This is a genomic window from Cysteiniphilum sp. (genome assembly GCF_057495195.1).
In genome coordinates, this window is record NZ_JBXTEF010000128.1 from 1 (window position 1) to 49,875 (window position 49,875).

Annotated in this window: 43 protein-coding genes and 1 tRNA gene; 26 read left to right on the forward strand and 18 right to left on the reverse strand. The window is 39.4% G+C overall.

The genetic code is table 11. The features are described 5' to 3' along the window. Nucleotides 1-249 precede the first annotated feature (249 nt). Nucleotides 250-1,656, forward strand: a complete 1,407-nt coding sequence (locus ACY10D_RS10750; protein ID WP_487000732.1) for an APC family permease — start codon at nt 250-252, stop codon at nt 1,654-1,656. 108 nt (nt 1,657-1,764) lie between these two features. Here the strand turns inward: ACY10D_RS10750 and ACY10D_RS10755 are convergent, their stop codons facing one another. The 7 genes from ACY10D_RS10755 to ACY10D_RS10785 all read right to left on the reverse strand — a co-directional run bounded on the left by ACY10D_RS10755 (nt 1,765) and on the right by ACY10D_RS10785 (nt 9,770). Then, nucleotides 1,765-5,121: a UvrD-helicase domain-containing protein gene (locus ACY10D_RS10755; RefSeq protein WP_487000733.1), complete on the reverse strand. Its 3,357-nt coding sequence runs from the start codon at nt 5,119-5,121 to the stop codon at nt 1,765-1,767. A gap of 52 nt (nt 5,122-5,173) precedes the next feature. Further along, nucleotides 5,174-5,344, reverse strand: a complete 171-nt coding sequence (locus ACY10D_RS10760) for a hypothetical protein (protein ID WP_487000734.1) — start codon at nt 5,342-5,344, stop codon at nt 5,174-5,176. A gap of 183 nt (nt 5,345-5,527) precedes the next feature. Next, complete coding sequence (locus ACY10D_RS10765) at nt 5,528-5,878, reverse strand: (2Fe-2S) ferredoxin domain-containing protein (protein WP_487000735.1); 351 nt, start codon at nt 5,876-5,878, stop codon at nt 5,528-5,530. Between the two features lie 15 nt (nt 5,879-5,893). Beyond that, a complete protein-coding gene (locus ACY10D_RS10770) occupies nt 5,894-6,808 on the reverse strand; it encodes a LysO family transporter (RefSeq protein WP_487000736.1) in 915 nt (304 codons plus the stop codon). Next, on the reverse strand, nt 6,809-8,143 hold the full coding sequence (locus ACY10D_RS10775; RefSeq protein WP_487000737.1) for a TldD/PmbA family protein: 1,335 nt from the start codon (nt 8,141-8,143) through the stop codon (nt 6,809-6,811). A gap of 113 nt (nt 8,144-8,256) precedes the next feature. Next, on the reverse strand, nt 8,257-9,378 hold the full coding sequence (gene mltA / locus ACY10D_RS10780) for a murein transglycosylase A (protein ID WP_487000738.1): 1,122 nt from the start codon (nt 9,376-9,378) through the stop codon (nt 8,257-8,259). Nucleotides 9,379-9,680: 302 nt separating this feature from the next. Beyond that, nucleotides 9,681-9,770: transfer RNA gene (locus ACY10D_RS10785), tRNA-Ser, on the reverse strand. A gap of 389 nt (nt 9,771-10,159) precedes the next feature. On the opposite strand from ACY10D_RS10785, the gene ACY10D_RS10790 reads away from it, so the two are divergent. The 6 genes from ACY10D_RS10790 to ACY10D_RS10815 all read left to right on the forward strand — a co-directional run bounded on the left by ACY10D_RS10790 (nt 10,160) and on the right by ACY10D_RS10815 (nt 16,133). Beyond that, a complete protein-coding gene (locus ACY10D_RS10790; protein ID WP_487000739.1) occupies nt 10,160-11,038 on the forward strand; it encodes a glucosaminidase domain-containing protein in 879 nt (292 codons plus the stop codon). 198 nt (nt 11,039-11,236) lie between these two features. Next, nucleotides 11,237-12,256 carry a succinylglutamate desuccinylase/aspartoacylase family protein gene (locus ACY10D_RS10795; RefSeq protein ID WP_487000740.1) on the forward strand — a complete coding sequence of 340 codons (1,020 nt, stop codon included), beginning with the start codon at nt 11,237-11,239 and terminating at the stop codon, nt 12,254-12,256. A 1-nt stretch (nt 12,257) separates the two neighbouring features. Beyond that, nucleotides 12,258-13,550 (forward strand): MFS transporter, encoded by a 1,293-nt coding sequence (locus ACY10D_RS10800; protein WP_487000741.1) that lies wholly within the window; start codon nt 12,258-12,260, stop codon nt 13,548-13,550. 4 nt (nt 13,551-13,554) lie between these two features. Next, on the forward strand, nt 13,555-13,977 hold the full coding sequence (locus tag ACY10D_RS10805; protein ID WP_487000742.1) for a hypothetical protein: 423 nt from the start codon (nt 13,555-13,557) through the stop codon (nt 13,975-13,977). Nucleotides 13,978-14,089: 112 nt separating this feature from the next. Next, nucleotides 14,090-15,526: a catalase gene (locus ACY10D_RS10810; protein ID WP_487000743.1), complete on the forward strand. Its 1,437-nt coding sequence runs from the start codon at nt 14,090-14,092 to the stop codon at nt 15,524-15,526. A 49-nt stretch (nt 15,527-15,575) separates the two neighbouring features. After that, entirely contained in the window at nt 15,576-16,133 is a 558-nt protein-coding gene (locus ACY10D_RS10815) for a superoxide dismutase family protein (RefSeq protein WP_487000744.1), read from the forward strand. Between the two features lie 74 nt (nt 16,134-16,207). On the opposite strand, the gene mnmE is transcribed toward ACY10D_RS10815, so the two are convergent. The 10 genes from mnmE to ACY10D_RS10865 form a co-directional block, all read right to left on the reverse strand. Next, entirely contained in the window at nt 16,208-17,557 is a 1,350-nt protein-coding gene (mnmE, locus tag ACY10D_RS10820) for a tRNA uridine-5-carboxymethylaminomethyl(34) synthesis GTPase MnmE (protein ID WP_487000745.1), read from the reverse strand. 316 nt (nt 17,558-17,873) lie between these two features. Beyond that, entirely contained in the window at nt 17,874-18,860 is a 987-nt protein-coding gene (gene dusB, locus ACY10D_RS10825; protein ID WP_487000746.1) for a tRNA dihydrouridine synthase DusB, read from the reverse strand. Between the two features lie 6 nt (nt 18,861-18,866). Further along, nucleotides 18,867-19,760, reverse strand: coding sequence for a 50S ribosomal protein L11 methyltransferase (prmA, locus tag ACY10D_RS10830; protein ID WP_487000747.1), 894 nt, complete (start codon nt 19,758-19,760; stop codon nt 18,867-18,869). A 4-nt stretch (nt 19,761-19,764) separates the two neighbouring features. Next, nucleotides 19,765-21,114, reverse strand: a complete 1,350-nt coding sequence (gene accC / locus ACY10D_RS10835; RefSeq protein WP_487000748.1) for an acetyl-CoA carboxylase biotin carboxylase subunit — start codon at nt 21,112-21,114, stop codon at nt 19,765-19,767. Nucleotides 21,115-21,162: 48 nt separating this feature from the next. Continuing rightward, entirely contained in the window at nt 21,163-21,642 is a 480-nt protein-coding gene (gene accB, locus ACY10D_RS10840; protein WP_487000749.1) for an acetyl-CoA carboxylase biotin carboxyl carrier protein, read from the reverse strand. A gap of 142 nt (nt 21,643-21,784) precedes the next feature. Then, a complete protein-coding gene (gene aroQ / locus ACY10D_RS10845) occupies nt 21,785-22,231 on the reverse strand; it encodes a type II 3-dehydroquinate dehydratase (RefSeq protein ID WP_487000750.1) in 447 nt (148 codons plus the stop codon). Beyond that, nucleotides 22,232-23,062 (reverse strand): symmetrical bis(5'-nucleosyl)-tetraphosphatase, encoded by an 831-nt coding sequence (locus ACY10D_RS10850; protein ID WP_487000751.1) that lies wholly within the window; start codon nt 23,060-23,062, stop codon nt 22,232-22,234. Next, nucleotides 23,063-23,839 carry a 16S rRNA (adenine(1518)-N(6)/adenine(1519)-N(6))-dimethyltransferase RsmA gene (gene rsmA, locus ACY10D_RS10855; protein ID WP_487000752.1) on the reverse strand — a complete coding sequence of 259 codons (777 nt, stop codon included), beginning with the start codon at nt 23,837-23,839 and terminating at the stop codon, nt 23,063-23,065. Nucleotides 23,840-23,857: 18 nt separating this feature from the next. Then, on the reverse strand, nt 23,858-25,234 hold the full coding sequence (locus ACY10D_RS10860) for a peptidylprolyl isomerase (protein WP_487000753.1): 1,377 nt from the start codon (nt 25,232-25,234) through the stop codon (nt 23,858-23,860). A 76-nt stretch (nt 25,235-25,310) separates the two neighbouring features. Then, the gene (locus ACY10D_RS10865) at nt 25,311-27,926 is read right to left on the reverse strand and encodes an LPS-assembly protein LptD (protein WP_487000754.1); all 2,616 of its coding nucleotides are present in this window, start codon (nt 27,924-27,926) and stop codon (nt 25,311-25,313) included. A gap of 105 nt (nt 27,927-28,031) precedes the next feature. Between ACY10D_RS10865 and ACY10D_RS10870 the strand changes: the two genes are divergently transcribed. From ACY10D_RS10870 to ACY10D_RS10960, 19 genes are all read left to right on the forward strand, one after another. Further along, nucleotides 28,032-29,093, forward strand: a complete 1,062-nt coding sequence (locus tag ACY10D_RS10870; RefSeq protein WP_487000755.1) for an aminoglycoside phosphotransferase family protein — start codon at nt 28,032-28,034, stop codon at nt 29,091-29,093. Between the two features lie 11 nt (nt 29,094-29,104). Continuing rightward, the gene (dnaE, locus tag ACY10D_RS10875; RefSeq protein ID WP_487000756.1) at nt 29,105-32,572 is read left to right on the forward strand and encodes a DNA polymerase III subunit alpha; all 3,468 of its coding nucleotides are present in this window, start codon (nt 29,105-29,107) and stop codon (nt 32,570-32,572) included. 164 nt (nt 32,573-32,736) lie between these two features. Then, nucleotides 32,737-33,069 carry a TrbC/VirB2 family type IV secretion system protein gene (locus tag ACY10D_RS10880; RefSeq protein WP_117002875.1) on the forward strand — a complete coding sequence of 111 codons (333 nt, stop codon included), beginning with the start codon at nt 32,737-32,739 and terminating at the stop codon, nt 33,067-33,069. 56 nt (nt 33,070-33,125) lie between these two features. Further along, the gene (locus ACY10D_RS10885) at nt 33,126-33,380 is read left to right on the forward strand and encodes a VirB3 family type IV secretion system protein (protein WP_117002874.1); all 255 of its coding nucleotides are present in this window, start codon (nt 33,126-33,128) and stop codon (nt 33,378-33,380) included. Between the two features lie 5 nt (nt 33,381-33,385). Beyond that, nucleotides 33,386-35,833: a conjugal transfer protein TrbE gene (gene trbE / locus ACY10D_RS10890; RefSeq protein ID WP_487000757.1), complete on the forward strand. Its 2,448-nt coding sequence runs from the start codon at nt 33,386-33,388 to the stop codon at nt 35,831-35,833. Further along, nucleotides 35,823-36,446, forward strand: coding sequence for a hypothetical protein (locus ACY10D_RS10895; protein ID WP_487000758.1), 624 nt, complete (start codon nt 35,823-35,825; stop codon nt 36,444-36,446). The genes trbE and ACY10D_RS10895 overlap by 11 nt, the downstream gene beginning before the upstream one ends. After that, nucleotides 36,447-37,130, forward strand: coding sequence for a VirB8/TrbF family protein (locus tag ACY10D_RS10900; RefSeq protein ID WP_487000759.1), 684 nt, complete (start codon nt 36,447-36,449; stop codon nt 37,128-37,130). Then, complete coding sequence (locus ACY10D_RS10905) at nt 37,127-38,158, forward strand: TrbG/VirB9 family P-type conjugative transfer protein (RefSeq protein ID WP_487000760.1); 1,032 nt, start codon at nt 37,127-37,129, stop codon at nt 38,156-38,158. The genes ACY10D_RS10900 and ACY10D_RS10905 overlap by 4 nt, the downstream gene beginning before the upstream one ends. Nucleotides 38,159-38,176: 18 nt before the next feature. Continuing rightward, entirely contained in the window at nt 38,177-39,427 is a 1,251-nt protein-coding gene (locus ACY10D_RS10910; protein WP_487000761.1) for a TrbI/VirB10 family protein, read from the forward strand. Further along, nucleotides 39,427-39,807, forward strand: coding sequence for a hypothetical protein (locus ACY10D_RS10915; RefSeq protein ID WP_487000762.1), 381 nt, complete (start codon nt 39,427-39,429; stop codon nt 39,805-39,807). The genes ACY10D_RS10910 and ACY10D_RS10915 overlap by 1 nt, the downstream gene beginning before the upstream one ends. Nucleotides 39,808-39,814: 7 nt before the next feature. After that, on the forward strand, nt 39,815-40,948 hold the full coding sequence (locus ACY10D_RS10920; protein ID WP_487000763.1) for a type IV secretion system protein: 1,134 nt from the start codon (nt 39,815-39,817) through the stop codon (nt 40,946-40,948). Nucleotides 40,949-40,955: 7 nt separating this feature from the next. Further along, entirely contained in the window at nt 40,956-41,456 is a 501-nt protein-coding gene (gene lepB / locus ACY10D_RS10925; protein ID WP_487000764.1) for a signal peptidase I, read from the forward strand. Then, nucleotides 41,453-42,403 carry a P-type conjugative transfer ATPase TrbB gene (gene trbB / locus ACY10D_RS10930; RefSeq protein ID WP_487000765.1) on the forward strand — a complete coding sequence of 317 codons (951 nt, stop codon included), beginning with the start codon at nt 41,453-41,455 and terminating at the stop codon, nt 42,401-42,403. The genes lepB and trbB overlap by 4 nt, the downstream gene beginning before the upstream one ends. Nucleotides 42,404-42,472: 69 nt before the next feature. Continuing rightward, complete coding sequence (pilM, locus tag ACY10D_RS10935) at nt 42,473-43,432, forward strand: type IV pilus biogenesis protein PilM (protein ID WP_487000766.1); 960 nt, start codon at nt 42,473-42,475, stop codon at nt 43,430-43,432. Further along, nucleotides 43,432-43,980 carry a PilN domain-containing protein gene (locus tag ACY10D_RS10940; RefSeq protein ID WP_487000767.1) on the forward strand — a complete coding sequence of 183 codons (549 nt, stop codon included), beginning with the start codon at nt 43,432-43,434 and terminating at the stop codon, nt 43,978-43,980. Before pilM ends, ACY10D_RS10940 begins: the two co-directional genes overlap by 1 nt. Further along, the gene (locus tag ACY10D_RS10945; RefSeq protein WP_487000768.1) at nt 43,977-44,576 is read left to right on the forward strand and encodes a type IV pilus inner membrane component PilO; all 600 of its coding nucleotides are present in this window, start codon (nt 43,977-43,979) and stop codon (nt 44,574-44,576) included. The genes ACY10D_RS10940 and ACY10D_RS10945 overlap by 4 nt, the downstream gene beginning before the upstream one ends. Continuing rightward, nucleotides 44,577-45,113, forward strand: a complete 537-nt coding sequence (locus ACY10D_RS10950) for a pilus assembly protein PilP (RefSeq protein WP_487000769.1) — start codon at nt 44,577-44,579, stop codon at nt 45,111-45,113. Nucleotide 45,114: 1 nt separating this feature from the next. Next, nucleotides 45,115-46,920 (forward strand): type IV pilus secretin PilQ, encoded by a 1,806-nt coding sequence (locus ACY10D_RS10955; protein WP_487000770.1) that lies wholly within the window; start codon nt 45,115-45,117, stop codon nt 46,918-46,920. A 72-nt stretch (nt 46,921-46,992) separates the two neighbouring features. Continuing rightward, nucleotides 46,993-48,321: a trans-sulfuration enzyme family protein gene (locus tag ACY10D_RS10960; RefSeq protein ID WP_487000771.1), complete on the forward strand. Its 1,329-nt coding sequence runs from the start codon at nt 46,993-46,995 to the stop codon at nt 48,319-48,321. Here ACY10D_RS10960 and ACY10D_RS10965 read toward each other — a convergent pair. Further along, complete coding sequence (locus ACY10D_RS10965) at nt 48,318-49,577, reverse strand: MFS transporter (RefSeq protein ID WP_487000772.1); 1,260 nt, start codon at nt 49,575-49,577, stop codon at nt 48,318-48,320. The genes ACY10D_RS10960 and ACY10D_RS10965 overlap by 4 nt on opposite strands. Nucleotides 49,578-49,875: the final 298 nt, after the last annotated feature.

A 49,875-nucleotide genomic window follows, 5' to 3' on the forward strand; every position in this document is an offset into this window, starting at 1 on the left:
GCTTGGTCGAGCTTTCAGACTTTACAAGGAGAAGAATTAAATGAATAGAAAAGATCCCTATAAACCTATGTTTGCAAGAGGGGTGGCAGCCGTAGGCTGACGGGGTGTTTTAAAATCATAGTTTTTCTAAAACATGTAACTTCAATTATTAATTCACACATTTGCGTAATGCCAGTAAAATAAAGCGCTATTCAATTGCGTTTGTTGTCGTTATAATTTTGGCGTTTTAGATAAAATTATAGTGAAAATATGCAGATTTCATCCTCAAAATCACTGACGCTATTGCGTTTGGTGATGATTAATATTATTGCCGTTGATAGTTTACGTAATATATCCATTACTGCGCAAGCCGGCTGGGTTGTGGTTAGTTTCTATATTTTAGCTGCGATTGTGTTTTTAATCCCCTGCGCGTTATTAACAGCAGAGATGGCAACAGGCTACGCCAAAAACGGTGGCATCTATCTGTGGACGAAAGAAGCCTTTGGTGCCAAGACAGGCTTTGTGATCTTATGGCTGCAATGGGTCTATAACCTTGTATGGTTTCCGTCAATATGTGGCTTTTTTGCAGGGATTATTGCTTATATTATCGCACCATGGTTTGGTCTAAATCCTAATACGCTTGTCATGAGCCCGTGGTATATGATCAGTATGAGCTTATGCATGTTCTGGCTGGCAACGATTATTAATTTATTTGGGATCAAAACCTCAAGTACCCTAAGTGTCATTGGTGCGATCGTTGGTACCTTAATGCCGATGTTGTTGATTATAGGTTTGGCATTATTTTGGGTCATGGCAGGGCAACCTATCTTAAAGCCGCAAACCGTTTCAGATGTATTGCCAAGTTTTGCCAATATCAGCAGCTGGGGATTATTCTTGACGGTGATGTTTAGCTTATTTGGCCTAGAGATGAGCTCTATTCATGCCGGAAATGTAAAAAATCCCAAGAAGAATTTCCCTAAAGCACTATTGATTTCCAGTGTTGTTATTTTACTGTCACTGATATTATCCAATATCGCGATCTTTACAGTGAATAGTAGTACGGGTGGGCAGGTTGATATTGTCACTGGGCTTATGGCATCATTTAATTATTTCTTTACACAATTTAATATGCCGTGGATGTCAGATGTTATTGCATTAACCTTAGTGCTTGGCGCGTTTACTACAGTAGCTGCTTGGATTATGGGCTTATCGCGCGCGTTTACGGTAGCTGCTGAAGATGGTCTTATTAGTAAAAGATTGGCGCAAACCAATAAATATGAAGCACCAAGTAAAGTGCTTATTCTGCAAGGGATTATCTTTTCACTGTTTTGTTTAAGCTATGTGTTGATGCCAAGTGTTAATTCAGCGTATTGGTTTTTAAGTGCATTAACCGCACAACTTGCTGTTTTAGCTTATATTGGTATGTTTGCTGCAGCGATTAAATTGCGCCGCCAAAATCAACCAAAACCTGGACAATATGTTATTTTCGGGGGTGTCAAGGGCACCATCTCAATGGCTGTTTTGGGCTTTATTGGCTGTGTTATTGCGATTAGTGTTGGCTTTATTCCAACCTCAGATGTGACGATGTCAGCAGTGAACTTTGACTTGCTATTACTTACTGGGATTATCATAGCGCTAGTAATTCCTTATGTTATTACACGAAATTATCAAGCTTAGGCAATAAGCTCAATTATGTTGGTGCCGTTATTAGCAAAACGAGGGCTTCGACTGATGCTCAGCCCACGGCGTTAATCGTTCCCTGAGCGAAGTCGAAGGGGGTATTATTTACAACGCTTGAAGATGTGGAATCAACGGAAAATAAAGTGAAAGCTTAATGTCGCTTGGATTTATCCTAAAATAGCGGGCAATTAGCTTTTGATAATTGGTAAGTTGCGCACGATAGGTTGCTGCCTGAGTGCTTACAAAGTCCTCCAAAGATTCATTGCTCACTGGTGTCGCAAATTTATAATCAATAATATGATATTGACCATTCTCGATAATAATCCGATCAGCAATGTACTTTTGTGTTTTACCAAAGTTCAAATGAAGCATTACTTGTTCATGCATACCATGAGCATTGATAATCCAAGGAAACTGTTGGGTGGTATTGGTGATTGCCTCTTTGGCTAAAGCATATGATTGAGCATGATGGGTTTTAGCAATAGCATGTTGATGCAAGCAAAGTGCAAAATAACTTTGCCAATGGTTGATGTTATCTTTGGCGCTACTTAAGTAATTAAACAGCTGATGTAATGCGGAGCCGATTTGACGATCACTAGTTAATACGAGTTCACTAAGATCAGGATGATTTAAATCATTTTCTTTATCTGTTTTATCTGCATTATCAGCGCTATCTACTTCAACTGCTGTTTGGTCATGTTCAAAGTTGGGTACGGCAGTCGTTGAGTAGTTCTGTATCTGCTTAATGACTTTATAGTATGGTATTGGTTTTTTTGGCTCTTGGTCAGCCGAAATAGCTGATATATCATTGTTTACGTTATCACAAATAACCCAAGGCAAGTTTAATGGTGCTAGAAGCGCTAAAAAGCTATTATTGGCAGCTTTGATATCATTGCTATTTTCATTAATCGCAGTAAATAAAAGTACTGATTTGGCGCGAGTGACAGCAACATATAAGAGTCGTTGAAGCTCATATTCAGCACGCTTTTTCTGCATGCTTTGGATGACTTTGAAAAGTGGCGGTACTTCCTTGTCCCAGCTATGTTTAATAGGGCTTAAAAGCAAATGATCTTTGCCATCGCTTAGGCGTACCGTATCATGCAAGAAAAGAGGTGTGTCATCGGCTTTGCCGCGTTTATCAAGTTGCGGTAAGATTACAAAATCAAATTCTAAACCCTTGGATTTATGGATCGTCATAATCAGTACATTGCTTTGTGATGGACTACTAACAAACTTGCGTTTTAATCGCGCGATAAAGCGATCAAACTGTTCAATGGCGGTTTTGTCATCGGTTAAATGACTTTGCAAAAGGTTAATAAAGCTTGCAAACAACGCATGATCATTATGAATACTAAAGCCATCAAGTGCTTGCCAGATAATCTTTAAACGCGTAGCCAATGGACTGCGAACACCATTAAAAAAAGCATCATTAATCCAGCTTAGCAAATAAAATGCTTTTTGTTGGTGGGGCTGGCTTTGTTGCATCTTAAGATAAAGTGCTAACTTGGTATGAAATGAATAAGGCTTCTCACCTTGTTGCTCATTTAATTTTATTTGCTCAATCGTTTGCAGTTCATTTAAGGAAAAACCAAACAAAGGTGATTGCAGTAAACTCACCCAGTAAATAGGCTGCTCAGGATTGTTTAAAAGCGCACAAAGGCACAATAGATCCATCACCATTGGTTGGTGGTAGAATGTTTCTATTTCATTTTCAACAACAGCAACTCCTTGAGCCTTTAATACGGGAACAAGATGCTTTAGGTGGCTACGTGCACGCACTAAAATGGCAACTTGATGATCTGGATGTTTATTAAGATGTGCTTTAATACTATCGGCAATAAACAGTGCTTCTTGTGTCAGATCGGCAAATAATCGATAGTCAATAGCCTTTTGATTAATCTCTTGTGATAGCGTTGTTGCCGGCGCATAACTAATACCGCCATAGTTTCTATCATCTTCGTTAGGAAAAATGCTGCAGAAATGATGATTCACCCAATCAACAATTGATTTGTGTGAACGGAAATTGCAATCAAGCTGTAAAAACTCCAATGCCACTTGATTGATGCCATGCATTTTAACATCTAGAAATTGATTGACCTCAGCCTGGCGAAAACGATAGATAGATTGCATTGGATCGCCAACAATAAACAGTGTTTTGCCATCATTGGTTTGCCATTCAAGAGTGAGCATTTGCAGTAACTTAAATTGTAAAATTGAGGTGTCTTGAAACTCATCAATCAAAAGGTGCTTGATCTGATGATCAAGGTAAAGCATCAAATCAGTCGGTGCTTCACTATTACCAAGGGCAGATAACGCTTGTAACGACACTTCATTGAAGTCAAGCAAAGCGCGTGCTTTAAATACAAGCTTTAGATAGGATACCAAGCGCAATTCAATACGCGCGATTGCACTTAATATTTGCCATTCTTGATCGTTCAATAATAAGCGCTCATATAGACGTAGCTTAGCAACTAATGAGGTGATATCTAATAAACTGTTATCGCTAAAGGATTGCGTATAGCCAATAAGCCATTGGGCATAACCCTTGGCTTTGGCATCTTTGGCAGGGAGACCTTGTCTTGCATTAAATGTTTTGCGAAAAGTATTGTCATTGGTAAAAAGCAGTTTAATGAGTCGTTGCCAAAAAATGGGACTGTCTTCATCTATCACGGTTTCGTTATATTCATTATCACAAAATGTCAGTATTTCATGTAATGTGAGTTGATTTTGATCAATGTTTAACAGTCTACTTAAACGCTGTTGAAGCTCAGCAAAAAGTGCCTGAAAGCCAGATTCGATAATTGTTTTACTTTTTTTACTGTGAGTTGTATCCGTATTTATTAACTCGGATGATAACAAGATGCCAAGCCACTGTTCACGTCTAGCGAGCATACTGCTAAGCAGGTTTTTTACACGAGTAATATCATTATCAAGATGGGCTAACAGATCATGTAAATCCTGATAAAAAGGACTTTGTTGATGGGTGTCATTGATAAAGTCATCAATAGCTTGTTCGTATAATAGCTCTGGCGCGTCACTGATCTCGGCATTAAATGCTTCATCTGTTTCAAACATGAGTTGTTTGGATAGGCTCTGACAAAAGGCATCAATGGTCATAATCCGCAAGCGCTTAGGACTCATTAAGAGCTGCCACTCTTTGCGCTTATCTTGTAATAAGGCTTGTTGGGCAAGTTTGAATGTGAGCTTCTTATGTGGCTCATCTGGTTCAGGGTTGTTTTGTGCAGCTAACAGGGATTGATAAATCCGCTGCTGCATTTCATTAGCCGCTTTATTGGTAAAGGTAAGTGCGATAATTTCCTCAGGTGCCTCAACATGAGCCAGTAGATTCAAATAACGCTGCGTTAAGGTTTCGGTTTTACCAGAGCCTGCAGGCGCTTGTACGATAAAGGATTTTTTAGGGTTAAGTGCTTCATTGCGTGCCGCAGCATCATTAGGAATCATAATGTAAAGAGGATTGATTATGTTGAATGATATCCTAATCGATTCTTATTCTTTATTCATTATTATTACTGCGTTCATTTTTTAAATGGCGAATCTGCTCACTCGGAATCTGTAAGGTTTTAGCGACAACAGAAATTGGCACGCCCATTTTAAGCATCGCCATGGCGTCATGATAGACGTGTGCCTGTAATGTGGGTGTCTGTGTATTGTATCTATTTTGCATATCCATAATACGATCTCCTTTTTAATTGTTTAAAACATGGTAGCGTAAAATTTGGTAGTATGCGAATAATTTTAATGCAACTAAGAGATGATTTTTGTCTTCAAGAATTTCACTGTAATGAACTAAGTATCAGTTGTGTTTTGGTTAAGTAACCAGAGGCAGTTGGTTTTATGACGTTTAAGTCTAATTTTTAATTTGATACTTTGTCACGACCTTGCCATTAATTAAATGTGACTGAATAATCTCCTCAAGAACTTCGGGGGTGCATGAGTGATACCATACTCCTTCAGGATAGACAACGGCAATCGGTCCTTGTATACATATGCGTAGACAATTGGCTTTGGTGCGGTAGATCTCGCCAGATTGTGAAAGTTTAAGCTCAGATAGTCGTTTTTTCAGATAGTCCCATGCAACGAGAGAGTCATCTTTGTTGCAGCATTTATCAATGTTTTGATCGCAACATAAAAAAATATGGCGTTTAATGTTATTCAAACCTAACATTTGCGCTTTTTGGGTTAATAATTCATCTTGCATAACAATCCTTAAAATTTAAAAGGGAATAAGGTTAAATAGTGGAATAAGAATTGGCGTCGCCAAAGTTAATACAAATCCACTACTAATAGCAACAGGCACTGCCTGAATACCAATGTGATCTTTAATGACAGGTAAGCTAAAATCCATTGCTGTGGCGCCACTATAACTCACCAGTTCAGTAGGAATACGTTTAGCCAACATCGGAATCACAATAATCGCGATAATTTCGCGTGAGAAATCGATAAAAAATGTCATTGTACCGAAGTGGGCGTCAATCAGCTGAGCATTTAAAATACTGGCTAAACTATACCAGCCAAAGCCGCTTGTAAGCATTAATGCGTGCGCAAGTGGGATGTTAAAGAAAAGCCCCAAGATGGCACCAACAGCAAGGGAGCTAATCATTAAGATAATCGCAATCATAATGCCGGTCTTATTCTTGAGAATCTGAGTTAGTGAGTGACCCTCACGTCGCATTTGGATCCCAATAATAAATAAAATCATGATTAAAATACCGTCAATAATTAGTCCGATATGAATAAGTGGTTTATTGATAAATAGTCCAACTAAAGTACCAATGATAAGATACAATAGATATTTACAACTGGTCAGGATAGGCTTCAGTGGGCTTTGTGCTTTGACCATGTCGTGGTGTGCTTTAATTGCGCGTTTTGGCTTTAAACACAAATAACCATAGACTGCTAACACATTGATAGCAAACAAGGCGGCAATAAAGCTTAAGGTAATGCCAAGCATTGAAACAAGCTCACCTTGCAGTTTATAGATAAGCTCACCAAAGTTGTAACCCATGACCGCAATAATCAGACTAATCATCGCTGAGAGTAGTTTATTCATCAGCTTGTTAGATAAGAATTTAAGATCAATAAAATAACCGAGAATTAATGCCGATAGAATGATAAGCGCTTGGGTCATTTACTCACCACTAATGCTACATTGTTTTATGAGCAGTGAACCACTTTGGATCCGTGAAAAAGGTTCAATATCATCACCCATCGCAATAATATTTTGTAGCATATCGCTTAGATTGCCGGCAATGGTAAAGTTATCAATCGGATAGCAAATTTCGCCTTTCTCAACATAATAGCCCATCGCACCTTGTGAGTAATCACCTGTGGTAATATGAAAGCCTTGCCCCATGGTTTCATGGATAATCACTCCCTTATCGATCGATTTAATAAGGGCATCATACGCTTGAATATTGCTGCTATGAACTGTTAAGTTACTAATGCCTCCGGCGTTGCCTGTTGTTTCACGCTTTAGCTGACGTGCGCTATAACTACTTAATAAATAGCGATTTAGAACGCCATGGGTAATAATTGGATTTTCACCCAAGTTAACGCCTTCATTATCGTAGGGTTGATTACCAAGCGCATGTGGAATGTTAGGATTCTCGACAAGGCTAATATCATGAGCAACAATTGATTGATCAATTTTATCCAAAAGGAAAGTATCTTTGTGATATTGGCGTTGTCCTTTAATGGCGGATAATAATGCACCCCAAAATGAGCGAGCAATAGATGGCGATAGTAGAATGGGCAATTGTTGACTTTGGATGCGTCGCGGGTTTCTGCGATCTAGCGTACGTTTAAGCGCAAGTTTGGCAATATGCTTAATACCTGGCAACATGGTGAAATCATGTGCACTATAGTAAGCGTTATCGCGTTGCATGCCATGGTTGTCTTTGGCAATCAGCCCCATGCCGATGCTGTGACGTGTTTCAGGATACACATGTAAAAAACCGTGATTATTGGCAAAACCATGCAAAATCTCAAAACTATCAATATCAACACCTTCAGAGTGATCAATGTTACTACTCTCAAGTGCTATTGCCTCGCAATGCTGGGCATGTTCAATGAGTTTATCAATACTAAAGTTTGCAATTGGTTGATAAAGCTCAGGCATTGCAGATGGTGTGCATAGAAAGCGCTTATCAATAACTCCGGCAAAAGGGTCCTTCTCAGTAAAGTTAGCGATGGTTTTGGCATTATCAATAATCGATAGAATACTTTTTTCACTAAGATCAGAGGTTTCAGCGTAACCTGTTTTTCCTTGATGATAAATAGTTACACTCAATTGCTGAGTAACATTATATTCTAAGGTTTCAGCTTGCTGATCGCGAACGGCAATAACATGTCCTTGGTCATAGCTACAATTGATTTCAAAAGCATCGATATTTTTCTTATGCAGCACGTCACTTGCAAATTGAAGAATATCTTGTAAATAACGCTTTTTATCGAGAATAGACATGTGTAGTAATATTAAAAGATTTAAAGTTTAATGTGCTATATTATCGGCAATTGCTTAGGATAAGGCAAATCTTGATTGGCGTTTTTTGGTGTTTTTAACGCTTTAATAGGGAATTACTTTTTGCTCAAGTGAAACGCATCGGCCTTTGGCAATAGCACAAACATTTTACCTAGATTCTTCATGTGTCCGGCGTAATACTCAGCATCGCTACCACTACCCCAAAATACATCACCACGAATAGCACCACGAATGGCTCCTCCTGTATCTTGAGCAATCATTAAACGATCAAGTTTATGCGTTTTATTATGATTGCCTTGATAGGTTGTGCTTAACCAAACAGGTGTACCATATTGGTAGAACTTATTATCAATGGCAATGGAATATCCTGGCGTTAATGGTACACCTTGGGCACCAATGGGATTACCATGACTAAGCACACGGAAGAAGACAAAAGAAGGATCATAGTTTAATACTTTATCAGCGTCTTTGGGGTGATGGTATAACCATTTTTTGATCGATTGCATCGTGATGTCTTCGCGAGGCATTAGTTTGTTTTCAAGTAAATAGCGACCAATTGGACGATAAGGGTGGCCATTTTGACTGTCATACCCAACAAGAATGCTATCGCCATTGGTTAGTTCAATTCGACCAGATCCTTGAATCTGTAGAAAGGTGCGCTCAACACGTGAACTTACCCAAGCAATGATGTCTTTGCGCGTGAAAAAATTATTTTTGGCAATTTCTTCACGTGTGTAATAGGGCGTGAACTTGCCTTTAACCATACGTCCGTATTGCGTGCCTGAGGATGTTTTTTTCTGGATTAAATCAGCAGGTGTTTTATAAATAGGGACTTGGAATTCTGCTGTTGGGTATAAGCTGCCTGATATCGCTGGCGCGTAGTAACCAGTAAACAAACCTTGTGATTCATCATTGTAACGCACCATAAATGGTGAGAAGTTTTGCTCAATCATCTCACGTGCACGTCGGTCGGTATGTGCTGATACGGCTAATATATTCTGGCAACTGCCTTGCCAGTCTTTATTATAGTTTTTATTTTTGACAATGGCTTTGCACGAAATCTGTAATGCTTGATAGGCTTGCATTTGATCGCCACAATCCCAGTCGGGTAATGCTTGATAGGCAACTGGTTCAAAGCTAATACTTGTGTTTGCCAATAAACACAAAGGCAAAAATGAGGTCAATGTGCTTAAGCAAAGCAAGTATTTTATTCGCATAGACGTATCTACAACAGATGTTTATATTTTAAGATGTTGCCATTGTCGCGATCTATCGCCAGATGTCAAGTGTGTTTTTTATGATCATGTTTGTAAAGAGTGTAAATACTTGCTCAAAGACATGCATCACTCCCTGAGCGAAGTCATAGGGGAACGTTAACTATCGAAGTCAACTGATCATTGTGAGCATCATCGTAGCATCGACACTATTGTTTATTGGAGGAGTTATTTTAAAGTTTTATTTATTTTAAATCTTATCCATTGATTTATAAAGGATTGAAGTGTGTCGAAAAGATAAATTCTGGCGGAGGGGAAGAGATTCGAACTCTCGATACGCGTTAACGTATACACGCTTTCCAGGCGTGCTCCTTCAACCACTCGGACACCCCTCCAGAAAATTAATTTGTTCAACCCGTGGTTGATTTGTTACTAAGCTTAATCAAAGCATGTGCATCCTAGCAAAGTAGATCCTAGAAAGCAAGGTGCTTGATATCTTAAAATATCAGGGTAAAGTCGGCGCAAATTAAGTTTTTTTGGTGCTTATATTGTTATTCCAATATGTATTAGCATTTCATTGCTATTAGCTTTCCTGATAAAAGAACCAAAATGCACAGAAATAAAAGCGGAATAATGCTAAGACGACTATACTCTAAGCGGTAAAATGTCTGTATAGCATGTAAAGAGAAAAGAAATGGCAAGGATAAATAGCATTAGAAGTATTAAAAGTAAAAGCATTATATTCATGATAGTGCTTTTGAACGCGTGTACAACAGCAAATAACATGCCAGATTCATCAAATTATTCAGGGGCGCAAAAACAGCAAACATACGCACAAAGAAATACAGATACTAACAAAGATGACGTTTTAACAAAACTGAATTTGCCACCAAGTTGTAGTTATGATAGAGCTTATAAATACTTAGTATTAAAGGGTGATGCGATTGATAGGATTGCTCATCGTATTGGTGTGTCATCTGGGTGCATTGTGCAGATGAATAATCTTGAAGATAATGACTTATCTATTTCACAAGCGCTGCGACTGCCGAAGCAAGCGTTTATTAATACGATGCTTACTAAGATGTGTCCGATCAATCGACAGATTCTTAAAGATCGTGACTTTTTATTAGCACTAGAATCAAAGCCTGCGATTACATCTCAAGATAAAGTCCGTTTACGCAAGTTGGCAGATGTTTATGCGCTACAAGCTTATGAAAAGGATGATAGCAGTTTGATTAACCATCTTTTGTTAAGAGTGAATATTATTCCTGAAAGCTTGACTTTGGCGCAGGCAATTGTTGAGAGTAATTGGGGTGGTTCGCGTTTTGCAGTGCATGGCAAAAATTATTTCGGCTTGCATTGTTTTTCACAAGGTTGTGGTATTGCACCTAAATACCCAACACCAGGAGTGATTGATGAAGTCAGTGAGTTTACTGATGTGAGTGCAGGTATTACCGATTACTATCGAGTGCTTAATACTCTGGCGCCTTATGCTGAGTTTAGAGAGCAAAGAGCACAGTTAATTATGTTGAACGGCTATGATTTAGCAGATTATTTGCAGTCTTATTCAGGTTTGAAAGGTGACGAATATGCGACGATTCTAAAGACTGTGATGCGTCACAATCATCTTGGGCAATATGATGGTTTATGTGAAAAAATCTAGGTGCTTTTAGGTGTTTTGATGATCTCTTTGTATTAAAAAGTAAAAATTTATGTTTTTTATTGTTTAGCTTGTGCTAATAATAGCTATACTCTTTCTACGTAACTTTTAATGATTTCAATTATTCGAGATTTGAGATCTTTTATAGCGTCTTAAATGCTGTTGAAATTACAATAAAACAAACAAGGTCAGTAATAAAAAATGAAAAATAGTAGTTTCAAAATTTGTGATGCTAGTGTTCACCCAGGAGAGAAAGCAACATTAGCATTGCCTTTGCCTGAGCAATATTCATGCTCACCAATGTATATGCCAATTAAAGTCATTAATGGCAGGCAAAGTGGACGCAAACTTTTGGTGTTTGCGATGATTGATGGTAATGAGTTTAATGGATTAGAAATCGCTAATCAGTTATATGATGATATCTCTGCTGATGAGTTGCATGGAACATTGGTTGCTATTCCGGTTTTGAATGTTTATGGTTTGTCGCATTTCCCCAAGCCAACACCAAGTGGTGTGAGACTAAGCGCGTGCTTTCCAGGCGATGAGCATGGCAGTTTTGGAGAGCGTATTGCACATATCTTTACTCAAGAAATATTGACACAGATTGATTGCTGTATTGAGTTAAACACAGGCTCGTTGAATCATGAAATTTTGCCACAAGTGTATTGCAACTTTGACAATGTTGAGGCGAAGAAATTAGCCAGAGCCTTCCAAGCACCGGTTATCACTGAGGTTGAGACTAATCAAAGCGGTATTCGCATCACAGCAGAGAGTTTGAATATTCCTTTATTGGTATATGAAGCAGGTGAGGCACAACGTTTTGATCAAGCTGCGATTCAAGTTGGTTTAGATGGTATTAAAAATGTGATGTGCAAACTTAGAATGCTCAGTGGTGAGGTCGATGATAATGTAACACCTGTATTTTCAAAAGATGATGATTGGCTTATTTCATCATCATCAGGTGTTTTGCACAGTGAAGTAGCACTGGGTGAATCGATCAAAAAAGGTGATAAAATTGGGCGTCTGACAGATTCATTTAGCAATGAAAATGCAACAGTAATTAAATCAGATCTTGATGGGGTGATTGTTGGAATTAACCGCTCACCACTAATTCAAGAGGGAGTTTCTATCTTTAAGGTGGCGTCATTTATTGATAATCAAAGAGCGGAGGAGATTCTAGAAGAATGGGAGGAAGAGCACAAACCTGAGGTTGACGAATAAAATGAGTCAAAATCAAAAAATGAGTTTTATCGGCACGATCATTTGGTTGGTCTGTGCATTATTTTTCATGTATGAGTTTTTACTTAGAACGATTCTAGGTACATTTGAACACCCCATTATTCAGGATCTGAATTTAAACCTTGTGACATTTGCCATCCTAAGCTCAACAGCCTATCAGTTAGTTTATGGCATTATGCAAATTCCAGTAGGTATTATTACTGATCGTTTAGGTTTAAAAAAGACCTTATTCGTTGCCGTATTTTTCTGTGCATTGGCAGTTACTGGCTTTGGCATGAGCTTTGGCTTTGATAGTGCTTTTGTTTTTAGGGTATTAATGGGACTTGGCTCATCTTTCGGCTTTATCTGTTTGTTAGTGGCTGTTTATGACTGGATGCCACGCAAACATATTGCATTGTTTATTGGCTTATCTCAATTCATAGGTACAATGGGACCAATGTTGGCAGCAGGTCCTCTAAATAGCTTATCATCACATGCTGAGTTGCCATGGCGTTATATTTTTTATGCGTTAGGTGCGATTGGTGTTGTGATTGCGGTTATTGTTCTTCTTGTTGTTCGCAATAATACGGATTACACGGGAAGTTTTCGTATTTTAAAGCGCCAAGAGCGCTTGCAAGTTAATCTTTGGCAGCTAGTACGTCAACGTCAGGTTTGGTATATTGCCTGTTATTCAGCTTGCGTTTATTTTGCCATAGAATATTTCTCTGAAAATAGTGGTAAAGCGTTTTTAATGTTGCATGGTTTTAGCTCCGATGTATCATCTTATATGTTAACGCTGTCATGGTTAGGTTATGCCATTGGCTGCCCACTTTTAGGCTTTATCTCAGATCGCACCAGTAAGCGCAAGCGTATGATGATGTTTGCCGCGATTATTTGTATTTTGTCGGTGCTATGCATTACCTATTTTCCGGTCAATATTATCGTTATTAGTATTGCCTTTTTTGGTCTTGGTATTGGTGTTAGTGGTCAGAGTATTGGCTTTGCAATTATGGCGGAGCAATGCAATAACAATTATCTGGCAGCAGGCTTGGGTCTTAATAATGCCATGATTATGCTTTTAACCTCTTTGATGGCGCCTTTGATTGGTGGTGTACTTGCCTATTTATCAAAAGGACAAGCTTTAAGTATTACTAATTATCAGCATGGCTTTTTATTAATTCTTGCTGTGATAGCTATTGGCGTCTTAATTAGTATTTTCTTGATTAAAGAGACATTTTGTAAGTCAACCAAAGAGACGACCAAGTTGACTGTAACCACATTGAAAACAGTAGAGTAAATCAATGACGACGGTGAAAGTGGCATTAAAACGATCTTTCATTCAGCTTGTCGTCATCATTTTATTGTTTAGCTTTTGTTTTTTTATTATTTTTGAGCTCTTACATGCAGCACTTTTTTATAGCGCGCTTATGCTATGGATTATTGCCCTTGTTGGCATGTTATTAAATTATTTATCGGCTAGACAATTAAACGCAATTGTTTTAACTGAAACTGCGCATACGCGTAAGATTAACTTACATTATGGTAATGATTGGTATAATGATGTGACGATTCGCCGTAGCATTATGATTGCAGGCACGTTATATTTAGAATGCCAATGTGCACAGAAGAAGCGTTTAAAGCTGTGGCTATTTAGGGATCGGTTTAAAAGTAGCAAGGAGCGTTATCAATTGATCAGGTTTTTAGTATTGCATGGTGATAAATAAAATATATTAAAAATAAAAATATAATATATTTCTCATGAGGAAGAGGTGAAGATAAGATTGAAAGTATAAACATTTTCAACAAGTTGCATAACCACGATAAGGAGAGTTCAAAATGGACAAAAAATATTTAACAACCAATAATGGCGCACCGGTGCCCAATGATAATACCAGTATCAGTGCTGGTGAGCGTGGCTCGTTAACCTTTGATAATTTCAGGTTATTTGAGAAGCTTGCGCATTTTAATCGTGAGCGTATTCCTGAGCGTGTTGTGCATGCGCGTGGCTCTGGCGCCTATGGTGTATTTACTTTGAAAGAAGATTTATCACATTTAAGCATTGCTGATTTCTTGCAAGGCGAAGGGAAACAAACAGATGTATTTATCCGCTTCTCCACGGTAGGAGGCGGTCAGGATTCAAGTGATTATGCGCGTGATCCAAGAGGTACTGCAATTAAGTTTTATACTAAGCAAGGCAATTATGATATTGTCGGCAATAATACACCGATATTCTTCCTAAGAGACCCGAGTAAATTTCCAGATTTTATCCATTCACAAAAGAAAAACCCGCAAACCAACTTGCCAGACCCTGCAGCGATGTATGAATTCTGGGCCAAGAATCCTCAGTCATTGCATCAAATGACCATTTTAATGTCTGATCGCGGTATTCCTAAGAGCTATCGCCATATGCATATGTTTGGTTCACATACCTTAAGTTTGTATAATGCTAAAGGTCAACGTTTTTGGGTCAAATGGCATTTTAAAACTCAGCAAGGTATAGAGAATCTAACGGATGAAGAAGCCGCTAAAATGTCTGGTTTTGGTGCGCAGAAAGATCTTTTTGATGCTATTTCCAGGGGAGATTTTCCAAAGTGGGATGTCAAGATTCAGGTAATGACAGAACAAGAGGCACAACATTATCATATTAATCCATTTGATTTAACCAAAGTCTGGCCACATGCTGATTTCCCATTGCAGCAGATCGGTGTGCTTGAGTTAAATCGCAATGTTGACAATTACTTTGCTGAAGTTGAGCAATCAACTTTTGCGCCAAGCAACCTCATACCTGGCACAGGTGCCTCTCCTGATAAAATGCTGCAAGCAAGGCTGCTTGCCTATCAAGATGCGCACCGTTATCGAGTTGGTGTTAACGCGCATCACCTACCAGTTAACGCGCCAAAATGCCCAATGCATAATTATCAACGTGATGGTGCGATGGCAGGCACTGGTTTAGATATCTCGCAAAGTAGTGATGTGAACTTTTATCCAAACCAGCAAAGTAGCGCACCAACTGAAGCACTTCAATATCAAGAACCACCATTAAGAGCATCTGGTGATATTGATTATTATGATGCACAAGCTGAGGATAACTACTCACAAGCAGGGGATTTGTTTCAGTTAATGAATGAATCACAAAAGCAGCAGTTAGCAAATAATATTGCCGGCGGGTTAGTGCATGCGACAAAGGAAGTGCAAGCCATCATGCTTGAGCAATTTAATCAAGCACATCCTGAATATAAGAAGTATGTAGAGGAGGCACTCATGCAGCAATGAAGTTTTAAATATAAAATTAATCTTAATCGTAATCATGGAGGACTTTAGCATGAAAATATTAAATACATTAGGTATGGTGTTAGCACTATTAGGCGTAATTATTTCTTCAGGTATGGCACAATCAGATGCAATGAATACTACAAGTCAAGCAGCGGCAATTAATGGACAACAAAAAATCACTATTAAGATGTATAGTACTACAGCTAAGCATACTTATGTGGGGACGGTAACGGTTAGTGCATATGACAATGGTTTGTTGTTTACTCCTAAGCTTCATGGCTTGGTCGCATCGACAGCGCATGGCTTTCATATCCATCAAAACCCTAGCTGTGATAATGGTGGTATGGCAGCCGGTGGGCATTGGGATCCTAGTAAAACAGGGAGTCACCAAGGCCCTTATGGTGATGGGCATCTGGGTGATCTGCCAATATTATATGTTGATAAAGAAGGTGATGCCAACTCCCCTGTGTTTGCACCTAGGATACATAACTTAAATGAAATTAAAGGGCATAGCTTAATGATTCACGCAGGAGGAGATAATTATTCAGATCATCCAGAGGCACTTGGCGGTGGAGGAGCAAGAATGTGGTGTGGTGTTATTCAATAAAACTCAAGCATTTTAGTCGCTAGTCGTTCAATTGGTATTCATCCGTTATCAATCGTATGCTTTAGCGTTTGAACCTACTTCCCAATACAAAAACTACTAAATATCTCACCTAATAGATCATCGGTGCTAAACTCACCTGTAATCGATGAAAGTTGTTTCTGGGCAAGATTTAATTCTTCAGCTAATAGCTCACCATCTTTATGCATCAGGTGACTAAATGCCATCTCTAGGTGATCCTGTGCTTTAGTTAAGGCATTAATATGACGTTCTCTTGCAGTAAATACGCCTTCAGTGGTTTGCTCATAGCCAATGGCTTTAAGCAGATAATCGCGTAATTTATTGATGCCAATATCATGCTTGGCAGAGATATATAGGTGATTGTCATGATTATCGCTGTTGTGATCAGTTAGATCGACTTTATTGTAGATATAAGTAATCGGGATGTGTGATGGAATATGGGTGAAAAACTCAGGGGCAAGCTCGGTGATTTTTTTATCTTTGGTGTCGTTAATATCAGCGACTAATAGAATATGATCTGCTTTTTTAATTGCCTCTAGCGCGCGTCTTACACCTTCGGTTTCAATCACATCATTGCTGACTCTGAGTCCTGCAGTATCGATAATATGCACAGGAATGCCATTGATTTGGATATATTCGCGTAAGGTATCACGCGTTGTACCCTCGATGTCAGTAACGATTGCACTTTCTTTTCCTGCTAAAGCATTTAATAAACTTGATTTACCCGCATTGGGCTTGCCAGCGATAACGATCTCAACACCTTCGCGTAATAGTGCACCTTGTTTGGAGTTGTATAGTACTGAGTCAACATTATGCTGTACTTGTAGTAATTGCGTTTTGATATGTTCATCAGCCAAAAAGTCGATTTCTTCTTCGGGAAAGTCAATTGCCGCTTCAACATGAATGCGTAGCTGAATTAAGGACTCAACTAAAGTATCAATATGCTGAGAGAACCCCCCTTGCAATGAACGCATGGCTGATTTAGCAGCTTGTTCAGATGACGCATCAATCATATCGGCAATGGCTTCAGCTTGGGCTAAATCAATTTTGTCATTAAGGTAAGCACGTTCGGTAAACTCGCCAGGTTTGGCAAGGCGAGCACCGTGTTCAATAGTGGTTTGTAAAATAAGGTTTAATACCACTGGACCGCCATGAGCTTGTAGTTCAACAACGTCCTCGCCAGTATAGGAATGAGGCGCTTTGAAATACAATGCAATGCCTTGATCTAATGTTTCATTATTTGCATCTTTAAATGGCAGAAAATGGGCATGTCTCGCCTTAAGAGGTGTTTGCGTAATCTTGTGCGCAATGGCATAGGCGTCTTTGCCGGAAATGCGAATAATGCCCACGCCACCCTTTCCGGGGGCTGTGGCAATTGCGGAAATTGTGTCAGAATTGATAAGCATTTTAACGTTAAGTACATAATATAAAATATGCAGGTTAGAATAGCGGATTTTATACCGCTCGTGAATCATTTTTGATATCGACTAAGTTTTTACCGTACTTTGAGCGAAGCCAAAGGTTGAAATAATGGCTTCGACTGGCGCTCAGTCAACGTCTAGGCTGTGGAGGTGAGTAAAAAACGGTTGTCATCATATTGTTTGGCGTAAAAGAGCATTAAACATTTCCCGTACCCTAAGCGCAGTCGAAGGGTGTGTAGAGGCAATCAATGGCTTCGACTAACGCTCAGCAAACATATGTATTGTTATGGCACCTTTATGACTACCCTTCGACTGTGCTCAGGGTGCGATTAACAGTATTGGCTAAAAAATCAAGCTGCGCTTCAGGTGTTGTTAGTTTATTAAAGAGTTGACGGGCTTTAGTCAGGTCAAGCTCCATGACTTGCTCAAAATACCAAGTAATGTGTTTGCGCGCAAAACGCACACCCATATAATCACCATAAAAGTTATGCATGGCTTTAACATGATCAATAATGGTATTTAACCTTTGTGTGAAGCTAGGTGATGGCTGGTAATGACCAGTTTGCAAAAAATCATTGATTTGCTGAAATAGCCAAGGATTGCCATGCGCACCCCTGCCAATCATTAGAGCATCAGCTTGGGTATAATCAAACACTTCTTTGGCTTTTTCAGGTGTGGTGATATCACCATTAGCAATGACGGGTATATTAATGCGCTGTTTAATTTCAGCAATAAGGTCATATTCGGCGTCGCCAGTATATTTCTGATCGCGCGTGCGCCCATGAATAGTAAGCGCTTGAATGCCTGCATCCTCTGCAATTTGTGCAATTTTTAAGGCGTTTTTATTATCCTTACTCCAGCCTGTACGGATCTTTAGGGTCACAGGTACATGAACAGCATTCACAACTGCACAAAGAATCTCATTGACTAATTGTTCATTTTGCATTAGTGCAGAACCTGCTAATTTATTGCAGACTTTTTTAGCCGGGCAGCCCATATTGATATCGATAATATCAGCACCTTTATCAACGTTTAAACTCGCAGATTCGGCAAGCATGATAGGATCCCCACCTGCGATTTGAATAATCTTGGGGGCAACTTCATCACTATGATCAATACGGCGCTGTGTTTTGGGTGTTTCATATAGATGCTTGTGTGACCAAACCATTTCTGAGACGACCCAGCCTGCGCCATGTGTTTTGCATAGCTTGCGAAATGGCAAGTCGGTTACGCCTGCCATTGGGGCTAAGAATAAAATATTATCTGAATGAAATTGACCTATTTTCATGCTTTTTTATGGCTTGCGAATGCCTGAAATTAGTGTCCACTCATCCTTGAAGGTCGGTTCATTTAATATGAAATAGGGTGAGAAAGTCTTGATAATATCATCCACTTGCTCTTGCAAAATACCGGATAAAGCAAGCTTGCCATGTGGTTTAATGAAGTTAGCAATAACCTCTTTAAGATCGATTAAGATGCCAGCAAGAATATTGGCAATTAAAATATCGGCTTTGATTGATTTAGGTGCTTCATCGGGTAAGTGGGCAGTAAAATTGTTATTAATACCATTTTTCTCAGCATTAGCGTGAGTGGCTAAAATTGCTTGTGGATCATTGTCAATGGCAATGACGTCATGCGCGCCTAGCTTTTTGGCAGCAACCGCCAAAATGCCGGAACCACAGCCTAGATCAATCACATGATCTTTGGTAGTGACATGCTGCTCAAGCCATTCAAGGCACAAAGCAGTTGTTTGATGTGTGCCTGTACCAAAAGCAAGCCCTGGATCAAGGAGGATGTTGACTTGATCGTCACTGTGGATCTCTGGTGTGCACCAACTTGGATAAATCCATAAACGACGTCCAAACTGCATTGGTTTGAAATCATCCATCCATGTGCGAGTCCAATCTTGATCAGCAAACTCACGTGTATGAATGTCGCCAATAATATTTGGCTTTAATGCACTCTCCTCAAGTGATGTGGCAATGTCAGATAGCTGATATTCTTCAGTAAAAAGGGCGACCAAAACCACTTCATCCCATAGCGGGTTTTCGCCTGCTTTAGGTTCAAGGATAGGTTGATCTTTAGCATCTTGATAAGTAACAGAACAAGCACCTTGCATTAAAAGATAGTCTTCTAATATTTCAAGGCTAGCTTTAAGACAAGTAACGGATAACTCTTTCCACAACATGGGGTTACGCTTTATCACGCTCGAGCATCTTCTCAAGATAGTGGATATTGGTGCCACCATTTTGGAAATCACGCTCAGCAAGAATCTTATGATGCAATGGAATATTGGTTTTAATGCCGCTGATAATCATCTCTTCAAGCGCGCTTTGCATACGTTGAATAGCAATATCACGTGTGCGCGCATGAACGATTACTTTAGCAATCATTGAGTCATAATTAGGTGGCACGAAGTATTGAGAATAAATGTGTGAATCAACACGCACACCAGGGCCACCTGGTGCGTGATAGATATCAATCTTGCCGGGGCAAGGCATCATTTTTTCGGGATCTTCCGCATTAATACGGCATTCAATCGCATGCCCTATGATTTTGATATCTTCTTGTTTAAATGTCAGTGAACCACCTGAAGCAACGCGGATTTGCTCTTTGATTAAGTCGATATTCGTGATTGATTCAGTCACTGGATGTTCAACCTGAATACGTGTGTTCATCTCAATAAAGTAGAACTCACCATTTTCGTATAAGAATTCAAAAGTTCCAGCACCACGGTATTTAAGCATCTTACAAGCATCAACACAGCGTTTGCCAATTTCAGCACGTTGCTCATCAGTAAGGCCGACAGCCGGTGCTTCTTCAATGACTTTTTGATGACGACGTTGTGTTGAACAATCGCGTTCAAATAAATGAATGGCATTGCCTTCACCATCACCAAAAACTTGAATTTCAATATGACGTGGATTCTCAAGGAATTTCTCCATATAAACCATATCATTATTAAACGCCATCTTTGCTTCAGCTTGTGTCATTTCGATAAACTTTAGCAAGTCTTCTTTTTTACGCACAACACGCATGCCACGACCGCCACCGCCACCGGCAGCTTTGATCATGATCGGATAGCCAATGCTATCGGCCATCGCTAGATTTTTTTGTGGGTCTTTGCTAATGGGGCCGTTAGAACCAGGTACGCATGGCACGCCTGCCTCTTTCATCGCTTTAATTGCAGCAACCTTATCTCCCATTACACGAATGCTTTCTGCTCGTGGACCAACAAAGATGAAACCACTAGATTCAACCGCATCGGCAAAGTCAGCATTCTCTGATAAAAAGCCATAACCTGGGTGAATCGCATCAGCGCCAGAGACTTCAGCGGCAGCGATAATTGCAGGAATGTGCAAATAGCTTTGTGTTGGGCTTGCAGGGCCAATACAAATGGTTTCATCCGCGAGTTTTACGTGCATCAAATCGCGATCAACTGTCGAGTGAACAGCGACGGTTTTAATGCCTAATTCGCGGCATGCACGAAGGATTCTAAGCGCAATTTCACCGCGATTTGCAATTAAGAGTTTTTTAATCATATCAAACCTGTTAAAAACTATTTTTGTATTTATCAATAAGTGATTGGTTTAGCCAATGATGAAAAGTGGTTGATCGTATTCAACGGGTGAACCATCTTCAACAAGAATTTTAATCACAGTGCCAGAATGTTCTGCTTCGATTTGGTTCATGATCTTCATTGCTTCAATAATACATAAGGTATCACCTGCTTTTACAGCTTGACCTTCAGTAACGAAAGAGGCAGCACCTGGTGAAGGCGATTGATAGAAAGTACCAACCATTGGTGACTTAAGATGCTTGCCTTGTGGTAAACTTTCAGCGGGTTTCTCTATAGGTGTTGCTTGTTGAGCTTGTGGCTCAGCAGCGACAGACTGCTGTGGCATAGCAGCAGGGGTATGATGAATGAACTGCTGTGGTGCCAACGCTTGGACTGGCTGTGGATGACTGCCGGTAATGCGAATGGAAGTTTCGCCTTCTTTGATTTCAATTTCATTAACATTTGACTTTTCAATCAATGCGATCAGTTGTTCAATCTTTTGAATATCCATCTGTTTTAATTAACCTTTGTTTAGATTTAACTTTATGTTTAACTCATTCCAACCAGACATTGTTGCGGCAAATAATCAAAATGTCACGCGTTGTTTTTGCTTTTTAGGCGTAGGCGTTGTTCAAAAAATATCTTGTAAACTCCTATATGCAATTGTGTTGACAGTAATCAATCGCTGCGTGCATGGCCAGTTCATAGCTTTTAGCACCCATACCGGAAACGATGCCGTAAGCAATGTCAGAAAGGTATGAATGGTGGCGGAAAAGCTCGCGTTTATCAGGGTTTGATAAGTGTGTTTCAATAAAAGGGATGTTAATGGCAAGGAGTGCATCACGGATGGCAACACTGGTATGCGTATAAGCAGCAGGGTTAATAATAATAAAATCATAATTACCTTGCGCTTGTTGCAATTGATCAACAATTGCGCCTTCATGGTTTGACTGAAAACAGCTGCAATGCATTTTTTTTGACTCAGCAAACTCGATAAGCTTGTTATTTACATTGTCTAATGTTGCAGTGCCGTAAATATCCGTCTCACGTTGGCCTAGTAAGTTTAAATTAGGTCCATGAATAACCAGTATTTTTGCCATTTATTCGATCTCCTTAATTAAATTAATTGCATCAACCTGATGAATCTCTTGTGTATCAATACAGTAAGCGCTTAACTTGCCACCCCATACACAGCCTGTATCAATTGCAATACAGCGTGGGTTGTTACTAACACCATTTAGTGCTGCCCAATGTCCAAAAATAAGTGTGTATTTGGCATCAATTTTGGCATTAGGAATGTTAAACCATGCATCAAGATGGTTAGGCTTTTTCTTAAGTTCTCCTTTGAAAGAAAAATCCAAGCGACCATTTTGATCACATAAGCGCATGCGTGTGAAATAATTAGCAATGCAGCGCCAACGGTTAACTGCTTCTAAATTATCTTGCCAAAGATCAGGCTCATTACCAAAGAGGTTGCTCATAAAAAGTTGAAAGCACATATCGGTTTGCAGCACAAACTCAAGCTCTAACCCCAAGCGTGTGGCTTTTTTAAGGGACCAAATTGGTGGGATGCCCGCATGAGTGATAATATGTTTTTTATGGCTGTAAAGAAAATGCTGTTGTCGCAACCATTGGATTAATTCATTTTTATCTTCAGCATCTAGAATAGGACTAAGTGTGTCTTTTTTAGCAGTGGGCAAATAACCATAGGCAATGGCAAGAAGATATAAATCATGATTGCCTAAGACCACTTTGGCAGACTTGCCTAAAGATTTAACAAAACGCAATACTTCAAGGGACTGCGGTCCGCGGTTAACAAGATCACCGGTAAAGATCAATTTATCATCGTTAGGGTTAAACTGAATTTTATCAATTAACTGCATCAATTCAGCATAGCAACCTTGAACATCACCAATCACATAACTTGCCATTTATAATGCGCCTATGTGATTGCTTAATTTAACAAAATCAGCGACGCTTAGATTCTCTGGGCGAAGTGTCAAATCAACGGGTAAGTTATCTAGTTCACTCGCAGGCACAAGTGCTTTGAGATTGTTGCGCAAAGTCTTACGACGCATCTGAAAAGCTTGTTTAACGACCTTAGCAAAAAGTGTATAGTCGTTAGCAACAAATGGTAGCTCACTATAAGGCGTTAAGCGTAAAATGCGTGACTCTACTTTTGGCGCGGGCTTAAATGCGGTGGCCGGCACAGTGAATAACGCTTCACATTGGAAGTGGTATTGCAGCATGACACTTAAGCGACCATAGTTTTTTTCAGAAGGCGCGGCAGCAACACGATCAACCACTTCTTTTTGTAGCATAAAATGCATATCTTTGAAAAGCTCGGCATATTCAATTAAATGAAAAAGAATAGGTGAGGAGATGTTATAGGGTAAGTTACCAATGAGCTTTATTTTTGTGCCATGATAAAAGTCACTAAAGTTAACGGTTAATACATCTTGTTGACAAATGTTAAGTTTGCCATACATCGCGCAAGCTGCTTTCAACGGCAGGATAACATCTTCATCAAATTCGATAACTTGGATAGCTTTGGTGGTTTTAAGAATATGGCGTGTTAATGCGCCAAGACCAGGGCCAATCTCAATAACATCATCATCTGCCTTTATCCCAGACTGACGAACGATATTGGCAACAATGTTTTCATCTTGTAAAAAGTTTTGCCCTAAAGACTTTTTGGCTTTATGCATTTAATGTCTCTTGTGTTTTTATGCTTCAGGCAAATTTAAGTTTTTATCAACAATCTCAACATACGCGCTATCACGCAATGATAACATCCACGTTTTTAAGGCTTGCTGCGCATTTTCATTAAATAAAGCCATCATCGCTTGCTCTTTTTGATAATTAGCCGTGTCATCTTGTTTGCGTTTGGCAAGCACCTCGATGATTTGCCAACCATTATTTACTTTAAAAGGTGCGCTTACTTTCTTTAGTTTAGCGGCCTTAATTGCTTGTGCTAATGCTGGCGGTTGAGCATTTAAGCTAATCCAGCCCATGTCGCCACCGCTATCAGCATTATCAAGTGCATCAGAGTTTGCTTTGGCAAGATCACTAAATGACTGGTGGTTATCAAGTGCGGTTAAAATGCGCATTAATTTGGCTTTTGCATCATTGTCAGTAACAACTGGAGAAGTGTTAATGACGATTTGTTGAACGTGATATTGTTCAACAAAGTGCTTAGCGCTATCTGGTGTTTTACTGTCGGCGAGTTCAATAATTTGGACACTACCATTAGCAATAAATGGGGCACTAATTTGTCCATTTTGCAGCGCTTGAACTTCGTTTTGATAGATGCTAGGTAGTTTATTAATTGTTTTCCAATCAAGCGAGCCACCACTACTTGCATTGCCTGCTTGTGAGTATTTTTTGGCAGCATCGGCAAAGGTGGTTTTTTTATCTTTAATCGATTGAATAATCTCTTTCGCTTCTGCAATGACTTTCTGTTGATCTTCAGTTGTTGGGTTGTCAGGTAGAGATAAAACGATATTGTTAACTAAATATTCAGTTTGATTATCACTAAAGTGCTTTTTGATATACTTATCAACTTCTGTTGGTGAGATATAAACCTTACCTGCAACGGCACGCTGTTGTAGTTTGTTAATAATAAGCTGATCTTTGACCGTTTGATAATAGGTGCTGTAGTCAAGGTTTGACGCTTTAAGCTTTTGCTTGAGCTGTGCCAATGTGATGCCATTTTGTGTTGTTACTTCGGCAATTGAGTTATTAACTTCATTGTCAGTCACACTTATGCCTTGACGTTTAGCCATTTGTAGCGCAATGGTCTGATTAATCAGCTGTTGCAAGACTTGGCGCTGTAGCGTGAGATTATCCGGTATTTGTGCATTAGGATTGCTATCAAGTTGTGCTTTGGTTTTAGCAACTTCAATATTTAACTGATCTAAGGTAATCGCTTGATCATTGACAATGGCAACAATCTCATTGATTAAATGTTTGCCTTTGATGGTGGTGTTTTGCGCATGTGTGGCGCCCGGTTTTTGTAATAGGGCGGGAGGGGTGTTGGCAAATGCCAATGTGCCAAGAGCAAGTGTGCTGGCAAAAACCATAAATTTAGTGCGTAAGTGCATGAAAAAAATCAACTAAAGCTTCGTAATGCCATGCATTATATACCCATAGCGAAGTATTGAATAGTCTTTCTCAGCGTTAGTTAAACCCACTATTTGGTGTATAGCCTGGAATCATGCTCAGACGCTCATCAAGTGAGCTTTCACTGCTGCCACCCAAGCCTTTTAATTCAAACTGAACAATAAAGGCATTGGTCAATGGTCCTGTTATATTGGTTGGGTTATTAGGGTCACTTGATGAGTTGACATAGCGTTGCGCTAAGAAACGAACCGCCCAGCTGCAAGCATCATATTGAATGCCTGCAAACATATTTGTTGTATGTCTTGAATTAAAGGCATAGCTCCAAAGACCGGTGACTGACCAATGTGGTGTTAAGCGCCAGATGCTTGAAATCGTTACTTGTGACAATGGGTCGGGTAAGGTGCCTGCTTGAATTTGAGCAGGTGTTAAAGCTGCGTAGTTATTTTTGATATTTTGGTATGCCACATTAAAGATGTGGTTGTTATCCGGCATATATTGCACTTGGTAAGTTTGCGAGTCGACATTATTGTTGATCGGATTGTAAGTGCCTGAGGTCATTAATTGCCAGTGTGGCAAAAAGCGATAGTTAAAAAATGCCGCAATATCAGAAGTAGAACTGTCGTGAAAAGGTACGTACGAGTTAGCGCAATTAGCATTTGTGCCAGAGCATAATGACACTTTGCGATCAGCAAAATAAAGGATCTGCCCAATGCCGGCACTTAATACGCTCGTGCCTGTATCTTGATCATTAACCGAAGTCTCAAGTGCATAAGAGATTTGATTGGCGTTATTAATGCGATCAATCCCAGTGAAAATATTGCTCTGGAATAAAGATGCGTAGCTAAAATTACTCAATGATGTATCAAATAACGGAATATTGCTTTGGTTTTGATACGGGATATACGTATAGAATAGTCGTGGTTCTAGCGTTTGCGTGTAATTATGATTGTTGAAGCTAAACTTGCGATCAAAGTATAAACCGGTGTCAATATTGATAATGGGCAAACTTCTAATGATGTTTTGTTCAGGGTATTGGTTTTGACTGAAACCGGTTGTGCTTGCTGCACTCCTATTTTGCAAGGTATATGCTGTTTCAGACAGTGTCAGTGATGGTGTGAAAAAGCCCCAACTTTTCTGGAAAGGAAAGCTTACTTTCGGCGCGCTATAATAACGTTGCCCGCCAACTTGTGATACGCCATTTAAGCTAGGTTTAGTAAAGTAGGTAAACTGATTATCCCAGTTGAAATCCATGTGTGGTAGGAGTCCCGGGTAAGTTGCGTTGGCATTGATTTGTGGCAAGGTTGAATAAGGCCGGTTTGCCAGATACATTGTATCATCAATAACATCATAGGATTGTACTGTGGTATTAAAATTCCAGTGTGGATCGCTGTAACTGACCGATGCTTCGCGATCAAGTAAAGTTTGTGTCGAAAGGCCGATATTGTCACTATCAAAATCGTTGTAGAAATCTTTGTCACCAATATATTGGTAGTTGATATAGCTTGACCAATTCCTACCATATTGACCATTGTCAGTAAAAGAAAGTGCTTTTCGGTCAGTGTTGTTGCGTCTGTCATGTGGCATGTACTGTACATCAAGATTGCCGCTTTGCGTTTCCGTTAGATAGCGGAAGTTACCATCTAGTAAGATTCCGCGATGATTATAAATGGTTGGTGTTAATAGCAAATCATAGTTGGGTGCTATATTCCAATAAAAAGGTGTCGATAAATAGTAGCCAGAGTTGCTATTGTAGCCTGCTGTTGGATATAAGAAGCCAGTGCGTCGACGGTTATCAATTGGGAAGGTCATGTATGGCCAATATAAAATAGGCACATCTTTCACATAGAATAATGTGTTATAAGCGGTGCCAAGCCCTGATTCTCGATCAAGATCAATGGTTGTGGCGCTTAACTTCCAATCGTTGCCGTAGGGGTTATCTGTGGCATAGGTTGCTTTTTTTAGCGTGTAATCCGTTTTACTGTTTTGAATAATTTTATTGGCATGTCCATGGGCGTAACCTGTGAAATTGTTTGCTTTGTTATCGATTTCATCAGAGGTTAAGTTTGCCATTGAACCACCTGGTTTCTCACGTACACGGATTAAGTAGTAGGTATCATCAAGTGTTGCAGTATTAGTGCTGATGTTAGCTTGTCCTTGTGAGCCAATTGCCAGCTGACCAGGTTGACTCAAGTTAACATTACCGGTTAAGTCAATCTGATCGATTTTTTTGTCTTTGTTTTGTTTTAAAATAGCCTTGTCAGCAGCAAGGTATTGATTGCCTTTGTTTACCTCAACTGCCCCTTCCGCAGTAATCGTGCCACTACGTGCGTATTGATACTGTTGGGCGTTGATTTTGGCTTCATTAGAGGGGTTTTTATTAATAGGGGGTTGGTAATAGTAACCGCCACAAATATTGTTGGGATTGTTTGTGGGCACCCAGCCTAATGCATCAGCAATGATTTGTTTCTTTTCTTTAGGTAATACACCTTTTTTAAATAAATCTGCATTATTGTTGTTAACTTCAACACATTTCCACGTATCACCGTCAGCGCTACATTGCCAAGATTTATGCAAAGGATTCTCAATGGTGATTTTGCTAAGCCCAATACCGGGGATGGCGCAAAGCATTGCCAAAGGCAAAATTTTTCGGTGTAAATTTGTAAACTTGTTCATTGAGTAAATATTATCCTTTTGCCTATTTGCTAGGAATTCTAGGTTTCATCAAACCAAAACTACTGCTATTCTATCGCGTTGTTGTTAGATTTCTAGGAAAAAGTCGTGCAATCTAGATTTTTACAGATTATTGAGTGGCTAAAAGGGCTATTTCCGAATGTGGAACCAACTTTGGTGCCAATTGTTGGTGATGCCAGTTTTCGCCAGTACTATCGCGTTAGTCTTGAAAACAAAAGCTATGTCGTGATGGATGCGCCATTGGATCGAGAGAAACCGGATGTGTTTTTTAGGGTTACGCGCCTTTTGCGTCACTTTAATTTGCAAACGCCAGAGTGTTATGCCTATGACCAAGAAAGTGGTTTTTTATTATTAGATGATTTTGGTGATACTCAACTTTATCACGCAGTGCATGCTGAAAAAAATATTAAACAATATGATCAGATTCTGGCACTGATTCCAAAGTTTTGGCAGATTGATAAGACGCTTTTCCCTAATTATGAAAAAACAAAATTTGCTTCTGAGCTTGATGTGATGAAGTTATGGTTTTGGCAATGGTTGGGACTTGATGCGCAAACCTTGCATCTATTAGAGGCACCTTATCATCAATTACAGTTGCTTCTTGTAGCTAATGCACTTGAGCAACCCAATGTGTTTGTGTTTAGAGATTTTCACAGTAAAAACATGATGTGTTTGCCGGATCAAACATTAGGGCTTATTGACTTTCAAGACGCAGTGAATGGTCCGATTACCTATGATTTGGTATCTGTCTTACGAGACTGTTATTTAACCTTGCCAAAGCAACTTATTGATCAAAGTGTGGATATATATTATTGTATGGCGAAAGAGCAAGGCTTATTAAGTCAAGAAATCACATTGAGTAAGTTTAGATATTGGTTTGATTTGATGGGCTTACAACGCCACTTGAAATGTTTGGGCATTTTCACACGACAAGATATTCAGAACAAACGTAAAAATTACCTGTGTTATTTACCACGTGTGATGCGGTATATTGATGAAGTATTATCTAAGCACAAAGAACTAATATTTTTTAATGATGTTTGGCAACGACTCGTCGTACCTGTCTATGAATCAAAAATTAAAGCACTTAAAAATAAACCCGTTTCCGTTAAATTTGATACCATTGGTAGTGTATTTGGAAATCAGTAGAGAGTAATATTATGTCGGCACGTTATGTTCATTTAAAACTGCACAGTGAATACTCGTTGATGGATAGCATTATCCGCATTAAGCCATTGCTTGAGGAATGCGTTAAGCGCGAATTAGCAGCGGTTGCATTAACCGATATGTGCAATATGTTTGCCGCAGTGAAATTTTATAAGGCGGCACTTGCCAGTGGCGTTAAGCCGATATTTGGCAGTGAAATATGGATTGAGGTTGATGGTGCGCATTATCCGTTAACGTTAATTGCTAAGGATAATCAAGGTTATCAGGTGATCGTTGATTTGATTTCACACGCCTATCTTTATGCCAATAGAGTCAATGGCATTCCTGTGCTGCCAAAAAGCACGTTAGCAAGCTTTGATTTTACACATGTTTTTGTGTTAAGCGGTGGGGTTAAAGGTGAAATTGCGCAGAGCTATTTAGCGCAAAAAGATATTGAGGCAAAAAGTGTTTTAGAGGCATATCTTAAAATTATTCCAAAAGAAAACTTCTTTATCGAGCTTCAACGCATTGGTCATGATGGTGAGGAAGATTATATCCAAAAAGCAGTTACCTTAGCACAAGATTATCAAGTTGCTGTGGTGGCAACCAATGATGTGTGTTTCTTAAATGAAGAGGAGTACTCAGATCACGAGGTACGTGTGGGTATCTATCAAGGCTATACCTTGTTAGATCAAACACGTAAAAGTCAATACACGCCTAAACAATACTTGCGCTCAGCAGATGAGATGTGTGAGCTATTTTCGGATATCCCGCAAAGTTTAAGTAATAGTGTATACATTGCACAAAATGCTAATGTCACGTTTAATTTAGGTGATGCGGTGTTACCGTGTTTTGACATCCCAGAGGGGATGACTGAAGCTGAGTATTTTGCGGAAGTGTCTTTTAAGGGGTTGGATGAGCGTTTTGATTTTATTCTGATGGGCAGAAAAGATGAAGATAGATCCGCCATTATCGAAAGTTATAAAGCGCGCTTGCAAGTTGAGATTGATGTGATTTGTCAGATGGGATTTCCTGGATATTTCCTGATCGTTGCAGACTTCATTCAATGGTCAAAAGACCATGATATTCCTGTGGGTCCAGGGCGAGGCTCCGGTGCTGGATCATTAGTTGCTTACGCGCTTAAAATTACCGATATTGACCCGATTCCTTATGGTTTGCTATTCGAGCGCTTTTTAAATCCAGAACGGGTATCGATGCCAGATTTTGATATTGACTTTTGTATGGATGGTCGTGATCGTGTGATTGAATATGTTGCGCAAAAATATGGTAGCGAGAGTGTCTCGCAAATCATCACCTATGGATCGATGGCGGCCAAAGCCGTAGTGCGTGATGTTGGACGTGTGCTTGGACAGCCTTATGGTTTTGTCGATAGAATTGCCAAGTTAATTCCCAATGATCTTGGGATTAAACTTAAAGATGCTTGTGCACCTGAAACACCATTGCATGATTTATGCCAACAAGATGAAACGGCAGATGAGATTGTTAAGATTGCACTAAAGCTTGAGGGTTTGACGCGCAGTGTCGGTAAGCATGCAGCAGGGGTTGTGATTTCACCTTCTAAGGTGACTGACTTCTCGCCGGTGTATTGTGAAGAAGGTACCAAACAATTAGTAACACAGTTTGATAAAAAAGATGTTGAAGAAGTTGGCTTGGTTAAGTTTGACTTTTTGGGTTTAAGAAACTTAACCATCATTGATAATGCTTTAAAAATTGTTAATAAACAAAGACGCTTACAGAATGAGTTTGAGCTTGACATTGCTCTGATTCCGATGACCGATAAAAAAACCTTTCAGCTTTTGCAAAATGGCGAAACCACGGGTGTTTTCCAATTGGAGTCGCGCGGCATGAAGGAGTTGATCAAACGTTTAAGACCGGATTGTTTTGAAGATATTATCGCTTTGGTGGCGCTGTATCGTCCAGGACCTTTAGGTTCGGGCATGGTAGATGACTTTGTCAATCGTAAGCATGGCAGACAAGAGGTAAGCTATCCGCATCCTGATTTGAAAGATGTATTAGAGGAAACTTATGGGACGATTTTATACCAAGAGCAAGTGATGCAGATCGCGCAAATTCTAGCAAATTATTCGCTAGGTGGTGCAGATTTGTTGCGTCGCGCGATGGGTAAAAAGATCCCTGAAGAGATGGCAAAGCAGCGTGAGACTTTTGAAAAAGGGGCATCTGAAAATGGCATTGACGCCAAGCTTGCAAGCTCAATTTTTGACTTGATGGAAGAGTTTGCAAAGTACGGCTTTAATAAATCACATTCTGCAGCATATGCTTTGGTGTCTTATCAAACCGCCTTTTTAAAGGCGCATTATCCAGAAGCCTTTATGGCAGCGGTATTGTCGTCGGATATGGATAACACGGATAAGGTGGTCAACTTTATTTCAGAATGCCAAAAAATGCAATTAAAGCTTATTTTGCCACATATCAATGTCAGTGATTATTATTTTACCGTAAATCAACAGACAGAGCTTGTCTATGGTCTTGGTGCGATCAAAGGCGTTGGTCTGGCGGCAATTGAAGGTATTTTGGCAGAGCGTCAACAAAATGGAACGTTTAAAGATTTATATGATTTTTGTGCGCGTGTCGATACGCGAAAAGCCAACAAACGTGTCTGTGAGGCGCTTATTTACGCAGGTGCAATGGATGGTTTTGCTGAAAATAGGCAAACACTTGTTGCAACAATTGAAGGTGCAATGAAGGCAGCTGAGCAAAAAAGCCAGATGCAAAATAGCGGTCAGCTTGATTTGTTCGGCTTTAGCGAACCTGAGTCGTCAAATGACATAGCACGCGATATATCACATATCAATGTACCGAGTTGGAGTACTAAAGATAAGTTGATTTTTGAAAAATCAGTGTTAGGAATGTTTTTATCAGGGCATATTATTGATGAAGATAGAATGTGGCTTAAGCACTTCAATGTTCAGCCTTTAAATCGCATTGCGGCAACAACACGCAAAGAGTCTATTTTGCTTGCAGGTGTTGTCGTAGCGATGGCGCAACGAAAAAAAAAGACAGGAAAGTTGATGGGCGTTTTGCAGCTTGATGATGGTTGTGAGCGTTTGGAGTTGGTGATTTTTAGTGAATTATATGACGCGGTCAAGCATTTGATTTCTGTTGATGAAACCGTCATTGTTGAAGGTGAGGCAAGTATCGATGCTTATAATGATCAGCTACGAATTAATGCATTATCAATTGAGCCGATTGCTAAGTATGTTGATAAAAATATTAAATCATTTAAGCTATCACTTCCTCAGCAGCAAGTGGCAAAAATGCACGATTTGCTTAAAGCGCTTGTTGAAACATCAAATGAGGCTGAGCTTAAAAATATTGAGCTATATATACAGTCTAATGATTATGATGTTACATTGTCTGCTCAGGAGGTGTCACTTGATGCTTATCTTTTAGGTGTTGAGATAAAATCCTTAAGAGAAAATAACATACATTTAACGTTGTAAAATATCTGTAGTCGTCATTTATGTGTATCAGCAAGATATTACTTAATCGCATATTTATCCTATTTTGTAGCTTTTGCAGCATCCAATTCTTGATTTGCCGATATATTTGACTAATATAACCTTAAACATTTAGTCAGGAACCCTTTTGAAAGGAGAAATAAAGAATGAAGCATTATCTTGAGTTTTTAAAGCGTGCGCTATTTGCATTATCAATGTTACCGTTAACCGTGGCAGTGAGTTTTGCAACGGATACGCAGAATAATGCATTTTCAGCGATGACAGGCCCATTACAACAGATTATGGATGTGATTTCAGGACCGATTGCGCAAATGGCCGGTGTGATCTGTATTGTAATTGCAGGTTTAGGTATCGCTTTTGGTGAAGGTGGTAGTGGTGTTAGACGTCTATTTCAAGTGGTGATGGGACTCGCAATTGCCTTTACTGCAGCTAGCTTGATTTCTGGATTATTTAACCGTGGATCAGGGTTGATTTTCTAATATTTTTTAATAACTAAAAAATACAAAGCTCAACAACTAAAAAAGGATGCGTAGCAATGGCAGTGCCTGGATTTGTGATCAAGATACACAACTCATTAACAACACCGCTTTTAACAGCAGGTGTGCCCAGACAGTTTTTTATCTTAAATGGTACTTTAGGGGCAGCTATTGTGCTTGGTATGCAATCTTGGTATGGCATTCCTATTTTTATTATCATGCATACTGTTGCCGTTTTAATGACCAAGAAAGACCCGCAGTTTTTCCAAGTCATGGTACGTCATGTTAAACAACGAAATTATTATGGTGTATAGCTAATATGTTCAATATCGCAGAGTATAGAAAAAAGCCTGACAGAATAAGTGACTTGCTGCCTTGGGCTGTGCTTGTTGATAAAGGCGTGATATTGAATAAAGATGGTTCGTTTCAAAAAACATTTGCATTTAGAGGGCCAGATTTGGAGTCTTCAACGCAGTCGCAATTGGTATCAATTACCGCGCGACTGAATAATACTTTAAAACGTCTAGGTTCTGGTTGGGCGCTGTATGTTGAGGCACGACGCAAAGCTGCAATGAGTTATCCTTCAGAGAACTATTTCCCTGATGCAGTAAGTTGGTTAATTGATGTTGAACGTAAAGATCTCTTTGAGCGAAAAGGTGAGAATTATGAAAGTGAATATTTTTTAACCTTCCAATATTTGCCACAAAAAGAATCGGTTTCTAAGCTTTCAGGACTTTTCGTTAAAGAGAAAAAAAGTGATGATGAGCATGATGCCGGTTATAAGAAGCTCATGAATTATTTCTCAGCAACGGTTAATCAGTTGTACGATATCATGCAGGATTACATGTATGAAATTGCTGAGCTAAGCGATGAAGAAACATTAAGTTATTTACATAATTGCGTTTCAGAGCGCGCACATAAAGTCAATGTGCCTGATAATCCAAGCTACTTAGATGGCGTGTTGGCCGATACACCACTACTTGGCGGGCTTGAGCCAAAGCTGGGTAAGTATTATTTAAAAACGATTTCTATTTTAGGGTTTCCAACAACATCAGTGCCTGCGATTTTAGATGGATTAAATCATTTGCCATTGCAATACCGTTGGGTGACACGTTTTTTACCATTGGACAAAACAGATGCCGAAAAAGTACTCAAAAGTTATAAACGTCAGTGGTTTGCAAAACGCAAGGGCGGGTTGACGATCTTAAAAGAAGTGATGTCAAAAAGCGAAAGTGCTATGGTTGATAGTGCTGCTGTACAAAAATCTAATGATGCCGATGAGGCGTTATCGGAGCTTTCTGATGATTTAGTATCATTTGGTTACTATACGGCAACAGTGACCGTATGGGATACAGATAAAGATAAAGTCTATGAGAAACAGCGTGAAGTAGAGCGTGTTGTCAACGGACTTGGTTTTGTCACTGTCTCAGAGACGATTAATTCAGTTGAAGCATGGTTGTCATCGATTCCAGGGCAGGCAAATGCCAATGTACGCACGCCGTTGATGCATAGTTTAAACTTGGCGCATTTGTTGCCATTTTCAGCAGTTTGGGCAGGACCTGAGATTAATGCGCATTTAAAAGCGCCACCATTATTGTATGCGCGTACAGCAGGTAATACACCATTTAGATTATCTAATCACATTGGTGATGTTGGACATCAAATGATTCTAGGACCAACTGGCGCGGGTAAATCGGTGCTATTAAATGTAATGGCAGCGCAATTTTTGCGTTATGACAACGCGCAAGTATTTATATTTGATAAAGGTGGCAGTTTCTTTGCTTTAACGCAAGGTGTCAGGGGGCACTTCTATGAAGTAGGCGATGTTGGTAAAGGCGGCTTAGTATTTCAACCATTAGCTGAAATAGATCAAACGACTGAACGTGTTTGGGCGCATGATTGGGTGCTTGGGCTTTTAGAAAATGAGAAAGTAGAGATCACGCCTGAGGTTAAAGAAACCGTCTGGCTTGCTCTAATGAACCTATCTGAGGTGCCAAAAGAGCAGCGGACATTAACAGGTCTTCGTTCCTTTGTGCAGGATAGAGCATTAAGAATGGCACTTGATTCTTATGTGTTAGGTGGTCCATATGGCGAGATACTCGATTGTGATGAAGAGCACTTTAGTGATGCTAATTGGCAATGCTTTGAGATGGAGCGATTGATGGCAATGCCGAATATTATTGCGCCCGTGCTAGCTTATATTTTCCATATTCTTGAGAAGCGTTTTGATGGTCGACCTAGTTTAATGATTCTTGATGAAGCATGGTTGTTTTTAGATCATCCGATTTTTGCCTCAAAAATTAAAGAATGGTTAAAAACATTAAGAAAGCTTAATGTGTCAGTGATTTTTGCAACACAATCAGTCGATGATGCGGTGAAATCACCCTTGGTATCAGCGTTGAATGAATCTTGCCCATCACGCATTTTCTTACCAAATGATCGCGCGATGGAGCCTGCGGTTTCGCAAGGCTATGAGTCACTTGGGCTTAATTTAAGACAAGTGCAAATTTTGGCGCACGCGATGCCAAAGCGACAATATTATTTCCAATCACATAAAGGCAATTGCTTATTTGATCTAGGTTTAGGACCCATAGCTCTGGCTTTTTGTGCAGTAAGTCGACCTGAAGATCGTAAGCATATTAGGGAAATATTGGCGCAACATAAGGGCTATGATTATTTCTTAAAAAGCTATTTGCATGGCAGAGGCCTTGACTGGGCATATGATATTGTCAAAAAGCACTACAAGGGGGATATAGATGCAACCTAGCGGATTTCCCTTTGGTAAAGAGGTTCAGTCTTATCGACAAACTGAAGTGATTACACCATTTCAAAAGCAAAATCAGTTGTTTGATAAACCCATTGGGCAGCTGATTCATAAGGCATATATTTGGCGTGTTGTTTTTTTTAGTGGTGTGGGGGTAAGTTTTTTACTATCACTGATTTTAGTGGGTTACTTAAACTCAATTCCCTATAAAATATTGGTTGAACAGGTCACGAGTAAAGGGTTTTTAAAACCCCCACCTGAGCTGTTGAGCCCTAATTATACCGTGAGCCAAACAGTGTTAGAGGGGTTTGTTAAGTCACTCTTAATAAGTGATCAATCAGGTGGTATTTATAACAACTTCCTAGATGAAGCCTCACAACTTGCATTAAAGAAAGGTGTTACTGGGATTGCGCAGAATGAGCTTAAAGCAGCAACATTTGATAAATTTACGATGAATGATCTAAATTTCAGTGGTGAGTTAGTTGATAAAGAAGGTACGGCAATATTGGTTGTTTCTGGACAGTTTGGACATCAACCGCTGACAACCAAAGAGCAAGTAAAAATTAATCCTTTAGGAATCTATATTCAAAATCTAGCAATTGAAAGGTTATTGTAGATGGAAAACGAAATGCAAAAAGCGCAGAAAGTGCAGAAAACAGACTATCAAAAGGCCTATGAAGAATGGGAATTACGTATTGGTAGTGCTAAAAAGCAAGCACGCAACTGGATGATGGCAGCAATTACTATTTTAGTCGTTTGTATCTTATTATTGCTTGCGATTATTATTGAGGCGAATCGCCAACAAATGTATGTATATGTTGCTGAGGTCAAACCGCAGGAGAGTGTGGTCAATGTGCAAACTGCGTCACAAAGTTACACACCAACAGTTGCGCAGAAAATTGCATTTGTCAGTGACTTTATTAAAAATATTACCGAGATTCCTTTGGATCCAGTTGTTCTTAATCGTCAATGGCAATCGGCATTATTGTCAGTTTCAGGTCGTGCTGAAGATCAATTAAAACAAGTCTATCAGGCAGTTAATCCGTTGAAACTTGTCGGTGATAAAACCATTACGACCGTGGTTACAAATGCCAATGAAGCCAGTAATAACAGTTTTGAAGTGACTTTTCAGTCAACGACATACAATAAAGATGGTGGTATTGAAAGTGTTAAAACATACAGTGGAATATTTACTTTCTCACCGAGTACTCCACCTAAGACATTAAATCAAATGGTGATTAACCCACTGGGTTTAAAAATAGGTTTCTTCTCATTTAGCGAAAAAGGATCAAGTCAATGAAATTAAATAAAATTAGCCGTTTATTACCACTTACTGCAATTGCAATGGCAGGCTGTGCGACAAATAGTTATCAAGGTGACATTGACTCAGGTAAATTTGTGCAAGCAAAATCTGCAGATGCCGCAGGCACTAAAGTTGTGCGTGAGTATATTCCAGTACCAATGCCAGGACAACTTCGCCCTGTGCCAAATAGTAAAGCTGAGAAAGCTGCCAAAAAGCCAGTTTTAACCAAAGAAGCGGCCGTTGCCGAAGCGAATAAAGATGCCCAGCAATTTCCAGATCAAAATGATTTCTTTAATGCGATGATGACTTATAGCTATATGCCAGGGGCAATGTATACCATCTATACGGCACCTCTGAATATTACTGATGTAGTATTTGAACCAGGCGAGAAAATTATCTCACAAGCTGCTGGTGATACGCTTCGTTGGCAGATTGCTTCAACCTATAGTGGTGAGGGTAAAGATCTACGTTGGCATATCTTGGTCAAGCCGCAAAAGTCAGATCTAACCAACTCAATGATTATCACAACGAATAAACGAACGTATCATTTGATTTTAAAATCAGTGGATCAAGACCAAGCAATGGTGTCGGTTAAATGGCAATACCCAAGTGCGATGGTGCAGGGTTTTAATGGTGGTAATCTAGGTGATATGAATGCCTCTAATGGTGACAGCAAATTGTTGCCGCCACCTCAGCAAAATGCAGGACTTGATTTAAGTCTATCTAATATGAGCTTCAACTATAATTGGAGCATGTTAAAGGGTGATACACCAAAATGGTATCCAGAGCAAATATTTAGCTCAGGACATCAGACCTTTATCAAGTTCCCACATGAGGTAGTAGTTAGCAATGCGACGATGCCAGTACCATTTGTCCAGTCAAATGATGGTGAATATGGTACGGCAAACTTTAACTGGCGCATGAAGGGTGATTATATGGTAATTGATACAGTTATTAAGAATGCCTACTTGAAAGCGGGCACTAAGCAGTCAGGTGAAACAGTTGTTGAGATTTCACAGAAGTAAGCATAATCAAGGGTTATTATGGCTAAGAAAGAACAAGATAAACTGGGATTAAGGGCGTCACCGCCAAAATCATCAGAGCTAAACAAAAAGTTAATCACTATTGTTGGTGGCGGTTTGCTTTTAATTATTATTGTGGCGTTTATTTTTTCGATTAATGCACCAAAGAAAAGCTCGACTGGCATGAATAGTTCTGATCTTAGCGCGAACGCTTCAGGAAAAAGTCTCAAAGTTTCTGATGAATTATCCAGTTATAAAGATGCACAAGCGATTCGTAAGCGTTTGGGTATGGATCAACCTGTTAAAGTGGTGCAACAAGAAAACCCAGAGCTTCAGCGTATGATTAATCAGCAGCGCTCACAACTTCAAGAACTACAAACACAGATTAATGGCCTGAAAAATCAACCAAGAAGCCCCGAAAAACCTGCTCAACCAAGTTATTCGCCAATGGATCGCGAAGCAATGAATGCGCCCATTTTCTTTGGTGGTGGTGCGCCACGGCCAATCCCTCAAGATAATCAAGATAAAGATAAATTAAAGCAAAATGGTCAGCAAGCAGCTCAAACACCAGAAGAGCAACGTGAGAACTTTATGAAAGGTGGTTTAACCGCAAAAGACATTACCAATGAAAACACCATTCAAAAGCCAATTTCAGATAATGTGATTATGGCAGGTAATTCCATCCCTGCTATTTTGCAAACCAAAATTGTATCGGATTTACCAGGGACCATTGTCGCGCGTGTTGCCAAAGATGTTTATGACACGTTAACAGGCACAGTGTTGTTAATTCCAAGAGGAAGCTCGTTGATTGGGCAGTATAACTCAAGCACGGTTTATGGTGATACCAGTGTGCAGGTTAAATTCATTCGTTTAATTCGTCCGGATGGTACGTCAATTATCTTACCAAATCAGCAAGGCATGGATGACTCAGGTGTCTCAGGATTGGCTGATGAAGTCAATAATCACTGGGGACAGTTAATTGGTGCTGCAGCCTTGTCAACAGTCTTTAACGTACCAGCGGTAGCAGCGCAAGTAGCAACACAATCTAATGCTACAGTTTGTGATGCCAACGGGAATTGTACGCCTAACTATGGTAGCGTTGCTCAAAACTCTGTATTGCAAAGCCTAGGGCAAACAGCATCGCAAGTTGGTGGTAAGATCACTGATCGGGCAATGAATATCAAGCCGACAATCACTATTAACTCGGGTAAAGAGTTCTCAGTATTAGTCACTAAAGACACTTATTTACCACCTTATGGGCAGAGTCAATAATGCGTCTTTTATGGGTTGTTTTGATGTCACTGGGTTTGTGTGCACAGGTTGTTGCTTATGATAGCTCGTCGGATAGTAATAATAATTACAACAATCCCTATAGCTCAAATAGTGATACTAACAATACAACCAATTCAACAAATAGTAGTACAAATAATAGTAACCAAGGCTTATTACAGGAGATGAATAAGAAAACGTCTAAAGGGCTTAAAGTATTTGATAAGCTGTTGCAAGATGATGGGCAGTCAAAACAAGATTTCTTTGCTGATGTTGGGCAAAATCCAACGGCAGATCAGTTTGAAGGCGGCGATGGCAGCGGTGGTCCAGTTGAGAATCCATTTGCAAAAATTTTAGGCAATGATGCGCAAGGTAACCAGTAGGTAAAGTATGGCAGATGTAACCAGTGTGTTAGGAACACAGCTACTTGATAAAATCCAGTTTGGATTTATCGAGCAAATCAATGCAAAGTTTAGTGCATTGCAAGGTTCTGCGTTAGCACTTTTGGCAATTGTTGCTAGTCTTGAGCTTGTGATTTTCGGACTTGTTTGGATTATTAAACAAGATGAAGGTGTTGGTAACCTTATTGTTAAGATCATTAAAATTGGCTTATTTTTTACCATTGTCAAATATTTTCCTGAGCTGCTGCAGATGATCTTGGCAACCTTTATTAAGGTTGGCTATATCGTGGCACCCGAAAAATCCCAAGCCTTGTTATATAGTCCAGGCAAGCTTTGGGGAATCGGTTTTAAAGCGGGCGTGTCGATGCTTAAGATCTCTGTGCAATATGGTACATTCAACATGGGATTATCAATGCTTTATCTGGTGTTGGGTATGGGGCTTTTGTTGATCTTTGCTGCCATTGGTGCGCAGATTATTATTTCAGTGGTACTATTTTATTTCGTGGCAGTGTTGTCGCTTATTGTTGTGCCGCTTGGTGTGTTTAAACCCATACAAGATCTATTTTATAAGTCGATACAACATTTATTAAGAGCAGGTGTGAGGCTACTTGCCGTGATATTTATTTTGGGTGTGGCATTTACGTTATTCCAAAGCTTAAAAATAACAGCGATTAGTGATTCAACAAGTCTTGAGAAACCATTGGCATTATTCTTTACCTCCTTTATTTTGTTGATCTTGATTTATACTTTGCCAAACTATCTTGCTAAAGCTGTTGGTAAGCCAGGTGGTAATATCTTCCAGAATATGTCATCCCCTGCAGCAGCAAATGTTGTGGTCAATCAACCAGCGCAATCTACTTCAGTGACTGTATCACCAGTGGGTGCTGCTTCTTCGATGCATGGTGTTGCTGGATCGAGTACAGCAATGGGTGGTTCAATCCAATCAGGTGCCACAGTTGTTACTGGCGGTGGCTCAGTAGGTGGTGGAAGTACGAATGTCAACGTCTCGACAACGGTGCAAGGAGGTGCTATGGCTGGTAAGAAACAAGATAAGGTTTCTGATGCCTCCAATGTTAATAAGAGTATTTCTGATAGTACCATTCGCAAAATAAAAGAAGATTGATAAAGCAGTGGCAAGGCTTTCATTTTTATATAAAACTCTTGCCGTTTTAGCGACACTTTATGCTTTATTGTGGTTATTAAGAGCCTTGCATATTGGTTTTATTCAGCAACTGACGCCAAGCATGCCTGAAGGTTGGTATTTTACTTATCCCGTATCAGACTATCATAAAGGTGACAATGTGGTGTTTATCCCTAATGAACAAACGGAAGATTATATTCTAGCAAGAGAATGGTTGCCTAAGGACATTCCGCTTTTAAAGAAAATAGTGGGCGTTCCAGGAGATTTCTTATGCACAAAAACGCAGAATGTCTATATTAATGAACAGTGGATTGGCAAAATCTATCAAACGGACGGTAAAGGAAATGCTTTACCAATATTTAGTTTTTGTGGAAAAATACCTAAAGATAATTACTTTATGCAAGGTGTTGCAAATCCTCATTCATTCGATAGTCGTTACTATGGATTGGTTGATAAGTCACAGATTATGAGTAAGGCAGTAAAATTATGATACAAAGAGCACTGATTGAAGAGCGGCAGTTAAATATGTTAAAAACTGCCTTTGGCAAAGAGGTAATGGACTACCTTTATGATGAAAAAATCATTGAGATTATGCTAAATCCTGATGGGCGTTTACACTATGAGCGTATCGGTGAAGGTAAAGTGGCAACAGATATTTATATTCCGGCAGAGCAAAGTGAAAATATTGTCAAGCTTGTTGCATCGTTTAAAAACCATGTTGCAAATGATGAACACCCTGAGGTCTCAGCAGAGCTTCCCTTTCAGGGAGCGCGTTTCCAGGGTTGGTTACCTCCGGTAGTTAATCGTGCGTGTTTTTCAATTAGAAGACGCGCCATTGCGATTTTTACTTTAGATCAATATGTCGAGCAAGGCGCTTTAACACACGAGCAAGCAGAAGGCTTAAGGCGTGCTGTTCTTGAACGCAAAAATATTGTTGTTGTTGGCGGCACAGGCTCTGGTAAAACAACTTTTTGTAATGCGTTATTAGCAGAGCTGCAAGGCAGTCAAGATCGTATTTTAGTGATTGAGGATTTACCTGAGCTTCAAGTGGAAGTTGATGATTTGGTGACGATGACAACAACAACATCAGTAACGATGCGTGATTTGGTCAAGGGATCATTAAGAATGCGTCCTGATCGCATCGTGATTGGTGAGGTAAGAGACGGTTCAGCGCTTGATTTGTTGAAAGCCTGGAATACAGGGCATCCTGGCGGGGTGTGTACGATTCACGCCAATAGCGTTGAGTCAGCGCCATATCGTTTTGAAGACTTGATTCAAGAAGCCGTCGTTACTGTGCCTAGAACGCTTATTTTGCAAGCAATTGATCTGATTGTATTTATTTCACGAGATAAAGCAGGTAAGCGTAAAATTACAGATTTGGTCGAGTTATCAGGCTATGAAAATGGTAAATACCTCTTAAAACCCTACAAAATATAGTATTGACGCTGTTTTTTGCTTTAAGCTTGGCTATACTGTCAGAAGTTGAAGTTAAAAGGACGAATGAGCATGCCGCTTTCTTATATGATGACACGCTTCAAAAGCAAAGGATTGGTCGCTATTGATTGGTCAGATTATTTCCTGCGTATTGTTGTATTAAGAAAAAAAAATCAAGGCTATGAATTAGTCGCAGCTGATAGTGCTGAGCTTGAACACGGCATGATTGAAAATGGACAGATCATTGACTTTGCTGAAGTGGCCGAGCGCTTGTTAGGACTTTTAAAACGCAATAAGATTAAGCATAAACAGGCAGCCTTTGTCATCAATGGTACGAATGTTATCAGTAAGCGCTTGCGATTTGATGAAGGACTGACTGATGCGCAAATTCATGATGAAATCGTGATAGACTTTAATAAGCATGTTTCCTACCCTACAGAAGAAACTTTTTATGATTTTGAGGTGCAAAAAAAAGAAAGTGCTAATTCTAGCAAACAGCAAGTGTTGTTTATCGCAGCGCATAAAGATCAAATTGCACAATATGAACAGTTAGCCCACATATGCCGTTTACATCTTGAGGTTATCGATATTGATAACTATGTATTGCAGCGTTTTGTTGAGATCTTTTACCCTGAGGAAAAACAAGACTGCTGGGCATTGATTTGTTTGAACTTTAAACGTTTTAAATTGCACATTCTTGATGAAAATCAAATTTATCTTTCTGAGCAGAAAACCATTTCAGCAGGCTTAAGTGAAGCAGAGTACTTAAATGCCTTGAATGCTTGGTTAATGCGTAATATGCAGATGTTTGAAGTATCTAATCGTGGTAAAAAACCACAAAAAATTGTGTTATATGGTGATTGTGTTGAGATTGAAAATATCATTACTAGCTTTAAAGAAATGATGCAATTAGATGTGATGGTATTAGATCCATTTATACATTTAGCGAATTCACAAGTAGCGGCGGATATTGAACACAAGGCATCATATCTATTAACTATTGCTCTGGCAACTCGACCGGAGGTGAACTGATGCATAACTTTAATCTTTTACCATGGCGTGAAATGCGCCAAAAGAAGCATTTAAAATCTTTGGCGCTTGATTTTGGTTTTGTCATGCTTATTGGTGTGATCATTACGTTTATTTGGCTTGTTATTGCATCAGAGGGGCTGTCTAATCAATATGAGCGCAATGAATATTTACGCACACAAAATACTGATTTTTTAAAGAATAATGCTGAGTTGGTTAAGCTTGAAAAAGAGAAGCTAGAACTCATTCGCAAAATTGAGCTGTTAAATAATTTAGAGAAAGAAAGGCAAAAAGTGTTAGGTGTGTGGTTTGGATTATCACAAACGCTACCGGATACTGCTTATCTAATTAGTATTGAGAAAAACAAAGACGAGTTATTGCTAGAAGGGCGCGCTGAAAATAGTAAAGCAGTAGCACAATTTATGCGCGCCTTAGAAGACTCACCGGAGTTTGACCGACCTACTCTGGCGAATATCAGTTTGATTGGCAAGCCTGGTTTTGGCGCTGAAAATGCCTTTAAAATAAGTGTGAAACAGGAGGTGACAAAATGAAGAAAAAGCTCATTTTGTTGCTAGATAAGCTAAGCATGCAACCTTTGTGGTTGAAGTTGATTATGTCAACTGTTGTGCTTATTCTTGTTGTGCTATTAGGCTATTCAACCATTGTTAGTATGCGCTATCAAGAAAGAACAAATGCCTTTGCCCTGGAAGAGCAATATAAAAATGAGCTAATCAAGAATATTGCACGAAGTAAGTCTTTACCTATTTTGCAGCAACAAGTCGAGATCCTACATAATAAATTCAATACATCACTGCAAGCATTGCCAACCGATAGTGAATTACCACAATTAATTGAACAGTTATCGGATTTGGCATTTCAAAATGGTTTGCGCGTGAAAGTGCTAAACCCACAGCCTTTGGATTATAAAGATAATTATGCAGTGCTTCATATTCAACTGGCGTGTGACGGCACATTTGAACAGCTGACGAATTTTGTTAATAAGCTTGAAACATTACCGCGAATTATTTTGATTGAGAGTTATCGCATTGTTCCTTATAACACGGTGAGTGAAAATGGCATTCTGCAGATGAATATGAATCTACAAACCTTTAGCCTGAAGTCAAAGCTGGGCAAGGAGGGTGTGTAGATGTTTAGCCGTATTATATTGGCTGTTATTGCGTTTGGCTCATCAGGTTTGGTCTTCGCAACACCAAAAGATCTTGTGCTTTTTGTTAAGGAGGCCAAGGTGCAAACCTTGGCTGATAAAATACAACCTTTGCCAGAGCTTAAAATGGTTAAAACCCAAGCCATGAATACAAAGGGAATGCGTAATCCATTTGACACGCCCGCAAAGCTTAAAGTAAAAGAGACCCCAACACAGATGATTGATGACAAACAACATGAACCTGATTTGGCGCGACAGAAGACTCCATTGGAAAAAATTCCGTTAGAAAATCTTAAATTTTCAGGTGTTATCGAGCAAAATGGACATTTTTGGGCTATTATAACCAATGTAAAAAATCAACATACAAATATCGTCCAAGTTGGTGATTATATTGGACGTGATTATGGACGCGTTGATAAAATTACGGCAAAGTATGTGGAGATTGATGAAAGGAAGAAAGGAAAAGAGGGGCAATGGCTCAAAGTAGATACCGTATTAAAATTAGATCAGGCGGAATAATATGTTATTAAAGGCAAGCGTCTTAAGATTAACAGCATGTGTGTTGGCATGTGCAATGACGATACCAATTGCGGCAGATACGTTGCATTTTGGTAAAGTTACGCTTGATGTAGATATGGCGCATTATTTAAAGAATGCTGCTAAAATTTCTGCGACAACTAGCGCTCATTCTCCTAAGAATTTATCGACAACAAATGGTAAGAAAAGTGTTGTTGAGCAAAACGTATTAACATCAATTAAAGAAGCAAGTAAAGTTAATTTAAATAGTTCACAAGCCTATATTGACGATATTCGTTATCAGCGTTCCTTGAATAATGGTGGCGTGTTGAAGCTGCTTTGGAAAAAACAACCACAACATATTGAGTTTTCAGAGCACAAAAACGCATTATTGATTACCTTAAAAAACACTCGTATTGCTGATTATTGGCTGCATAATATTGATACAACAATCTTTAATACAATTGTCAATTCGATTGATTTGTCACAAGAAGGCAATGATGTCGTTATTGTTGTTCACAGTGCTGTGCCATTTAACTTTACCCGCAAAACAACAGATAAGATGCTTGAGGTTGATTTAACTAATCAGCAAACAGAGGTTGATGGTTTTAATGTTAATAAAAAGATATCGTTAAAGTTTCAAGACGTGTCAGTGCGCGCGTTACTACAAACAATGGCGCAGTTTGCTGGTCTTAATCTTGTTGTCAGCGAAGGGGTTGAAGGTAATGTTTCGTTAAACTTGAATCAAGTCCCTTGGGAAGAGGCGTTGAATATTATTCTTGTATCAAAAGGGCTTGGGAAGCGTTTGATGGGTAATATTTTGTATATTGCACCGAATGCAGAAATTGCAGCACAAGATCAAGAAGCAGCAGCAGCACAAAAAGCCAATCAAGCAGCAGCACCGCTTGTTACTGAGTATATTCATCTTAACTATGCTAAAGCAGAAGAAGTGATGAAAGTAATTGAAGCGGGGAAATCTGGATTTTTATCATCACGTGGATCAATTGCTACTGATGAGCGTACCAATACTATTGTGATTACCGATACCAAGGACTATATCAATTCCGTGCGCGCAATGATTGAAAGTTTAGATGAGCCAGTTGACCAAGTGCTCATTGAAGCGCGTATTGTTGAAGTCTCAAGAAAGTCAGCATTTGATTTAGGGATCGGATATACAGCTAAAAACAGCTCAGGAAGTACCATTAGTATTTTGCCGAACTATTTAAAGCCATCTGATAATAAAGGCGGTTCAACCAACGCAAGCTTGGCGTTTAGTGGCTTATTTGGTGGTATTGATTTAAGTTTAGAGTTATCAGCGCTTGAAACTGAGGGTGACGCTAAGATTGTCTCATCCCCCCATTTAGTCGTTGCTGAGAATACAGAAGCCTATATCAAGCAAGGTAAAGAGATCCCTTATAATGAAAGCAGTGCCTCAGGGGCTGCAAGCATTGCCTTTAAAGAAGCGGTACTTGAGCTTAAAGTAAAACCACAGGTTGCGCCAAATGGTCATGTGGTCTTGGATGTGACTGTCAAAAAAGACGCGCCATCAACTGATGGCACAACGGGTTCTTCTGGGGAGCCTGCGCTTGATAAGCGTGAAATCGAGACAAAGCTTATGGTTAAGAATGGTCAGACGGTTGTATTGGGTGGCATTTATGAGAAAACAGTTGAACACTCAAAAAGTAAGGTACCTTTCTTAGGTGATATTCCATTACTCGGTTGGCTATTTAGCAGTGTCAGTAATAGCTCTGAAAACAAAGAGTTATTGATTTTTATTACACCTAAGATTATTAAGAGGGAAGCGCTTTAATAATTAAATTGGAGTTAAGCACTTTAGAAAAAGTGCATAACTCCAGTATTACTATATGAAGGAGGTCAGTTTGTGGATAGGGATAAAATAGCCGCACTTATTGATGCACGAGAGAAAGCATATAAGAAAATCTCAACTAAGTCATTTGATACGATTGCTACGCATGGCATCTATGATTTACATGAAGTAACGTTAAATCAAGGATCCATTATTGAACCGGTTTATATGACCACAGCACAAGCATTCTCTAGTGCTGACGAGTTGCAACAGGCGCTAGCCTATGAAATTCCCAGTTGGGCATATTCACGCATTCATAATCCGAGTGTTTATTATTTGGAATCAACGCTTGCTTTATTGGAGTCCTATCAAACCTCACAAGAGGCTTCTTGTTGTGTGATGAGCTCGGGTATGGCGGCTATTACGGCAGTAGCTGATGCATTACTGGCAAATGCAAAAAAAGCTAATTTTGTTGCATGCTCTCAAGTATATGGTGGGACGTTTCAGCAATTTAGCGTGCGCCAGCATGAAAAGGGGCGCGAGGTTCGTTGGTTGGCAGCATCTTCGGCACTTGAGATATGGCAAGCAGCAATCGATGAACAAACACGTTTTATCTACATTGAAATCCCCTCAAATCCCGGCTTGACCATTTGTGATATTGAATCTTTAGCTAATCTTGCGCAAAGGCATGATATTCCATTAATTGTTGATGCAACTTTGGCAACACCTGCTTTGTTAAGGCCTTTGCAATATGGTGCTGATATTGTCATTCACTCGCTGTCAAAAATTATGAGTGCTTCTGGAATGGTGATAGGGGGAGCTATTATTAGTCGAGCGAATATGCGTGGATCTTATTTGCTTGATGAAATGAAAAAAGACTTTGCATCATATCTTAAGTTATTACCAAATCGTGATAATGGTGCATGTTTGTCATCAATGAGTGCGTTTCTTACTTTGTCTGAACTACGTACTTTGCGTATGCGTGTAGATCAACTGTCACAAACAGCGCTTACGGTGGCAGATTTCTTAAACGATCATAAGATGATTGAAAAGGTGATTTATCCAGGGCTTAAAGATCATCCGCAGCATGATTTAGCGCAGTCTTATTTTACTTTAGTTGATGCAGGTAATGAGGTGAATCGCTACGGGCACTTGTTATCCTTTTTAGTTAAGGGTGATTTGGAGAAAACTAAATCAGTATTAAGTCGTTTGCAAATGGTTTTTAGAGCAACGGATTTAGGACGCATTAAATCAGTGGCAACGATTCCTGCGATATCAACGCATCAACAGCAAGGAGAGTCTGGACGTGATATTGCTGATATTCCAGTGAACCTTATTCGCTTAAGTGTAGGCGGAGAGTGCCCACAGGATATTGTGGATGATCTTGCTCAAGCGCTTGGTTAATTAATGCTTACTGGATAACTTAATTGCTTTTTCAAATGTTTAATGCGCCCAATGAGCAATAGTCCAATGCCACCAAGAAAGAGTAATCCCATAATTAATATGCTCAGACCATATACTGGATGGATATGTACAAGTGATAGTGCCACAAGAGGGGCGCCACCACTGATACCATTGCCAATGCTGTAGGAAAGTGCGCATCCTGTTGTTTGCCATTGGCTATCAAATGCTTCAGCAAACAGTGGTGAGATAGCGCCTTGAATGGCTGCCATCAGCAGAGTCAAGATGGTGATTGCCAAAAATACCCATGTTGGAGATTTGGTTTGTATCAAATAAATCAGTGGAATGGTTAAAAGGAAAAACAAGATTGCAGCGATATAAAAAAGTCGCTTAGCACCAATTTTATCGGCATGTTGACCAAAGATAGGATAGAAGATGCAGGCTAACACCAAAGTGAGACTATTAATTAAAAAGGCGGTCTGTTCAGAGATATTAAGCTCAGTAATTTGATAATTCACTAAATAGGTAAAGACAATATAATACAGTGATGCCGCCATGGTCGTTAAAAGACTGACAGCAATTACGGCTTTATATTGACTAGCAAGCCAGATAAACACATTTTGTCGTGCGCTTTTATTCTTATTAATACTTGGGTAGCTCTCATTACGATTAAGATAAAGATAGATAAGAAATAAGATGCCGCTTAAGGCAAAAGGAATGCGCCAAATCCACTGTGTATCATGATGTGAAAAAACGCTAGAGGCAAAAAAACCAACAATGGAGGCAAGAAGGAAGCCTAGCGATGATATGGAAAATACCATGCCAACTGCGAAGCCCTTGTCACTGTGATGATCTTTTACAGATAGTGAGATAAGGCCGGGAAATTGTCCACCAACGGATAGACCTTGGATGATGCGCAATATAATTAATAATATTGGCGCCCAAACGCCAATCATTTGATAATCAGGTAATAGCGCAACTAGAAAAGTTGAGATGCCCATCGCGATGACGCAGAAGTTAATCATGATCTTGGGGTGATAATAATCGCTGAGCCAGCCAATCAAAAAACCACCTAGAGGACGAACCAGTGAGCCAAGAAAAAATGTGGTAAAGGTTAGCAATAAGCTGACATAAGGATCATGGCTCGGAAAGAAATCTTTTGCTATATAGATCGCAAAGTAGATATATAAAGAGAAATCATACCATTCGATAATATTACCAAAGGAAAGACGAGCGAAGCTAATAAGAGACTTTTTCATCGTGAAATATAAGGTTTTAATATCCAGTTCTTTTCAAGGGTGTCATAGATTGATGTTAAAACCAAGGTAATATTAGGAATAAATCAAAGAGGAGAGGGGTGTGATCATAATTATGGATTTTCAGATCACTATTCAATCAAAACCCAATAAAAAGCGGTAAAAGTTAAAAAAGATAAAAAACGGGGTTGCGGGGTTGTAATTGGTGTGTATAATGGCACCTCGTTCTCAGCGAGAATGTTCGCAAGAATGCCTTGGTAGCAAGGTTTAAGAGATGTTTAAAGAGATATAAAATGTAGAT

Coding starts and splice junctions, on each gene's coding strand:
- ACY10D_RS10750 (WP_487000732.1), top strand. CDS start 250: ATGCAGATTTCATCCTCAAAATCACTGACGCTATTGCGTTTGGTGATG.
- ACY10D_RS10755 (WP_487000733.1), bottom strand. CDS start 5,121: ATGATTCCTAATGATGCTGCGGCACGCAATGAAGCACTTAACCCTAAA.
- ACY10D_RS10760 (WP_487000734.1), bottom strand. CDS start 5,344: ATGCAAAATAGATACAATACACAGACACCCACATTACAGGCACACGTC.
- ACY10D_RS10765 (WP_487000735.1), bottom strand. CDS start 5,878: ATGCAAGATGAATTATTAACCCAAAAAGCGCAAATGTTAGGTTTGAAT.
- ACY10D_RS10770 (WP_487000736.1), bottom strand. CDS start 6,808: ATGACCCAAGCGCTTATCATTCTATCGGCATTAATTCTCGGTTATTTT.
- ACY10D_RS10775 (WP_487000737.1), bottom strand. CDS start 8,143: ATGTCTATTCTCGATAAAAAGCGTTATTTACAAGATATTCTTCAATTT.
- mltA (WP_487000738.1), bottom strand. CDS start 9,378: ATGCGAATAAAATACTTGCTTTGCTTAAGCACATTGACCTCATTTTTG.
- ACY10D_RS10790 (WP_487000739.1), top strand. CDS start 10,160: ATGCCAGATTCATCAAATTATTCAGGGGCGCAAAAACAGCAAACATAC.
- ACY10D_RS10795 (WP_487000740.1), top strand. CDS start 11,237: ATGAAAAATAGTAGTTTCAAAATTTGTGATGCTAGTGTTCACCCAGGA.
- ACY10D_RS10800 (WP_487000741.1), top strand. CDS start 12,258: ATGAGTCAAAATCAAAAAATGAGTTTTATCGGCACGATCATTTGGTTG.
- ACY10D_RS10805 (WP_487000742.1), top strand. CDS start 13,555: ATGACGACGGTGAAAGTGGCATTAAAACGATCTTTCATTCAGCTTGTC.
- ACY10D_RS10810 (WP_487000743.1), top strand. CDS start 14,090: ATGGACAAAAAATATTTAACAACCAATAATGGCGCACCGGTGCCCAAT.
- ACY10D_RS10815 (WP_487000744.1), top strand. CDS start 15,576: ATGAAAATATTAAATACATTAGGTATGGTGTTAGCACTATTAGGCGTA.
- mnmE (WP_487000745.1), bottom strand. CDS start 17,557: ATGCTTATCAATTCTGACACAATTTCCGCAATTGCCACAGCCCCCGGA.
- dusB (WP_487000746.1), bottom strand. CDS start 18,860: ATGAAAATAGGTCAATTTCATTCAGATAATATTTTATTCTTAGCCCCA.
- prmA (WP_487000747.1), bottom strand. CDS start 19,760: ATGTTGTGGAAAGAGTTATCCGTTACTTGTCTTAAAGCTAGCCTTGAA.
- accC (WP_487000748.1), bottom strand. CDS start 21,114: ATGATTAAAAAACTCTTAATTGCAAATCGCGGTGAAATTGCGCTTAGA.
- accB (WP_487000749.1), bottom strand. CDS start 21,642: ATGGATATTCAAAAGATTGAACAACTGATCGCATTGATTGAAAAGTCA.
- aroQ (WP_487000750.1), bottom strand. CDS start 22,231: ATGGCAAAAATACTGGTTATTCATGGACCTAATTTAAACTTACTAGGC.
- ACY10D_RS10850 (WP_487000751.1), bottom strand. CDS start 23,062: ATGGCAAGTTATGTGATTGGTGATGTTCAAGGTTGCTATGCTGAATTG.
- rsmA (WP_487000752.1), bottom strand. CDS start 23,839: ATGCATAAAGCCAAAAAGTCTTTAGGGCAAAACTTTTTACAAGATGAA.
- ACY10D_RS10860 (WP_487000753.1), bottom strand. CDS start 25,234: ATGCACTTACGCACTAAATTTATGGTTTTTGCCAGCACACTTGCTCTT.
- ACY10D_RS10865 (WP_487000754.1), bottom strand. CDS start 27,926: ATGAACAAGTTTACAAATTTACACCGAAAAATTTTGCCTTTGGCAATG.
- dnaE (WP_487000756.1), top strand. CDS start 29,105: ATGTCGGCACGTTATGTTCATTTAAAACTGCACAGTGAATACTCGTTG.
- ACY10D_RS10880 (WP_117002875.1), top strand. CDS start 32,737: ATGAAGCATTATCTTGAGTTTTTAAAGCGTGCGCTATTTGCATTATCA.
- ACY10D_RS10885 (WP_117002874.1), top strand. CDS start 33,126: ATGGCAGTGCCTGGATTTGTGATCAAGATACACAACTCATTAACAACA.
- trbE (WP_487000757.1), top strand. CDS start 33,386: ATGTTCAATATCGCAGAGTATAGAAAAAAGCCTGACAGAATAAGTGAC.
- ACY10D_RS10895 (WP_487000758.1), top strand. CDS start 35,823: ATGCAACCTAGCGGATTTCCCTTTGGTAAAGAGGTTCAGTCTTATCGA.
- ACY10D_RS10900 (WP_487000759.1), top strand. CDS start 36,447: ATGGAAAACGAAATGCAAAAAGCGCAGAAAGTGCAGAAAACAGACTAT.
- ACY10D_RS10905 (WP_487000760.1), top strand. CDS start 37,127: ATGAAATTAAATAAAATTAGCCGTTTATTACCACTTACTGCAATTGCA.
- ACY10D_RS10910 (WP_487000761.1), top strand. CDS start 38,177: ATGGCTAAGAAAGAACAAGATAAACTGGGATTAAGGGCGTCACCGCCA.
- ACY10D_RS10915 (WP_487000762.1), top strand. CDS start 39,427: ATGCGTCTTTTATGGGTTGTTTTGATGTCACTGGGTTTGTGTGCACAG.
- ACY10D_RS10920 (WP_487000763.1), top strand. CDS start 39,815: ATGGCAGATGTAACCAGTGTGTTAGGAACACAGCTACTTGATAAAATC.
- trbB (WP_487000765.1), top strand. CDS start 41,453: ATGATACAAAGAGCACTGATTGAAGAGCGGCAGTTAAATATGTTAAAA.
- pilM (WP_487000766.1), top strand. CDS start 42,473: ATGCCGCTTTCTTATATGATGACACGCTTCAAAAGCAAAGGATTGGTC.
- ACY10D_RS10940 (WP_487000767.1), top strand. CDS start 43,432: ATGCATAACTTTAATCTTTTACCATGGCGTGAAATGCGCCAAAAGAAG.
- ACY10D_RS10945 (WP_487000768.1), top strand. CDS start 43,977: ATGAAGAAAAAGCTCATTTTGTTGCTAGATAAGCTAAGCATGCAACCT.
- ACY10D_RS10950 (WP_487000769.1), top strand. CDS start 44,577: ATGTTTAGCCGTATTATATTGGCTGTTATTGCGTTTGGCTCATCAGGT.
- ACY10D_RS10955 (WP_487000770.1), top strand. CDS start 45,115: ATGTTATTAAAGGCAAGCGTCTTAAGATTAACAGCATGTGTGTTGGCA.
- ACY10D_RS10965 (WP_487000772.1), bottom strand. CDS start 49,577: ATGAAAAAGTCTCTTATTAGCTTCGCTCGTCTTTCCTTTGGTAATATT.